Below are 57,124 nucleotides of genomic sequence, written 5' to 3' on the forward strand. Positions count from 1 at the left end.
GGCCCGTGCGCGGGCGGCGCGGCCTACAGCCCCGCCCTGACGGACTTCGTGTTCATGGTCCGCGAGACCTCGCAGATGTTCATCACCGGCCCGGATGTGGTCAAGGCGGTCACGGGTGAGGAGATCACCCAGAACGGCCTGGGCGGCGCCGACGTCCACGCCGAGACCTCCGGTGTCTGCCACTTCGCCTACGACGACGAGGAGACCTGCATCGCCGAGGTGCGGTACCTCCTCTCGCTGCTCCCGCAGAACAACCGCGAGAACCCGCCGCGGACGGAGACGACGGACCCGGTGGACCGCCGCTCCGACGTGCTGCTGGATCTGGTCCCGGCGGACGGCAACCGGCCCTACGACATGGCCAAGGTCATCGAGGAGATCGTCGACGACGGCGAGTATCTGGAGGTCCACGAGCGCTGGGCGCGCAACATCATCTGCGCCCTCGGCCGCCTCGACGGCCAGGTCGTGGGCATCATCGCCAACCAGCCGCAGGTGCTGGCGGGCGTCCTGGACATCGAGGCGAGCGAAAAAGCTGCGCGCTTTGTCCAGATGTGTGACGCTTTCAATATCCCGATCGTCACCTTCCTGGACGTGCCGGGGTTCCTCCCCGGTGTCGACCAGGAGCACGGCGGAATCATCCGGCACGGCGCGAAGCTGCTGTACGCCTACTGCAACGCGACCGTGCCGAGGATCTCGCTGATCCTGCGCAAGGCGTACGGAGGTGCCTACATCGTCATGGACTCCCAGTCGATCGGTGCCGACCTGACGTACGCCTGGCCGACGAACGAGATCGCCGTGATGGGCGCCGAGGGCGCCGCGAACGTCATCTTCCGCCGGCAGATCGCCGACGCGGAGGACCCCGAGGCCATGCGTCAGAAGATGGTCAAGGAGTACAAGGCCGAGCTGATGCACCCCTACTACGCCGCCGAACGCGGCCTGGTCGACGACGTCATCGACCCGGCTCAGACCCGCGAGGTCCTGGTCAGGTCCCTGGCGATGCTGCATACCAAGCACGCCGACCTGCCCTCCCGTAAGCACGGCAACCCCCCGCAGTAACCGAGCGGACCCGCCGCGGCAACCCCGCGGACCTCTCTCTCACGGAGACTGACACCCATGAGCACTCCTGACATCCGCGTCGAGAAGGGCCACGCCGAGCCCGAGGAGGTCGCCGCCATCACGGCCGTCCTCCTGGCCCGTGCGGCCGCCCAGCCGGCGCCCGCGGCCCAGACCCACCGAGGCCGCGCCAGGGCCGGCTGGCGCCGCCTGGAACGCGAGGGCGGCTTCCGGGCCCCGCACAGCTGGCACTGAGCTTCTCCGCGTGACCCTCGGCCCCGCCACTCCTTCGGGAGGGCGGGGCCGAGGTGTGTTCACTCCTCGTTCGTCCCTCACCCGATCGGCGTAAGCCCTCCGCGCCGAAGTACCGCCGGGGGGTACGACAAAGGGCCCTCTCCCGAAGGAGAGGGCCCCCGAAGTCCGGGACGGCTAGCGCAGGCGAGCCATCAGGGCGTGCTCCACGAGCGTGATCAGCGCGCTCTTGGCGTCCGCGCGGTGGCGGGCGTCCGTGGTGATGATCGGGGTGTCGGGGCCGATCTGGAGCGCCTCGCGGACCTCGTCCGGGTTGTACGGCTGCTGGCCGTCGAAGCCGTTGAGGGCGATGACGAACGGCAGCCCGCTGTTCTCGAAGTAGTCGACCGCCGGGAAGCAGTCGGCCAGGCGCCGGGTGTCGACCAGCACGATGGCGCCGATGGCGCCGCGGACCAGGTCGTCCCACATGAACCAGAAGCGGTCCTGGCCCGGCGTGCCGAACAGGTACAGGATCAGGTCCTGGTCCAGGGTGATACGGCCGAAGTCCATGGCGACGGTGGTCGTCGTCTTGTCTCCGGTGTGGGTGAGGTCGTCGATGCCGGCCGAAGCGGACGTCATGACGGCCTCTGTGCGCAGCGGGTTGATCTCCGAGACGGCGCCGACGAACGTGGTCTTGCCCACGCCGAAGCCGCCCGCCACCACGATCTTCGCGGAGGTGGTGGAGCGGGAAGGACCGCCGCTAGAGCTTGCGAAGTCCACTGAGCACCCTTTCGAGCAGTGTCACGTCTGGCTGGCCACCGGCGTTCTCGTCGCCGCCGGGCTGATGGATGGCGACCAGGCCCGCCTCCGCCAAGTCGGCGACGAGAATCCTGGCCACGCCGAGGGGGATCGTCAGCAGGGCCGAGACCTCGGCCACCGACTTGATCTCCCGGCACAGGTTGCAGATCCGCTGATGCTCGGGCAGCTGGCCCTGCATCTGGTGCGGAGCGGCGGTGGTGTGCACCAGTGCCTCGATGGCGAGCTGGTAGCGCGGGCGGGTCCGGCCGCCGGTCATGGCGTACGGACGCACCAAGGGGTTGTGCGACGCCGGCGCCGGCTCGGGGCGGCGCTGCGGCTGTACCGGCTGGATCCGCGGGGCCGGGGGCTGGCCGTACGGCGACGGACCGGGACCCTGCGGGGCGTAGGGCTGCCGGTGGCTGGGCGCGGAGGGGAAGTTGTACCGGTTCGCCGAACCGTCGCCCTGGCCCTGTGCAGGGCCGTACGACCAGTTACCCGAAGACGAGCCGCCTGGGGGTGTTGCCACTTTCTCCTCCTCCTACTGCGCCGGGCACCCAAACCTGTGGCGCCGCGTCCCGAAACCTTACGGCCCCGGGACACGTATACGCACCGTCCGATTACTAGTTGAGAAGGCTTCCCTGGAGCTCCGCGCGGAGATCCGGGGTGAGAACCGTGCCCGCGCGGTCCACCAGAAGAGCCATCTCGTACCCGATGAGGCCGATGTCCGCCTCCGGGTGGGCCAGAACGGCGAGCGAGGAACCGTCGGAGATGGACATGAGGAAGAGGAATCCCCGCTCCATCTCCACAACCGTCTGATTCACGCTGCCACCCTCGAAGATGCGCGAGGCACCGGCGGTCAGCGAGGTCAGACCGGAGGCGACGGCCGCGAGCTGGTCGGCGCGGTCGCGGGGGAAGCCTTCGGACATCGCCAGAAGGAGTCCGTCGGCGGAGACCACCACCGTGTGGGACACCCCCGGGGTGTTGTCCACGAAGTTGGTGATCAACCAGTTCAGGTTCTGTGCCGCCTGGCTCATCGGGCTCACACTAACGCTCCTGGTTGTAGGTGCTGTCAGGCCCACTGTGGTGATCCCTAGTGGCCTGGCCGTTCGTTTCACTGCCTGCGCTGCGTCCGCGCTGGACGCCCCGGCGCAGGTTGCTCAGCCTGCCCCGGACGTCCTCCGGGGCGCGGGAGACCTGGGGGCCTCCCTGAGGGGTGCTCTCGGCGGTGCCTTCGACCAGATTGGCCTTGGGTACCCGCCGCGGCAGGCCGGAGGCGGTGACCCCGCCTGCCTTGGGCTTCCGGAGCTGGGCGGCCTGCTGCCACCGCTCGTCGTTCGCCGAACGCCAGCCGTTCTCGCCGCCCGCCCCCGGGGTGTTCCCCGGTGCGGGGGCCGGCGCTTCCTGCGGCGCGCGCGCCGAGCCGTTGGAGGCACTCGAGCCGTTGGAACCGCTCGCGCCGGATCCGCGGCGGGGCAGCCCGGCGTCGGTCAGCCCGTGGGCGGCGGGAGAGGCCGGTCCCGGACGGTCGAAGCCTACGCGGTTCCGCTCCGTCGCGTCAGTGGCCTGCGAGGATTCCGTTTCCGCAGCGTACTGGGCCGGATAGCCGTTCTGGTAGCCGTCCTGCTGGGGCCAGTCGTCCTGGTAGGACGGGCTGTCGTAGGCACCGAAGCCGTCGGCCGCCTGGCCGTGCGCCGGCGCCTGCTCCTCCTGGGCCGGCTCCGCATACGCCGGGTCCGGGTAACCGCCGTTCGCGGCGAAGCCGTTGTTCTGGTTCTGCGGCAGACCGCCGTTCGGCGCGTAGTACTGCTCGTCGTACGACTTCTCGTACGGCTGCTCGTACGGCTCCTGGTACGCGGTGTGCTGCTGTTCCTCGTACGAGGACTGCTGCTGCTCCTGGTACGAGGGCTGCTGCTCCTGGTACGGCTGCTCGGTGTAGCCCGTGCTGCTGCCGTCGTAACCCTGCTGCGTCTCGAACTCGTCGCGGAAACCGCCGGGGGTGTCGGCCGCGTCCTGCTGCTGCTCGGACGGCTGGCCGTGCGTCTGGGCCTCCAGGGCCGCGCGACGCTCCTCGCGCATCAGGGAGCGGCCGACGGGGTCCAGGTCACGGATGTCGTCGGGGACGTCCACGTACCGGCTGTCGTCGAAGCCGAGTTCGGCGGCGGTGCGCATCGGCTGCACCTGGTTGAAGCTCTCACCCTGGAACGGCTGGTCCGGGATGATCTGGGAGACCGTGAACTCCTCGCGGTCCAGCGGCGTCTCGGCGCCACCGCCGTGCGTGATCGCGTCCGGCAGCATGACCAGGGACGTCGTACCGGCCTGCTCGCCCGAGGGGCGCAGCTGGACCCGGATGCCGTGCCGGTCGGACAGCCGGCCGACCACGAACAGGCCCATGCGCTGGGAGATCGCGGCGTCCACGGTCGGCGGGTTGGCCAGCTTGTGGTTGATGTCCGCGAAGTCCTCGGCGGTCAGGCCGATGCCCTTGTCGTGGATCTCGATCATGATGCGGCCGTCGGGCAGACGCGTCGCGGTGACGCGGACCTTGGTCTGCGGGGAGGAGAACGTGGTGGCGTTCTCCAGCAGCTCGGCCAGCAGGTGCACGAGGTCGGTGACCGCGCGGCCGTGGATCTCGGCCTCCGGGACGCCGGACAGCTCGATGCGCTCGTACTGCTCCACCTCGGAGGAGGCGGCGCGCAGCACGTCGACCAGCGGAACCGGCTGGTCCCAGCGGCGGCCGGGCTCCTCGCCGGCGAGGACCAGGAGGTTCTCGCCGTTACGGCGCATACGGGTGGCCAGGTGGTCCAGCCTGAAGAGGTTCTCCAGCTGGTCCGGGTCGGCCTCGTTGTTCTCCAGGTCGGTGATCAGGGTCAGCTGGCCCTCGATCAGCGACTGGTTGCGGCGCGAGAGGTTGGTGAAGATCGCGTTGATGTTGCCCCGCAGCAGGGCCTGCTCGGAGGCGAGCCGGACCGCCTCACGGTGGACCTGGTCGAAGGCGCGGGCGACCTCGCCGATCTCGTCCTTGGTGGTGATCGGGATCGGCGCGACCCGGGTGTCGACCCGGCCGGGGTCGGTGCGCGAGAGCTGGTCGACCAGCATCGGCAGGCGCTGTTCGGCGATACCGAAGGCGGCGTTACGCAGCTGGCGCATCGAGCGGCTCATCTGGCGGGCCACGGCACCGGCCAGGATGAACGCGAGCAGCAGGGCGATCACGACGACGGCACCGGTGGTGAACGCGGAGGTCTTGGCGTCGTCGGCGATGGACGAGGCCTCGTTCACCGCCTTGTCGGCGAGGTCCGACTCGATCTGCCGGTAGGCCTTGTACTTGAGCGTGTTGACCGCCCACCAGTTCTCGGCGGTGATGCCCTTGGCAGCGAGTCCTTGACGGGTGAGCGGGCTGGTGTCCGGCATGGTGGCGATCCGCACCACCATCTTGGACGGGTCGGAGGGCGGGGCGACGTACTTCGGGTCCCTGCCCTTGGCCTCCTCGACCAGCGCGGCGCCGTCCGTCTTCATCTTCTGCTGCGCGTCGGTCAGCTTCTGCGCGTCGGCCTCGGTGCCACCGCCGAGGTACTCCTCCAGGGCGATGCGCTCCAGGTAGGCGTACGAGGACAGGGACACCCGCTGGGTCGCCAGGTTGGGGTCGTCCGGACCGGGGTTGACCAGCAGGTGCGTGCCGATCGACCGCTCCAGCGACAACGCCGCCTTGGTCAGCGAGATGGCGTAGACGGTACGGCCGTAGGAGGTGATGTTGCCGGTGCCCAGACCGAGCTCGTTGGCGAACTCCATCAGGGGGTGGGCGACCTCGACGTAGCCCTCCTCGGTCTGCACGCCGTGCACCTTGGAGGTGTACGCGGCCTGGCGCAGCTGGGCCAGCTTGGGCTCGGCCTCGCGGAACAGCTTCAGCCGGCGCTCCAGGCCCGACTTGTGCGGCATGTTCTGCGCGGCCTGGTCGAAGGCGTCGGCGGCCTGGTCGGTGGCCTTGCGGGCGCCGTCGACAGCCGCCTTGCTGGGGGCGTCCTTCTTGTTCAGCAGCAGCGGGGCCGCGGTGACGTCCCGCTCGTTCTCGAGGGCGTCGGCGTAGCCGAGGGCGGCACGGACCAGGTGGGCGGTGTTCTCGGCGTCGCGGGCCTCCTGCCAGGTGTCGATCGAGTTCTTCACCTGGAAGCCGCCCATGACGAGACCGACCGCCACGGGTATGAGCAGGATCGCGTTCAGACGGGTCGGCACCCGCCAGTTGCGCGGGGAGAAGCGGCCGCCGCTCGACGCGGGAGTGGCCGCCGGCTCCGCACCGGACACGGGGGTGGGCGCCGCAGCGCGCGGCGGCGGGGTGAAGTTGCCCCGGGCCGACGGCTCGGGACCGTTCTTGCTTCGCCTCACTCGACCAACAACCTCTCGGCGGTCGGCACCTACGTCGTGCCGCAGTCTCTCAGAGCCCGGTTAGTCATCGAACAGTCAGTACGTCTTTGACCATTGGGCAGTTCAGGCATTCCAGCACGTGGACCAGCGCACTTCCAAACAGTGGAAACCTCCGGAGGCGAGCGACGTAAGCCCCAGATAAAACGGTCATAAAGAACGAGCCCCGCCAAAAGGCGGGGCGTTCGTGCGCGCAGCGGCACCACCCGAACGCGTCGCGTGGTGACACCGGGCGATTCCTCTGCCGAACTGTTATGAACGTCGGAGCCGACCGTGTCTAAGGCCACAGCCGGCTCCGATTCCCTTACGGCAACTGCCGTGAGACCCGTGATTCTTGAGTGCTACCTCAGGCGAGCCATCAGGGCGTGCTCCACGAGCGTGATCAGCGCGCTCTTGGCGTCCGCGCGGTGGCGGGCGTCCGTGGTGATGATCGGGGCGTCCGGCCCGATCTGCAACGCTTCCCGCACTTCCTCGGGGGCGTAGGGCTGCTGGCCGTCGAAGCCGTTGAGGGCGATGACGAACGGCAGCCCGCTGTTCTCGAAGTAGTCGACCGCCGGGAAGCAGTCGGCCAGGCGCCGGGTGTCGACCAGTACGACGGCGCCGATGGCGCCGCGGACCAGGTCGTCCCACATGAACCAGAAGCGGTCCTGGCCCGGCGTGCCGAACAGGTACAGGATCAGGTCCTGGTCCAGGGTGATACGGCCGAAGTCCATGGCGACGGTGGTCGTCGTCTTGTCTCCGGTGTGGGTGAGGTCGTCGATGCCGGCCGAAGCGGACGTCATGACGGCCTCTGTGCGCAGCGGGTTGATCTCCGAGACGGCGCCGACGAACGTGGTCTTGCCCACGCCGAAGCCGCCCGCCACCACGATCTTCGCGGAGGTGGTGGCCCGACCCGCGTCAGAGCTTGCGAAGTCCACTGAGCACCCTTTCGAGCAGCGTCACATCCGGAGCGCCGCCGTTGTTCTCGTCGCCACCCGGCTGGTGGATGGCGACCAGGCCGGCCTCGGCGAGGTCGGCCACCAGGATCCGGGCCACCCCGAGCGGCATGGCCAGCAGCGCGGAGACCTCCGCGACCGACTTGACCTCCCGGCACAGGTGGCAGATGCGCTGGTGCTCCGGGAGCAGTCCCATGAGCGCAGCCGGGTCGGCCGTGGTGCTGATCAGCGCCTCGATGGCGAGCTGGTAGCGCGGCCGGGTCCGGCCGCCGGTCATCGCGTACGGCCTCACCAGCGGCTGGTCGCCCTCGTCCCCGTACGGCTCCGCGTACGGATCATGATGGGCGGTGGGCGGGGTCATGAATCCTCCGGGCGGGACAGCAAGTCGGTCAGTCAAGCCGTCTGATGGGGCCGGTGGGGGGATTGTGGCGGCCGGACGGTGTTTTCGTGAGGTGGGTGGTGCCGGGGGCGGTCAGTGAAGCAGACTGCCTTGGAGTTCGGCGCGCAGATCCGGGGTGAGTACCGCACCCGCGCGGTCGACGAGCAGTGCCATCTCGTAGCCGACAAGGCCGATATCCGCGTCGGGGTGGGCCAGGACCGCGAGGGACGACCCGTCCGAGATGGACATCAGGAAGAGGAAGCCGCGCTCCATCTCGACGACCGTCTGTGCCACGCTGCCGCCCTCGAAGATCCGGGACGCCCCGGCCGTCAGGGAGGTCAGCCCGGACGCGACGGCCGCCAGCTGGTCGGCGCGGTCCCGCGGGAAACCTTCGGACATCGCCAGCAGAAGGCCGTCGGCGGAGACCACCACTGTGTGGGACACCCCGGGGGTGTTGTCCACGAAGTTGGTGATCAACCAGTTCAGGTTCTGTGCCGCCTGGCTCATCGGACTCAACTAACGCTCCTGCTGGTGAGTGGGGCTCGGGAAGCTGCCGGTCTGGCCGCTGCCGGCCTGACGGCCCTGAGCGATGCCCCGACGAAGATTGGTCAGCCGGCCGCGTACGTCGTCAGGCGCACGCGAGACCTGCGGACCGGCTTGGTGCTGTTGCTGCTGAGCCGTGCCCGGGACGAGGTTCGCCCGAGGCACTCGGCGCGGCAGGCCGGAGGTGGTGACACCGCCCGCGGCGGGCTGCCGGACGCGCTCGGCCTGCCGGACGAGTTCGTCGTTCGGCGAGGTGCGCCAGGAGCCGGTGTCGGTGGTGGAGCGCCGCGGAGCCGGGGTCGCCGGCGCCTGCGACTGCTGCTGAGGCGCCGGAGCGCCGCCCTGCTGCTGACCGTGGAACCAGTTGGTCTCCAGTGTGTCGTACAGCGGGGTACGGCCGTCACCCGGGCCGCTGGCCGGCGGCAGTGCCCACCCGTCACCCGGTCCCCGCCCGTCGCCGGGCCGCTGTGCGGCGCCCCGGTTGTCGGGCTCCTGATGGACCGGACGCTGCTGCTGCGGGGCCGGCGGGCGCGGGGCGCCGAAGTCCTCGCGGCCGCCCTGGGCCGCGTAGCTGTCACGGCCGTTCGGCTGCGGGCGCTCGAACTGGCCGGTCTGCGCGGGGTTCTGGCCGCCGGGCACGGCGTGCTGCCCGGTGGAGCTGCCGCCGTAACCGCCGTCGTACGCCTGCGGGGCCGCGAACTGGCCCGTGTGCTGGGCGCTGTCGTCCTGCTGTCCGGCCCCCGGCGTACCGAAGACGTCGGAGCGGACGAACGAGTCGGGACCCTGCTGGTTGCCGGGCCGCGATGCGAACCGGTCCTGCTGGGAGGCGTCGGGACCCGCGAACTGGCCCGTCTGCTGGGGGTCTTCCGGACGCGCGAACTGACCTGACTGCTGGGCGTTGTCGGGATGCGGGAACTGGCCCGTGCTCTGGGAGCCGCCCGGGCCGGTCAGCTCGGCGCGCGGGAACCCGCCCGTGGCGGCCGGGCCCTGAGCGTCGATCCGGGGCATCTCCGCGGTCGAGCCCGGGCCCTGCCGGTCGTCGACGCGCGGCATGCGCGCGGTCTGTGACGGGTCCTGCTCGTCGTGGCCGCGCGGGGCGTCCAGCGAGGCGCGCGACAGCGGGGACCGGGTGTCCCCCCAGTCCGGGGTGCGCCGTTGCGAGTCACCGCCGGGCAGCTCGGCCTGCGGGCCGCCGCGCGGCGGCAGCTGGGGCTGACGATTCTGGTCGGCGGGGGCGGCGGGCCGCTGCCGGCCACGGCCGCCGAAGGCGTCCTGCTGCGGTCCGCCCGGGTTCGCGGCCTGCAGGCCCTGCGGGGCACCCGGCGTCTGACCGCCGAAGCCGCCCGCACCGGAACCGGCGGGCGCGGGCCGGCCCTGCTGACCGGGACCGCCCTGCGGACCGCGCGCACCGCCCGGCGCACCGGGACGGCCGCCCTGGCCCGCGCCGGGCAGCGCGGCCCGGGGGCCCTGGCCGGAGCCGACCTGGCCGCGCGGGCCGGGACCGGCACCGAGCAGACCGCCACCGGCCGGGGCGCCGCCGAGGGCACCGCCCTGGCCGTTGGCGCGACGCGCCGCGGCCGCACCCGCGGCGGCCTGCGCGGCGGCGGGGCCACCGGTCACACCGGGCGCGCCCGGCTTGCCCGGAGCGGGCTTCCTGCCGCCCTGGGCGACGTCCACGGGCAGCATGACCAGCGCGGTCGTACCACCGGAGTCGGACGGGCGCAGCTGGATGCGGATGCCGTGCCGCTGGGACAGCCGGCCGACCACGAACAGGCCCATGCGGCGGGAGACGGAGACGTCCACGGTGGGCGGCGAGGCGAGCCGCTCGTTGATCGCCGCGAGGTCCTCGGGGGAGAGGCCGATACCGGTGTCGTGGATCTCGATCAGGACGCGGCCGTCGGGCAGCGCGTGACCGGTGACCTTGACCTTGGTCTGCGGGGAGGAGAAGGAGGTCGCGTTCTCGAGCAGCTCGGCGAGCAGGTGCACGAGGTCGTTGACGACCCGGCCGGCCACTTCGGTGGTGGGCACGGAGGCCAGCTCGATGCGCTCGTACTGCTCCACCTCGGACGCGGCGGCACGGAGCACGTCGACCAGCGGGACCGGGCGGGTCCAGCGGCGGCCGGGCTCCTCACCCGCGAGGACGAGGAGGTTCTCACCGTTACGGCGCATACGGGTGGCGAGGTGGTCCAGCTTGAACAGCGAGGACAGCTGGTCCGGATCGGCCTCGCGGGACTCCAGCTCGGAGATCAGCGACAGCTGGCGCTGGATCAGACCCTGGGAGCGGCGCGAGAGGTTGGTGAACATCGCGTTGACGTTGCCTCGCAGCAGGGCCTGCTCGGCGGCGAGGCGGACCGCCTCGCGGTGCACGTCGTCGAAGGCCGCGGCCACCTGGCCGATCTCGTCCCGGGAGTGCACACCGACCGACTCCACGGAGGTGTCGACGTCCTGCGGGTCGGCCTCCGACAGCTGCTTGACCAGCTCGGGCAGCCGGTCCTGGGCGACCTTGGTCGCGGTCTCCTGCAGCCGGCGCAGCGAGCGGATCATGGAGCGGGCCACGACGAACGCGCCGACCAGCGACACACCGAGCACGAGCAGGATCAGCGCACCGGAGATGATCGCCTCCTGCTCGGAGGCGCTGCGCAGCTCGCGGGCCTTCTGCTCCATGTCCTCGAGCAGCGTGTGCTCGATCTTCTTCATCTGTTCGAGCTTGGTGGAGCTGGTGTCGACCCAGTCGCGGTAGGAACGCGCCGGCAGCGACTCGATGCCGTCACGCGACTCGAAGGACCGCTTGGCATAGGTGTCGGCCGTCTCGATCGTCGGGTTGCCCTCGTCGATCGGCTTGAGGAGTTCCTCGGCGTTCTCGTCGGCGTAGATCTTCCGGAAGATCGCGAGCTCGGAGCCCTCGCTCTCGTACGCCGACTGGCCGTACAGGCGGTCGTTCTCGGCGAGGTGGCCCTTGGTGGAGGTGGTCGCGGGCAGCGCGGCGGCGATCATCGCGCGCTGCACGGAGGCGTACTCCTTGGCGGTGGAGAAGGCCGCCAGGGCGCGGGTGCGCGAGATCATCTCCGGGTTGCTGGACGCCTCGGCCATGTCCTGGGACAGGCCGATCAGCTGGGTGATGAGCCGGTGGTAGGACTCGACCGTCTGGGTCGAGTTGTCCTTCGACTGGTAGGCGGACCGGCGGATCTTGGCCAGGTCGTCCAGCTGGTTGGCGAGACCGACGAGCGCGTCGCGCACGCCCTGCAGGTTGCCGTTCTTGCTGGCCGCGTCGATCTGCTCGGAGGCGTCGAGGAAGTTCTCGCGGGCACGGTCGGTCTTCTGCTGGTAGCCCTTGACCGTGTAGTCGCTCGGCTTCAGGCCGTGTGCCAGGGGGCCGGCGGACTGGTCGCGCTCGTCCTGGAGCGCGGCGGCCAGCTCGGTGGCCTGCTTGGTCATGTCCGTCAGCAGCTTCATGTTGTCGAGCTGCTGGATGTTGTCCATGTTCTCGCTGATGCGCAGCGCGCCCAGTGAGGTCGCCGCGACCACGGGCAGCGCAAGCAGCGACACCAGTCGCGTGGAGATGCGCCAGTTGCGCAGGGCCACGCGCGAACCGGGGCCGGTCGGCCCCTGCACGGGCTTCACCGCGGGCGCGGGGGTCCCGGACTTCGCCGACTTCGTGGCGGCCGACGAAGCCGGGGCGCCGGGGCGCCCGGGGCGGTCACCGCCGTCCGCGGACGCGCCCGGGCCCGGGTTCTGGGCGTGCTGGGGCGAGGAGCTGCCCTTCATGGGGCCAGTCCCGTCGTGCGACTCCGGCTCCGCCGAAGCGCTGCCATCCCTCTTGAAACGTCCCTGCACTAGCGTCGCAACCTCTGGACCAGGCGCCCCTCCGCGCGAACGGAGGGACACGGTGTCGGCGTTGTGAGAGGCGTCCTGAATACGCCCCTCGGGTGGTCTTGAGTGACCGGCGCAGTTCCCCCCTGTCTCGCCGCCACTCGGCGCTGCGTCGCGCCCGCTGTGCACCGGCTCGATCCTGCGGCGGTCCGTGGAATTCCAGCACAGTGCCGGATCTCCAACAAGGGCCGTGGACCGAGCTGTGACCTCCGTGACGGGCTGTGAGTGATGAATTACCAGCCGTGGAAGTCGATTCGGGGCGAACCGGACGTATCGCTGCGAGTCGCTCCTCGGTGGCACGTGTCCCAGTCGCGATGATCAGCAGCGGAATGATGGCTTCAGGGCTCCAATGTCCGTTTCATGGCGTCAGGTTGCAGGTCTGAATTGACCGGTTTGCCCGTGAGGTCGTGAGCAAACTCACACGAGCAGCGTGGGCAGTTGGCCTCTTCGGCGGGGAATCGGATGTTTAGCCTGACGCTTTACAAGAGCGGCGGCTCTGCCAACCCCATCGACCAGAGGGCACAGGACCACAACGGTGAAGACGACGATGATGTTCCGCACGATAGCCAACCCGCGACGCACAACCCTGGCGCACCTCGACGACGCCGGCGAACTGCAGATGCCGGAGCTGCCGGAGCAGTCCGTCGACCTCCCCGCCCAGACGGCCAACCCCAGGCGCACCGTCCTGATGGAGGTTCCGGTCGGCGCGGTGGCCGGGGCCGGCGAGTAGCCGGCCGGGCGGTACGCCCGCCGACGCCACGGGCCACGGGCCCGGCGAGCGCGGCCGGGGAGATCACGCGTCAGCGACGATCCTCCGGGCCGCGCTCACCTTTTTCCGCGCCCGGTGCGCCGAGCGGGCCGATCGGTGAGGCGTACGCGTACTGCTTCTCGTGTTTTTCCGCCGCATTTGCGATACCGCGTTTTCCGTGGACGCACTGGATATCCGTACCGACGATCCGGCCCGCTGTCCGGAGCGGATTTGTTCACCGGGGTACAGGGCGCCGACCCGCTATTCGGCGTCGCTGTGGCCGCAGGCCGCGACGGTGCAGCCCGCCAGGTGCGCGAGGGGGAGCGGGGGCCGGCCGCCCGGCTCCGTCGGCGGCTCGGTCCCGCTGCGTGGAAATCGGGGTGGGGAGAATTCCGCTGCGCAGGTTCCGGGTACCGGAAAACACCTGACCGGCGGCCGTACCGGCCGAACGCCGGGCGGCCCGACCGGTTAACCTGGGGCGTCAGTACGCCGGTTCTAGTTGAGGGGCGCAAGGATCCCGTGCGCATCGCCAGGTTCTCCATCGACGGGAACGTAGCCTTCGGCGCGGTCGAGGGCGACAAGCAGGACGAACTCGTCCTCGACATCATCAAGGGCATCCCGTTCGCGGACTACGAGCTGTCCGGGACGAAGGTGCCGCTGAACAAGGTCAGGCTGCTCCCGCCGGTCCTCCCGAACAAAGTCGTGGCGTTCGGCCGCAACTACTCCGAGCACGCGCGCGAGCTGGGCAACGAGGTGCCGGATGCCCCGTTCGCCTTCTTCAAGCCGTCCACCTCGGTGATCGGCCCCGGCGACGAGATCCAGTACCCGCCGTTCTCCCGGGAACTGCACCACGAGGCCGAGCTGGCCGTCGTCATCGGCCGGATGTGCCGCGAGGTCCCGCGCGAGCGCGTCAAGGACGTGATCTTCGGCTACACCTGCGCCAACGACGTCACCGCCCGCGACGTGCAGAAGCGCGAGAAGCAGTGGGCCCGGGCCAAGGGGTTCGACACCTCCTGCCCGCTCGGCCCCTGGGTGGAGACCGGCCTCGGCCTCGACCGCGCGAACGACCTGACCATCCAGCTCACCGTCAACGGCGAACAGCGCCAGCTGGGCCGCACGAGCGAGATGATCCACGCCATCGAGGACCTGGTCGTCAACATCTCCGAGGCCATGACCCTGCTCCCCGGCGACGTCATCCTCACCGGCACCCCCGCGGGGGTCGGCCCCCTGAACGTCGGCGACGAGGTCGCCGTCACCATCGAAGGCATCGGCACTCTCACCAACAAGGTTGTCAAGCGTGGCTAGCGCACCCGGCTCCCCCGTACGCGTCCGTTTCTGCCCCTCGCCCACCGGTAACCCCCATGTGGGCCTGGTCCGCACCGCCCTGTTCAACTGGGCGTTCGCCCGGCACCACCAGGGCACCCTGGTCTTCCGCATCGAGGACACCGACGCGGCCCGCGACTCGGAGGAGTCGTACAACCAGCTGCTGGACGCCATGCGCTGGCTCGGCTTCGACTGGGACGAGGGCCCCGAGGTCGGCGGCCCGCACCCGCCGTACCGCCAGTCGCAGCGCATGGACATCTACGCCGACGTCGCGCGGAAGCTCCTCGACGGCGGCTACGCCTACCACTGCTACTGCTCCCAGGAAGAGCTGGACACCCGCCGCGAGGCCGCCCGCGCGGCCGGCAAGCCCTCCGGCTACGACGGCCACTGCCGCGACCTGAGCGCCGAGCAGGTCGAGGAGTACCAGGCCCAGGGCCGTACCCCGATCGTCCGCTTCCGCATGCCCGACGAGACGATCACCTTCACCGACCTGGTCCGCGGTGAGCTGACGTTCACCCCGGAGAACGTGCCCGACTACGGCATCGTCCGCGCGAACGGCGCCCCGCTGTACACGCTGGTGAACCCGGTCGACGACGCCCTGATGGAGATCACCCACGTCCTGCGCGGCGAGGACCTGCTCTCCTCCACCCCGCGCCAGATCGCCCTGTACAAGGCGCTGATCGAGCTGGGCATCGCCAAGCGCATCCCGGAGTTCGGCCACCTGCCGTACGTGATGGGCGAGGGCAACAAGAAGCTCTCCAAGCGCGACCCGCAGGCGTCCCTCAACCTCTACCGCGAGCGCGGTTTCCTGCCCGAGGGCCTGCTGAACTACCTGTCCCTGCTGGGCTGGTCCCTCTCGGCGGACCAGGACATCTTCACGATCGACGAGATGGTCGCCGCCTTCGACATCGCCGACGTGAACCCCAACCCGGCGCGCTTCGACCTGAAGAAGTGCGAGGCGATCAACGCCGACCACATCCGCATGCTGGATGTGAAGGAGTTCACCGAGCGCTGCCGCACGTGGCTGAAGCCCCCGTTCGCCCCCTGGGCGCCGGAGGACTTCGACGAGACCGCGTGGCAGGCGATCGCCCCGCACGCGCAGACCCGCGTGAAGGTCCTCTCCGAGATCACCGACAACGTCGACTTCCTGTTCCTGCCGGAGCCGGTCTTCGACGAGGCGAGCTGGACGAAGGCGATGAAGGAGGGCTCCGACGCCCTGCTCCGCACGGCCCGCGAGAACCTGGAGACCGCCGACTGGACCTCGGCCGAGTCCCTCAAGGCGGCCGTCCTGGCGGCTGGTGAGGCCCACGGCCTCAAGCTCGGCAAGGCCCAGGCCCCGGTCCGCGTCGCCGTCACCGGCCGCACCGTCGGCCTGCCCCTCTTCGAGTCCCTGGAGGTCCTGGGCAAGGAGAAGACGCTGGCGCGCATCGACGCGGCGCTGGCCAGGCTGACGGCGTAATCGCCCGCGCTGTGAGGGGCGGCACCCGGACCACCGGGTGCCGCCCCTTCGCGTCGGTCACCGAGCACCAGGCCGGGCGCCCCCTCGGGCCCCGGGCGGTACCGTCGGTGTCATGACGATCAGAGCCGTGGTCTGGGACGTGGACGACACCCTGTTCGATTACACGACCGCGGACCGGGCGGGCATGCGGGCCCACCTCGCCGCCGAAGGACTCCTCGCCGGTTACGGCAGCGCCGAGGAGGCCCTGGTCCGGTGGCGGGAGATCACCGAACAGCAGTGGACCCGGTACGCGGCCGGTGAGACCACCTTCCGGGACCAGCGGCGCGACCGCGTCCGGGTGTTCCTCGGCAAGGAGCTGTCCGACGCGGAGGCGGACGCCTGGTTCCAGCGTTACGTCGGTCACTACGTGGCCGCCTGGAACCTCTTCCCGGACGTCCTGCCCACCCTGGAGGTCCTCGCCGCCAGTCACCGGCACGCGGTGCTGTCGAACTCCAGCATCACCGTCCAGGAACACAAGCTGCGCACCCTCGGCGTGCTGGACCGCTTCGAGGCCGTGCTGTGCGCCGCCGAGCTGGGCGTCTCCAAGCCGGAGGCCGGCGCCTTCCTCGCGGCCTGCGAGGCGCTGGGCCTGCCCCCGCACGAGGTGGCGTACGTCGGCGATCACCCGGAGATCGACGGGCGGGGCGCCGCCGAGGCCGGGCTGCTGTCCGTGTGGATCGACCGCGGCGCGGCCTACGCGCGGGCCGTCGGCGCGGTGGTCGCGCACCGGATCTCGACCCTCGCCGAACTCCCGGCGCTCGTCCGCGCGGATACCCGTTTTGGAGCCCCGTCCACCTTCAGGTAATGTTCTTCCTGCGCCGAGGGAAGCGGGCCGGAAGGCCGGAGCCCCGAGGAGCAAACTAGAACGAGATCCCCGCAAGGGCTTGAGTTCCAGTGGCCTATGGTGTAATTGGCAGCACGACTGATTCTGGTTCAGTTAGTCTTGGTTCGAGTCCAGGTAGGCCAGCTCGCAGAGCTCATCTGCAAAGCCCCCGTTGTGTAGCGGCCTAGCACGCCGCCCTCTCAAGGCGGTAGCGCCGGTTCGAATCCGGTCGGGGGTACTGATCCCGATGCTGTCGGGATCGCTAGGGCCCCCGTTGTGTAGCGGCCTAGCACGCCGCCCTCTCAAGGCGGTAGCGCCGGTTCGAATCCGGTCGGGGGTACTGACTGGTCTAAACCATCATTGGTCTATGGTGTAATTGGCAGCACGACTGATTCTGGTTCAGTTAGTCTTGGTTCGAGTCCAGGTAGACCAGCTCGGACCTGCGGAAACGCAGCGTCCATGCCCCCGTTGTGTAGCGGCCTAGCACGCCGCCCTCTCAAGGCGGTAGCGCCGGTTCGAATCCGGTCGGGGGTACGCACAGAGAAGGCCCTCCACCTCGGTGGTGGGCCTTCGGCGTGTCCCGGGCTGCCAAAAGTCAGGCCCCCAGGAGCGCCGACTGTTCCATCAACTCCGCGTAGCGCACCGTCAGTTCGGGATCCTGTGCGGCGATCCACGGCGACATGCCGGCGATCGGGCCGGCGGCCGCAGGCGGTCTGACGGTGGGATCGGGGGCCGGGGAGGGCCTGCCGCGGCGTTGAGGCGGACCGTCCCCGGTGATGTGCCCGAAAGCGCCCGGGTCAGCCCGAGCGGCGCAGGGCCTCCGACAGGCGGGCCGCCGCGTCGATGACCGCCTGGGCGTGCATACGGCCCGGGTGGCGCGTCAGGCGCTCGATGGGGCCGGAGACGGACACGGCCGCCACCACGCGATTGGACGGGCCGCGCACGGGCGCCGAGACGGACGCGACGCCCGGCTCGCGCTCACCGATGGACTGGGCCCAGCCACGACGCCGTACGCCCGACAGGGCCGTCGCCGTGAAGCGGGCGCCCTGCAGGCCGCGGTGCAGGCGCTCGGGCTCCTCCCAGGCCATCAGGATCTGCGCCGACGAGCCCGCCTTCATCGTGAGTGTCGAACCCACCGGGACGGTGTCCCGCAGACCGGACAGGCGTTCCGCCGCGGCCACACAGATGCGCATGTCACCCTGGCGTCGGTAGAGCTGCGCGCTCTCGCCGGTGACATCGCGGAGGTGGGTGAGCACGGGGCCCGCCGTCGCGAGCAGGCGATCCTCGCCGGCCGCGGCCGCTAGCTCCGAGAGGCGCGGGCCGAGGATGAACCGGCCCTGCATGTCGCGTGCCACCATGCGGTGGTGTTCCAGGGCCACGGCCAGACGGTGGGCCGTGGGTCGTGCCAGTCCGGTGGCCCCGACCAGACCCGCGAGGGTGGCCGGACCGGACTCCAGAGCGCTCAGGACGAGGGCCGCCTTGTCCAGAACGCCGACGCCGCTACTGTTGTCCATGCAACGATACTCACGTCTCACTCTGTGAAACGCAAGTTCAATTTTCCGTGGAACGCGCCACCCTGGAATGACACAGCGGCCCGCAGACCAACGGGCCTGGCGGTGGGCGCCCGGAATCACGACTTCAGGGGCCCCGAAAAGGGCAGCCGCCGCTTGCTCAAGATCTCGAGTAGGGCCGGTGGACGTTTGCCGGCCGGAGGGAAAGCGATGGGTAGGACACTCGCGGAGAAGGTCTGGGACGACCATGTCGTCCGGCGCGCAGAGGGCGAGCCCGACCTCCTGTACATCGATCTGCACCTGCTGCACGAGGTGACCAGCCCGCAGGCCTTCGACGGGCTGCGCAAGAGCGGCCGCCAGGTGCGCCGCCTCGACCTCACCATCGCGACCGAGGACCACAACACCCCGACCCTCGACATCGACAAGCCCATCGCCGACCCGGTCTCCCGCGCCCAGCTGGAGACCCTGCGCAGGAACTGCGCCGAGTTCGGGGTGCGCCTGCACCCGCTGGGCGACGTCGAGCAGGGCGTCGTCCACGTGGTGGGCCCGCAGCTGGGTCTGACCCAGCCCGGCACGACCGTCGTCTGCGGTGACTCGCACACCTCCACGCACGGTGCCTTCGGCGCGCTGGCGTTCGGCATCGGCACCTCCCAGGTGGAGCACGTGCTGGCCACGCAGACGCTGCCGCTGGCCCGCCCCAAGACCATGGCCATCACCGTCGAGGGCGAGCTGCCCGACGGCGTCACCGCGAAGGACCTGATCCTGGCGATCATCGCCAGGATCGGCACGGGCGGCGGCCAGGGCTACATCCTGGAGTACCGCGGCTCCGCCATCGAGAAGCTCTCGATGGAAGCGCGGATGACCATCTGCAACATGTCCATCGAGGCCGGCGCCCGCGCGGGCATGATCGCCCCCGACGAGACCACCTTCGCGTACCTCGAGGGCCGCCCGCACGCCCCCGAGGGCGCCGACTGGGACGCCGCGGTGGCGTACTGGAAGACGCTGCGGACGGACGAGGACGCGGTCTTCGACGCCGAGGTCGTCATCAACGCCGCCGAGCTGTCGCCGTTCGTCACCTGGGGCACCAACCCCGGCCAGGGCGCACCGCTTTCGGCCGCCGTCCCCGACCCGGCTTCGTACGAAGACGCTTCGGAGCGCCTGGCCGCCGAAAAGGCCCTGGAATACATGGGGTTGGCTGCCGGCCAGCCGCTGCGCTCCATCAAGGTGGACACCGTCTTCGTAGGATCCTGCACCAACGGTCGCATCGAGGACCTGCGCGCCGCCGCCGAGCTGCTCAAGGACCGCAAAGTCGCCGACGGCGTACGGATGCTGGTCGTCCCGGGCTCCGCGCGGGTCGGTCTGCAGGCCGTCTCCGAGGGCCTGGACGTGGTCTTCAAGGAGGCCGGCGCCGAATGGCGGCACGCCGGCTGCTCGATGTGCCTCGGCATGAACCCCGACCAGCTGGCCCCGGGCGAGCGCTCGGCGTCCACCTCCAACCGCAACTTCGAGGGACGGCAGGGCAAGGGCGGTCGTACGCACCTGGTGTCGCCGCAGGTCGCGGCGGCCACCGCCGTCCTGGGCCACCTGGCCTCCCCGGCCGACCTGACCGACGTCCCCGCGTCCGCTGGAGTCTGAGAACCATGGAAGCCTTCACCACTCACACCGGCCGGGCCGTCCCGCTGCGCCGCGGCAACGTCGACACCGACCAGATCATCCCTGCTCACTGGCTGAAGAAGGTCACCCGGGACGGTTTCGAGGACGGGCTGTTCGAGGCCTGGCGCAAGGACCCGGAGTTCGTGCTCAACCGCCCCGAGCGCCAGGGCGCCTCGGTTCTGGTCGCCGGCCCCGACTTCGGCACCGGCTCCTCCCGTGAGCACGCCGTCTGGGCGTTGCAGAACTACGGCTTCAAGGCCGTGATCTCCTCGCGCTTCGCGGACATCTTCCGGGGCAACTCGCTGAAGAACGGCCTGCTCACGGTGGTCCTGGACCAGAGGATCGTGGACGAGCTGTGGGAGCTGACCGAGAAGGACGCGACTGCTGAGGTCACTGTGGACCTTGAGGCGCGTGAGGTGCGGGCCGCGGGCATCACCGCCTCCTTCGAGCTGGACGAGAACTCCCGCTGGCGGCTGCTGAACGGCCTGGACGACATCTCCATCACGCTCCGGAACGAGGACGACATCGCCGCCTACGAGGGCAAGCGGCCCGCACACAAGCCGCGGACCCTGCGGGTCTGATCCACCCGCCCTGAACAGGTCGGGTTTCGGCCACCCAACACCCCCTCTGTACCCCCGATCGCCACGATTGGGGGTACAGCCATGTCGGCGTCCGAACGGCCCCGGGGATCTCCGGCCGGATCCCTCAACTTCCCACGTTAAGAGGGATGTTGCTTGGGTAGGTGAGTGCTGGGTTCGCGTCCTCCGCAAGTGCCTGGAAGGCCGTTTGAGGCGGCAGTTGCACCCTGCGCAGGCGACAACTCGCCCCAGATGGCACAATCTGTGCATGGAACACGACGGCCAACTCCAGCTCTATACGGCGGTCGCGAACCAGCTCAAGGAAGCGCACACAAGAGTGCGCGCACTGCAAGTCCCGGAGGGCGTACGGATGGCGCTGACCCGGAAGCTGCTGGTCATTACGGCCGCGGCCAAGCACGATCTCGCCGATGCGGCAAGGCGGCTCGAGCGGTTCACCGCGGACCTCGACGCGGGTCGGATCCCCGACGAGGACCGCTGAACCGTCCGAGACAACCGAGTCCGTTGCGGCACAAGGGTGATTAGCCCGTTTCGTGTTTGATTTGCGGTATATATCTGCCTAACGTGCGAAAAAGCTTGAACATTTCGTTCTGGCGAGGTCTCCGAAGGGGAAGACGTGAACAAGGCGCAGCTCGTAGAAGCGATTGCCGACAAGATGGGCGGCCGCCAGCAGGCCGCCGATGCTGTCGATCAGGTCCTGGACGCCATCGTCCGCGCGGTCGTCGCGGGCGAGCGGGTCTCGGTCACCGGCTTCGGGTCCTTCGAGAAGGTGGACCGCCCCGCCCGTTACGCCCGCAACCCGCAGACGGGCGAGCGCGTTCGGGTCAAGAAGACCTCCGTGCCGCGGTTCCGCGCCGGCCAGGGCTTCAAGGACCTGGTGAGCGGCTCGAAGAAGCTCCCGCGCGGCGGTGAGGTCGCGGTCAAGAAGGCGCCCAAGGGCAGCCTGTCCGGCCCGCCGCCCACCATCGCCAAGGCTGCCGGCAAGAAGGCCGCCGCCAAGAAGACGGCGGGTGCGGCGAAGAAGGCCGCCACGGCGAAGAAGACGGCGGCCAAGAAGACCACGGCCACCGCCAAGAAGACCACGGCGAAGAAGGCGCCCGCCAAGAAGACCACGGCGACCGCCAAGACCACCGCGGCGAAGACCACCGCCAAGAAGGCCCCGGCCAAGAAGGCCCCGGCGAAGAAGGTCACCGCCAAGAAGGCCCCGGCCAAGAAGTCGACGGCCCGCAAGACCACCGCGAAGAAGGCCACCGCCCGCAAGGCTTCGTAAGGCCACCAGGGCACTCACGCGCCGGGCCGGACTCCCCTGGGGAGCCCGGCCCGCGGCGTGTGTAAGGGCAGTTACAGGGTCTGAAGGGTTACGAGGGTGATCCGCGGGCCGTCCCCGGCGCCCTCCGTCTCGATCCGCACGCGCTGTCCGGGCCGCAGCAGCCTGAGCCCGCCCGCGTCGAACGCCGCGGTGTCGAAGGGCAGGGGGGTGCCGTCGTCGAGGAGCACCTGCCCGCTGCGGGTTTCCGGGTCGTACGTGTATGCGGTGGCCTGCATGGCGGCCAGCGTAGTGCCTCCGGCGGCTCGCCGCCGGGCCGCGGGGCGTCCGCCGGGTGCGGGCCGCGGGCCCGTTGCGGCCGGTCGCGCACTTCCCCGCGCTCCCATGGGGTTGCGGTGCCGTCGGCCGCGTGGTTCCGCCGCCGCTGCGGGCAGTCGCCCGCTCGGGGCGGCACCCCGTCCCGGAACAAGGCGGCACTCCGCCGGCGCCGGGGGAGCCGCCCGACGCCCGGCCGGCGCCGGTGCGGGGCGCCTCACGAGCCCGGAATCAGCAACCCCGCCGACACGGCCGCCGTATGCGGCCCCACCCCCAGCGCCAGCGCCGCCCGCAGATCCTCGCCCGTGTCCACGTCCTGTCGTACCGAATCCACACCGGGCAACATGAGTTCGGCCGCACCCGAGGCCCGATGCCGGGAACGGGAACCCAAACCGAATGCCGGCCGCAATTCCCGGTCGGGGCCCGCGGCCAGCAACGTCGTCCCCAGCGCTGCCGCATCCGCGAGAAAGGCCCGCGGGAATTCCGCCGCAGCGTTCAGCACCCGCGCCAGTTCCGGCGGCCGCAGTGCCGGCAGATCGGCGTTCAAGGTCGCGACCGCCGTGCCGGGGTGCTTTTCCCGTACGACGGCCGCCCCGTGCGCCAGAGCGGCGTTCAGGCCGCCTGCCGGGGAATCCGGGACGATCCGCGCGCCCAGTGCCGCCAGTTCCTGGGCGGCCAGCTCGTCGTCCGTGACTACCGCCACATCCGCCACCGCGGCACAGGCCAGCGCCGCGGCCACCGTGTCCTGTGCGAACGCGAGGGCCAGCCCCGGGCGCACCCCGTCCGCCGCGGTGTCCGCGAGCCTGCTCTTGGCCCGCGTAAGGGGCTTCACGGGGATGACCAAGGTCCACCGCACCGGCTCACCGTCCCTTCCTCGTCGCGCTCATTGTCCCCCGGGGCCCGCCACGGCCTGCGTATCGGGGAGGTGTGCGAAGGTCCCTGCAAGGGCGGTGGCGGATGACGGGCGGGCGTACGGTGTCCTCGACAGACCGGCGCCCCGGGGCCACACTTGTGCGGCCCCCCGCCGGGGTGGCAGCCCTAGAGGAAGGTGTCCTTGTGCCCCGCCGCAGAATCGGCTTCTGGTACCGCTTCGCCGCGGTGATCTGCAAACCGCCGCTGGTGATTCTGATCAAGCGGGACTGGCAAGGAATGGAGCACATTCCGGCTGAGGGCGGATTTATCACCGTGGTGAACCACAATTCCCACGTGGACCCCTTCGCGTACGCGCACTATCAGTACAACACCGGACGGGTTCCGCGATTCCTGGCGAAGAGCGGACTTTTCAAGAAAGGATTCGTCGGTGCCGCCATGCGCGGTACCGGGCAGATCCCCGTCTACCGCGAGAGCACGGACGCGCTCAGCGCCTTCCGGGCCGCGATCGACGCCGTGGAGCGCGGCGAGTGCGTTGCCTTCTACCCCGAGGGCACCCTCACCCGCGACCCGAACGGCTGGCCCATGACCGGCAAGACCGGTGCCGCCCGCGTGGCCCTGCAGACCAAGTGCCCGGTGATTCCGGTCGCCCAGTGGGGCGCCAACGAACTGCTGCCGCCGTACGCCAAGAAGCCCAGCCTCTTCCCGCGCAAGACCCACCGCGTACTGGCGGGGCCGCCCGTGGACCTCTCACGCTTCTACGGCAAGGAGATGACCCCGGACGTGCTCAAGGAGGCGACCGAGGTCATCATGGCGGCCATCACCCGCCAGCTGGAGCAGATCCGCGGCGAGAAGGCACCCGAGACGCCCTACGACCCGCGCCGGGAGCGGATCGAGCAGCGCCGCCGTACCCGGGCGCAGACCGGCAAGGAACAGGAGAGCAGCACGTGAGCAAGCCTGTCCGGGCGGCCGTCATGGGCACCGGCTCATGGGGCACCGCCTTCGGCATGGTCCTCGCCGACGCGGGCTGCGAGGTGACCCTGTGGGCCCGCCGTCCCGAGCTGGCCGAGGCGGTCAACTCCACCCGGATCAACCCCGACTACCTGCCCGGCGTCGAACTCCCGGAGAATCTGCGCGCCACCTCCGACGCGGCCGAGGCGCTCGCGGACGCGGACTTCACCGTCCTCGCGATCCCCTCCCAGACCCTGCGCGCCAACCTCGCCGAGTGGACCCCGCTGCTCGCCCCCGGCACCGTGCTCGTCTCCCTGATGAAGGGCGTCGAACTCGGCTCAGCCATGCGGATGAGCGAGGTGATCGACGACGTCGCCAAGGTCGGCGCCGACCGCATCGCGGTCGTCACCGGGCCCAACCTGGCCCGCGAGATCGCCGCCCGCATGCCCGCGGCCGCCGTCGTCGCCTGCGCCGACGAGGCCGTCGCCCAGCGCCTGCAGAGCGCCTGCCACACGCCGTACTTCCGGCCGTACACGGAAACCGACGTGGTGGGCTGCGAGCTGGGCGGCGCCGTGAAGAACGTCATCGGGCTCGCCGTCGGCATCGCGGACGGCATGGGGCTCGGCGACAACGCCAAGGGCTCGCTCATCACCCGCGGCCTCGCCGAGACCGCACGGCTCGGTGTCGTGCTCGGCGCCGACCCGCTGACCTTCTCCGGACTCGCGGGCCTGGGCGACCTGGTGGCCACCTGCTCCTCGCCGCTGTCCCGCAACCACACCTTCGGCACCAACCTCGGCAAGGGCATGACCCTTCAGGAGACCATCGCGGTCACCAGGCAGACCGCCGAGGGCGTCAAGTCCTGCGAGTCGGTGGCGGATCTGGCCCGTCGGCACGGCGTGGAGATGCCCATCACCGAAACGGTCGTGGACATCGTGCACGAGGGCAAGCCGCCGGTGGTCGCCCTCAAGGAGCTGATGTCGCGCAGCGCGAAGCCCGAACGACGCTGAGCGACGCCCTTCTTCCGGCGGCCCGTCGACGCTGTATCCGGGCTCTACCAACGGGTACTCTCAACGCGATATGAGCACCGAGAACCTCCCCCAGAGCCCTGAGCAGCCGTCGCGCAAGCCGCGCGTGGCCGTCGTGTTCGGCGGACGCAGTTCCGAACACGGGATCTCCGCGGTCACCGCCGGCGCCGTCCTGAGCGCCATCGACCGGACGAAGTACGACGTCCTGCCGATCGGCATCACCCGCGAAGGCCGCTGGGTGCTGACGGCCGACGAGCCGGAGCGGATGGCCATCGCCGACCGGCGCACCCCCGAGGTCGCGGACCTGGCGGAGTCGGTCGAGGGCGGCGTGGTGCTTCCTGTCGACCCCGGAAGCCGCGAGGTCGTCTACAGCGAGCCCGGCTCCGTGCCCAAGGCGCTCGGCGAGGTCGACGTGGTCTTCCCGGTGCTCCACGGCCCCTACGGCGAGGACGGCACCCTGCAGGGACTGCTGGAGCTGTCCGGAGTGCCGTACGTGGGCGCGGGTGTGCTCGCCTCGGCCGTCGGCCAGGACAAGGAGTACATGAAGCGGGTGTTCACCTCCTTCGGGCTCAAGGTCGGCCCGTACGTGGTGATCCGGCCCCGCGAGTGGGCCCAGGACGAGTCCGCCGCCCGCAAGAAGATCGTCGACTTCGCCGGCGAGCACGGCTGGCCGCTGTTCGTGAAGCCCGCGCGCGCGGGCTCGTCCATCGGCATCACCAAGGTCGACGATCTCTCCGGCCTGGACGAGGCGATCGCCGAGGCGCAGTCGCACGACCCCAAGATCCTGGTCGAGGCGGCCGTGCGGGGCCGCGAGATCGAGTGCGGCGTCCTGGAGTTCGAGGACGGGCCGCGCGCCTCCGTCCCGGCCGAGATCCCGCCGCCGGACGCGCACGCCTACTACGACTTCGAGGCCAAGTACATCGACTCCACGCCCGGCATCGTCCCGGCACCGCTCAGCGAGGAGCAGACCGCCGAGGTGCGGCGGCTCGCGATCGAGGCGTTCGAGGCGGCCTCCTGCGAGGGCCTGGTCCGCGCGGACTTCTTCCTCGCCGAGGACGGCGAGTTCGTCATCAACGAGATCAACACCATGCCCGGTTTCACGCCGATCTCGATGTACCCGCAGATGTGGCAGGCCACCGGGGTCGGCTACCCGGAGCTGATCGACCGGCTGGTGCAGGCGGCGCTGCGCCGCTCCACGGGGCTGCGCTGACCGAGCGGCACGGCGTCACCGCATGGAGGCGATCCCCTTGGGGATCGCCTTCCTGACCGCGGTCGCGAGGTCCGTGAGCACCGCGGTGCCCTCCTCCTGCGCGGACATCCCCTCGGGCAGGCTCAGCTGCACATAGGCCACGCGGTTGGCCGTGGTGAACCGCCAGGTCCCGTCGCCCTGCTTCTCCATCAGCCAGTCGACGCCGTTCACCCCGCCCGCGATCGCGTCCGGGTCACCCCCCTCGGCCACCTTGGGATCGATCATCTTCGGCGGCCGTACGACACCGCAGCGCAGTATGATCGCCGGGTTTCCCCAGCCCGCCGTGTAGGCGGACCGGGGCTCGGGGTCGTTGCGGCTCCGTCCGTCGAGCTGCCGCGGCAGCACCCGGTCGAGATCCCGGCACACCTTCGCCGTCTTCGCGTCGGGACCGGGAACCGCCACCGTGGCGCTGTCGTCGCTCGAGGTGCAGCCCGCGACCACGACCAGCAGCGCGGGCGCGAGCAGGCCGAGGCAACGGTGACGGAAGATGTTCACCGGCCAAGGGTAGACGGGGGCTACAGATGCACGACCGGACAGGTCAGGGTGCGGGTGATGCCGTCCACTTGCTGGACCTTGGCGACCACCATGCGGCCGAGGTCGTCGACCGTGTCGGCCTGGGCGCGCACGATGACGTCGTACGGTCCCGTCACGTCCTCGGCCTGGAGCACTCCAGGGATCTTGCTGATCGTCTCGGCGACGGTCGACGCCTTGCCGACCTCCGTCTGGATCAGGATGTACGCCTGTACCACGGAACCTCCAGGGCGGCCACGAGGATCATGTGGGGAAAAGGAACGCCACGGTATCGCGTCGCCGCTCCCCGCGGGGAGACCTGCGGGGACCGGGCTTGCGCGCCAGGGTGCAGGCACGACGGAAGTTGACGGTCGCCTCGGCCGCGACGAGGTTCATCCCGACCGCGGCGACAGTCATCTCGACGGTATCGGGGACACTGATGACGCGCGACCGGGCACGGCACGGCAGAGAAGGGGAGCCAAGGGAAATGAAGGGCACTGTTGGTGAGCTCGGGGAGTTCGGGCTCATCAGGGAGCTCACCTCCCGTCTCACCACCACTCCGGCGGTCCGGGTCGGCCCCGGTGACGACGCCGCGGTGGTCGCCGCGCCCGACCGCCGGGTGGTGGCGAGCACCGACATCCTGCTGGAGGGGCGGCACTTCCGCCGGGACTGGTCCACGGCGTACGACGTCGGGCGCAAGGCCGCGGCGCAGAACCTCGCGGACATCGCCGCCATGGGCGCCGTACCCACCGCGCTGCTGCTCGGCCTGGTCGTCCCGGCCGAACTCCCGGTCACCTGGCCGAGCGAGCTGATGGACGGCCTGCGGGACGAGTGCCAGGTGGCGGGCGCCTCCGTGGTCGGCGGGGACGTCGTGCGCGGCGACACGATCATGGTGTCGATCACCGCGCTCGGCGATCTGCGCAACCAGGAGCCGGTGACCCGCGCCGGTGCCCAGCCCGGCGACCTGGTGGCCGTCACGGGCTGGCTCGGCTGGTCCGCGGCCGGCTACGCGGTGCTCGCCCGGGGATTCCGTTCGCCGCGCGCCTTCGTGGAGGCCCACCGGCGCCCGGAACCGCCGTACCACGCGGGTCCGGCCGCCGCCGCGCTCGGCGCCACCGCCATGTGCGACGTGAGCGACGGGCTGATCGCCGACCTCGGGCACATCGCCGAGGCCAGCAAGGTCCGCATCGACATCCGCTCCGGGGCCATCGACATCCCGACGCAGATGAACGACATCGGGCAGGCCGTCGGCGTGGACCCGCTGCAGTGGGTGCTGACCGGGGGAGAGGACCACGCGATCGTGGCGACCTTCCCGCCGGACGTCAAACTGCCGGCCCGCTGGAAGGTCATCGGCGAGGTCCTCAACCCGTCCGCGCTGCCCCAGGTGACGGTCGACGGGGCGCCCTGGACCAGCAAGGGCGGCTGGGACCACTTCGGGGACATCGAGTCATGATCCCCAGGGTTCTCACGGTGGCGGGCTCGGACTCCGGCGGGGGGGCGGGCATCCAGGCCGACCTGAAGACGCTGCTGGCGCTCGGCGTGCACGGGATGAGCGTGATCACGGCGGTGACCGCGCAGAACTCCGTGGGCGTGCAGGGCGCCTGGGGGCTGCCGGTGGAGGCGGTCCGGGCGCAGTACCGCAGCGTCGTGGACGACATCGGCGTACAGGCCGTGAAGACCGGCATGCTGGCCTCGGCCGAACTGGTCGAGGCGGTCGCCGAGTTGATCTCCGGCACGGACGCGCCCGCCGTGGTCGACCCGGTGGGCGTCTCCAAGCACGGCGACCCGCTGCTGGCCGCCTCCGCACTGGACTCGGTGCGCACCAAGCTGCTGCCGGCGGCGACCGTGGCGACCCCGAACCTCGACGAGGTGCTGCAGCTCACCGGGGTACGGGTCGAGTCGGAGGGCGATCTGCGTCGGGCCGCGGCGGCCGTGCTGGAGTACGGGCCGCGCTGGGTGCTGATCAAGGGCGGCCATCTGTCCGGGGATGCCGTGGACCTGCTCACGGACGGCTCGGCGGAGCACTGGCTGCGGGCCCCACGCCACGACAACCGGCACACGCACGGCACGGGCTGCACACTCGCCTCCGCGATCGCGTCGGGGCTGGCGAAGGGGCTGCCGGTGCCGGAGGCGGTCACCCGGGCCAAGGAGTACGTGACCGGGGCGATCGCGGCCGGGTTCGCGCTGGGGGCGGGGATCGGGCCGGTGGATCACGGCTGGCGGTTCAGGTCGCCCGAGTGATCTTGCGGGTACGGCTGATCTTGCGGGTACGGCAAAAAGCCGGCCCACCCGAGGGTGGACCGGCTCCGTGCAGCGAACCAGGCAGTGGCCGCGCGCTCAGCTGTAGCGTCAGCGCGAGACCTTGCCGGCCTTGATGCACGAGGTGCAAGCGTTCACGCGCTTCGGCGTCCCGCCGACCACGGTACGCACACGCTGGATGTTCGGGTTCCAGCGGCGAGGCGTACGGCGGTGAGAGTGCGAGATGTTGTTGCCGAAGCCCGGCCCCTTGCCGCAGACGTCGCAGTTGGCAGCCACGGGTCACTCCAAAGACTTCAGATGCACTTACGGTTGATCCCGGCATGCCGGGATCGAGATCTTAAGACCTGAGATCTGAGTGGCGGTGCCAGGGGGAATGGCCCGATCGGATCGGGCAACCGGAGCAGCATACAACGACTGCGTCCGTACAACGAAACTACCATGGCAGATCAGGGCCCCGCTCCCGGCCCGCTTCCGGTGCACACCGGCTCGGGGTCTACGCTGCGTCCCACGTCCAGCCAGCTCAGGGAGGCGCAGGTGGCGCAGGTGCCGCAGACATTCCTCGATGCTCTCGCGGTGCGCACCTGGTGCGGTCTGGCGCTCGCGGCACTGGGGCGGGCCCGCGAGGAGATCGACGCGATCAACGTCTATCCGGTGGCGGACGGCGACACCGGAACCAACCTCTATCTGACCCTGGAGTCGGCGGCGACGGCCGTGGAGGCCGTGTTCGCCGGGTACGGGACGGGCTCCGAGGAGCCGTCCCTCGCGGACGCGGTGCGCGCCATGGCGCACGGGGCGCTCATCGGGGCCCGGGGCAACTCCGGGACGATCCTCGCGCAGTTGCTGCGGGGCATGGCGCAGGTGCTCGCCGACGACTCCGGCCGGGACAGGCCGCACATCGACGGTACGGGGCTGCGGCTGGCCCTGCGGCGGGCCGCCGACTCCGCCCGGCAGGCCGTGGCCCACCCCGTCGAGGGCACCGTGCTGACGGTCGCCGCCGCCGCCGCGGACGCGGCCGAGCGGGCCGAGGGCGACTGCGGGGCCGTCGCGCGGGCGGCCTACGAGGGCGCGCGGACGGCCCTGGCGGCGACTCCCGGCCAGCTGGCCGTGCTGCGGCGGGCCGGGGTGGTCGACGCGGGCGGACGCGGGCTGGTGGCGGTGCTGGGGGCGCTGGTGGAGGCGTTCACCGGGGAGGCGGCACGAGAGCCGCTGCGGGCTGCGGAAGCTGTTTCCGACGCGCACGCGCGCGTAGTGAGCCAGTCCCGGATCGCCGAGGCCGGCCCGCACGCGCGTGCGGCCGCCGTTTCCGGTGACGACGCGCACGCGTGCGTGGCAGGTGACAAGACCAACGCGTGCGGGGCCGCCCCGGACGCCGGTCTGTGCGCCGACGGCGCCGACGCGGGCGGACCCGCCTTCGAGGTGATCTACCTCCTGGAGGCCGACGACGCGGCCGTGGCCCGGTTGCGCGCGCGGCTGGACGTCCTCGGGGACTCCCTGGTGGTGGTCGGCGGCGACGGGCTGTGGAACGTCCATGTGCACGTGGACGACGCGGGCGCCGCCGTGGAGGCGGGCGTGGAGGCCGGGCGGCCGTACCGGATCCGGATCACTCACTTCGGGCTCGGCGACGTCCACACCGGTGGCGAGCGCCCGCCGCGCGAGCGCGCCCAGCGGGCCGTCGTCGCCGTCGTCCCGGGCGAGGGCCTGGCCGGGCTGTACACGGAGGCCGGCGCGACCACCGTCCTCGCGCGCCCCGGGGAGCCGCCCGCCAGCGGCGAGCTGGTGCAGGCCGTACGGCGCGCCCACGCGCGCGAGGTCGTACTGCTGCCCAACGACGCCGAGCTGCGCCACACGGCGGCCGCGGCGGCCGAGCAGGCCCGTACCGAGGGCATCCGGGTGGCCCTGATCCCGACCCGCTCGGCGGTCCAGGGCATCGCCGCGCTGGCGGTGCACGAGCCGGAGCGCCGGTTCGACGAGGACGTCGTCCAGATGACCTCGGCGGCCGGCGCCACCCGGTACGCCGAGGTCGTCCTCGCCGAACGCCAGGCCTGGACGACGGCCGGCATCTGCCAGGCCGGGGACGTCCTGGGCCTGATCGACGGCGACGTGGCGGTGATCGGCCCGGACGTCACCGCCATCGCCGAGACCGTCCTGGGCCGCATGCTCCAGGCCGGCGGCGAGCTGGTCACCCTGGTCGTCGGCGACGAGGCACCGCAGACCGTCGCCGAGCACCTGGAGGCCCGGGTACGGGAGTCCTACCTCGCGGTGGACACGGTGGTGTACCGGGGCGGCCGGCAGGGGGCACTGCTGCTCATCGGCGTGGAGTGAACGCGGCCGCGCTCACTCCTCGGCCTGTGCCGCCTGGAGCATCTGCGTGGCCTCCGCCCGCCGGGCCTGGACCGTCCCGTCCGCGTCCCCGTCGCCGGCGCCTTCGTACGCCGCGAGCACGGCACGCGCGCGTGCCGCCGCCCGGGCCGGCCGGCCGAGGTCGGCCTCCAGCCAGCCCGCGGCGAGCCCGGCGCCGGTACGGTCGTGCAGCCCGTCGGCGCCGAGCGTGCCGAACAGCGTGGCCGCCCGGTCCATCTGGGTCAGGGCCGCCTCGAACGCGGCCCGGATCACGTCGTCCCCGGCCTCCTCGGCCTCCTGGGCCGCCGTGCGGGCCAGCAGGTCACCGAACTGGCGGTGGGTGGTGCCCAGCTCCGCCGTGAGCTGCTCCCGGGCCACCGGGTCCGCCGCGGCCTCCAGCGCGTCCTCGCACTCGCGTACCGCGTCCGTCATCAGCTCCCGCGCGCCCTCCGCACCGGCCTCCCCGCGCAGCGCCAGCCAGCCACGGGCGCGCAGCGAGCGGACCAGGAAGTGCGGGTTGCCGAGCGTGCGCCACAGCTCGCCCGCGCGCGTGTAGGCCCGGTCCGCCTCGTCCGTCAGCCCGGCGCTGCTCAGGGACTCGGCGGCGAGGTGCGCGAGCGTGGCGTGGTCCTGCTGCTCGGGCCAGTGCCGGGCGATGTCGGCGGCCCGCAGCCGGTGTTCGGCGGCCGCCCGGTGCTCGCCCAGTTCGCCCAGGCAGTCCCCGAGCCACCAGCGGGCCTGGACGACCGCCCCGTCGCCGTGCGTCTCGGCGCTCAGGTCGGCCAGCGCCGACTCCAGCACCTCGGCGGCCTCCGCGTACCGGCCCTGGCGCAGCAGCAAGCCGCCCAGCTGCTGCCGCGCCCAGGCGCCCAGCGTGCCGCTCTCGCCGGCCTCGTCGGCCCAGTGCGCGGCCTCCAGCGCGTGCTGGACCGCCTCCCCGGCCTCGCCCCGGCCGCCGATCACCTCGGCGAGCTGCAGGTGCAGCTGCGCCCGCCCGACCGGCTCCACGTACGGCCCGCCGTGCTCCAGCGCCGCGCGCAGCACCCGTTCGGACTCGGCCAGGTCACCGGCCTGGTGGGCGAGGGCGGCGACCTGCACCTCGTACTCGACCGTGAACCACGGGAGCCCCGCGGCCACGTACTCGGCGGCGGCCCGCCGGAACAGCTCCGCGGCCCGCCCGGCGTCCCCGGCGTGCGCGGCCAGCTCGGCGAGCATCGCCCGCGCCTCGGCGGCCCGCGCCGCCAGCCGCACATCGTCCCCGGCCCGCCCGTCGACCAGGGCCAGCACTTCGCGCACCGCGCTCTCGGCCTCGGCGAGCGCCGCCCGGGCGGCCGGGCCCGCGGTGTCCTCGTGCACCCGCCGCATCAGGATCCGGGCCCGGCTCATCACCACCGACGCCGTCTGCCGTACTCCGGTGGCCTCGTCGGCATACAGCGCGAGCACCTCGTCGTACAGCCCCGCGATCGTGGCCTGGGCCGCGTCCACCTCGCCGCCCAGCGCGCGGACGTACGCCCCCCGCGCGCGTGCCGCCAGCGCCTCGCCCGGGTCGCCCGCCTCCGCGTACAGCGCGGCCGCCCGCTCGAACAGCTCGGCGCCCTCGGGGCCCCGGCCCATCGCCTCGTGGTCGGTGATCTCCGCACGGTCGCGCGGCTCCAGCTCGACGCCTTGCGCGGCCTCCGCGACCGCCGCCCACGCCTGGAGCGCGTGCGGCCGCAGGGTGTCCGACATCCGCCGGGCCTCGGCGAGCAGCGTGGCCAGATCCGGTTCGTCGGAGCCCTCGGGCGCCGGTGCGGCGGCCACCGCCACCGGCGCCGGGCGCACCGTCCGCACGCCCAGCGGGAGGCGTTCCACCAGCGGGCGCTGAGACATACGCGCGCGGACCCGGTCACCGACGTACGAGGTGCCGTTGCGGCGGTCGAACCGCCCGGCCAGTTCCGTGGCCTCCGCGCGCGCGTGCGCGGCGAGTTCCCGCGCCGTCCACGTCCGCCCGGCAGGCCCCGCCACCCGCTGCTCGCCGAGCCCCAGCCCGGTCAGCCGGTCCATCAGCAGCGCCACGACGGCCATGAAGTCGAGCCGGCTGCGCGGATGCCCGGCGTCCGTGAAGTACGCCGGCCGCTCGGCGAGCAGCTCCAGTCCGCGGGCCTCGTTGCCGGTCAGCGCGCAGAACTCCACGTGGTCCGCGTAGGCGCCGCGCATGCTCTCCATGGGGCGTACCAGCCGGAAGCCGCGCAGATGGTTGGCGCGGGCCTCCTCCACCCGGCCGAGGCGCAGCAGCGGGAGAAGCGAGGAGGCGAGGACGGTGTGCGGCTCGTGCGCGCAGCTGTACTCGTCCGCCAGCACCGGCCCCCACAGCTCCAGAGCCTGGGCGTCCCGGCCGCGCCGGGCCTGCCACGTGCCCTGCCCGTGCAGCTCGCAGGCGTGGCAGTCGGCCATCCGGTCCCGGTCGGCGGCCAGCCACGCGGCGTACGCCCGCTCGGCCCGCTCCAGGTCGCCGATGTGCGCGGCCACGCTGAACTCGGCGCTGCGCACCGCCCGTTCGGAGTGTCCGGCGAGCCGGTAGCGGTGCTCCATCTCGCCGAGCCACTTCTCGATCGAGGCGAGCGGGATGTGCGGCTGGTCCAGCATGCCCGCCGACATCCACTTGAAGACCCAGTGCAGCGAGTGCGTCTCGTACTCGTCGAAGTCCTGCGGCTGTTCGTCCCACATGCGCAGCAGTCGCGCGAACGGGACGAACATCTTGTCCTTCTCGGAGCTGTAGTTGTAGACCTTCAGCTGGTGCCCGAGCGCCTCGACCACGGCGAGCGGGATGTTCAGCCGCTCCGCCTCGGCGAGCAGCTGTTCCGCGCGCGCGTTGCGGGCCGGGCCCTCCGGCTGCCCGGAGTTCTCCGCCATCGCCCGGCGCAGTGCGTCGAAGTCCGTGATCTCAGGCATCAGCGACCGTTCTCCCCATGCGTGGCCCACTCCAGGAGGCCGATGAACGCCCGGTTCAGCAGTGCCGAGTCGGCCGGCCTGAGCGGGCGCTGCGCCATGAGCAGCGCCTGCCCGTACAGCGACTCGGTGGCCGTGCCGATCAGCTCCGGGTCCCTCAGTGAACTGATCCTGCGGACCAGCGGGTTGAGATGGTTGAGCACCAGACGCGCGCGGGGGGCGCTGCCGCGCAGCGAGCCGAGGATGCCCGCCCACAGATCGTCGGCCCGCTTCTCGGCCTCGGCCCGCGCGTGCTCGTGCCGTGCCGCCCGGTCGTCCAGATGCAGCGCGGGCACGGACAGCGGGTGGAAGGCGCGCAGCACGACGTCACAGCCCAGCGGGTCGAGCTTCGCCCGCGCGGCCGCCAGGAAGCCCGACAGCGCCAGCTCCTCGGCCGGGTCCACCGCGTCCAGGTGCGCGGTCACGGTGTCCGCGTCCAGCTCGGCGACCACCGTCCCCGGCCGCACCCGCGGCAGCGCCTCGATCAGCTCGCTGTCGTAGGTGTAACCGCCGTTGACGACCCCGACCCCCTGCGCGGAGGCGATCGGCGCGACCTGCCGGTACTCCTCGACGGTCCGCGTGAAGTGCACCACCGGGTGCCGCTGCGCGAACTCCTCCAGGGCCAGCTGTCCGTCGGTCGTCTCGAACGGCAGCCACGGCAGCATGGTGCGCAGCATGTCGCCGTCGTGCCGGGCTAGGGACTTCACACCGAGGTGGTGCACGGCGAGGAAGGCCGCGAGCCGCTCCGGATCACCGGCGGCGAGCCCGGTCAGCCAGGACCGGATCCGTTCGCCGAGCGCGTCCCGGACGGCGGCGAGGGTCTCGTCCTCGTACAGCGACTCGCGCGAGGCGGTCGGCCGCAGGCTGTCGGTGTCCAGCACGCAGCGCACGAAGAACGCCCAGTCCGGCAGCAGCTGTTCGGCCCGCTCGGTCAGCAGCATGCCCTTCAGGTGCACGCGATGGGTCGCCCGCTGGGCCGGGCTGACCGCCGACGGCAGCACGTACGCCACCCCGCGGATCCCGGCCACCGGCACGTCCAGGTCGATCGAGTCCAGCGGGGTGAACGCGAACAGCTCGTGACAGTGCCGGGCCAGCGCCACCCGTCTCGTGGCGGGACTCGGGTACGGGCGGTCCCAGGGCGCCGGCAGATCGGTGATCCGCTCCTCGCCCACCCGGACGTCGTACGGCAGCAGTGCGCCGAAGTCCCGGGCGAGGGCGCGGACCCGCTCGGGCGAGAGCCACTCGGCCGCTCCGGGCCGCGCGGTCAGGTACACGGTCGTGCCCGGCTCGGGCCGCTCGGCGCCGGGCAGCGTGCGCACGGTGTACGACCCGTCGTCCCGGGCCGTCCACTCGACCGGCGGGGCGTCGGGCGTACGGGCGCTGCGGCTGACCACCCGGATCCGCTCGGCGACCACGAAACAGGCCAGCAGCCCGATGCCGAACTGGCCGAGGAAGCCGGACCGGGCCTCCTGCAGCCCCTCGGCCCGCTTGGAGCTGCGGCCGATGGTCGCCAGCAGGTCGTGCACGTCCGACTCGGTGAGCCCGACGCCGCTGTCCTCCACCCGCAGGCCGCCGTCCGCCGCGTGCAGCCGCACCAGTGCCGGGGAGCCGGGGTCCGCGGCCCGCCGGGCGGTGATGGCGTCCACGGCGTTCTGCAGCAGTTCGCGCAGATAGACCTTGGGGCTGGAGTAGAGGTGATGGGAGAGCAGGTCCACCAGACCGCGCAGGTCGACCTGAAACATATGAGGTGGGTGAGGTGACTGGGATGCCTGGGATGACCGGGATGTCTGGGAGTCCATCGTCATGCGCCGGCGGGGGGAGTACGTGCGGCGCGGGGTCGGGCGGTCCCGGAGGGTGCGGTGACCGCGAAGGATGGCCGGAGCGCGCCATCCTAGAGCCGGAACAGACCACTGACCAGGGGTTTCCCGGATCTCTCGGGCAACGCCGGACGCATCACGGGGCAGCGTCCGGCGAATCCGCAGCACAGCGTGTACGGCATTGTCAGTGCCGTGGTGTGCAATGGATCTCGTGCCCGCACTGGAAGAACCACTGAAGCAATGCCTGAAGTCAGTGCTCGGCCCCGCCACCGCGAAGGTGATGGCCGAGCACCTCGGCCTGCACACCGTCGGCGACCTCCTGCACCACTACCCGCGCAGATACGAGGAGCGCGGCCAGCTCACCCACCTCGCCGACCTCCCCATGGACGAGCACGTCACGGTGGTCGCCCAGGTCGCCGACGCCCGCCTGCACAGCTTCGCCTCGGCCAAGGCCCCCCGGGGCAAGGGCCAGCGTCTCGAGGTCACGATCACCGACGGCAGCGGCCGGCTCACGCTGGTCTTCTTCGGCAACGGCGTGCACAAGCCCCACAAGGAACTGCTGCCCGGCACCCGCGCGATGTTCGCCGGCCGGGTCTCCGTCTTCAACCGCCGCCTCCAACTCGCCCACCCCGCCTACGAGCTGCTGCGCGGCGACAGCGAGGAGACGGTCGAGACCTGGGCCGGCGCCCTCATCCCGATCTACCCCGCCACCGCCAAACTGGAGTCCTGGAAGATCGGCAAGGCGGTCCAGACGGTGCTGCCCAGCGCCCAGGAGGCCCTCGACCCCCTCCCGGACTCCCTCCGCGAGGGCCGTGGCCTGCTCCCGCTCCCCGAGGCACTCCTAAGGATCCACCGCCCGCACACCAAGGCGGACATCGCCGGCGCCCGCGCCCGCCTCAAGTGGGACGAGGCCTTCGTCCTCCAGGTGGCCCTGGCCCGCCGCCGGCACGCCGACACCCAGCTCCCCGCCGTACCCCGCGCCCCCAAGCCGGACGGCGTCCTCACGGCCTTCGACGACCGCCTGCCCTTCACCCTCACCGAGGGCCAGCAGAAGGTCTCCAAGGAGATCTTCGACGACCTGGCCACCGACCACCCGATGCACCGCCTGCTCCAGGGCGAGGTCGGCTCCGGCAAGACGCTCGTCGCCCTGCGCGCGATGCTCGCCGTGGTCGACGCGGGCGGCCAGGCCGCGCTGCTCGCGCCCACGGAGGTCCTCGCCCAGCAGCACCACCGCTCGATCACCGAGATGATGGGCGAGCTGGCCGAGGGAGGGATGCTGGGCGGTGCCGAGCATGCCACCAAGGTGGTCCTGCTCACCGGCTCGACGGCCGCCGCCGGCCGCCGCCAGGCCCTCCTGGACCTGGTCACCGGCGAGGCCGGCATCGTCATCGGCACGCACGCCCTGATCGAGGACAAGGTCCAGTTCCACGACCTGGGCCTGGTCGTGGTCGACGAGCAGCACCGCTTCGGCGTCGAGCAGCGCGACGCCCTGCGCGGCAAGGGCAAACAGCCCCCGCACCTCCTCGTCATGACGGCCACCCCCATCCCGCGCACGGTCGCGATGACCGTCTTCGGCGACCTGGAGACCTCGGTCCTCGACCAGCTCCCGGCCGGCCGCTCCCCGATCGCCAGCCACGTCGTCCCGGCCGCCGACAAGCCCCACTTCCTGGCCCGCGCCTGGGAACGGGTCCGCGAGGAGGTGGCGGGCGGCCACCAGGCGTACGTCGTCTGCCCCCGCATCGGAGACGAGGAGGACGATCCCAAGAAGGCCGGCAAGAAGAAGTCCGCCGAGGACGAGGCCGAGAAGCGGCCCCCGCTCGCGGTTCTCGACGTGGCCGACCAGTTGGGCAAGGGCCCGCTCCAGGGGCTCAGGGTCGAGGTCCTGCACGGCCGTATGCACCCTGACGACAAGGACGCCGTCATGCGCCGCTTCGCGGCCGGCGAGACCGACGTCCTGGTCGCCACCACCGTGATCGAGGTCGGCGTCAACGTCCCCAACGCCACCGCGATGGTGATCATGGATGCCGACCGCTTCGGCGTCTCCCAGCTCCACCAGCTGCGTGGCCGGGTCGGCCGCGGCTCGGCCCCCGGTCTGTGCCTCCTGGTCACCGAGATGCCCGAGGCCGCCGCGGCCCGCCAACGCCTCAACGCGGTCGCCTCCACCCTCGACGGCTTCGAACTCTCCCGCATCGACCTCGAGCAACGCCGCGAGGGAGACGTCCTCGGCCAGGCCCAGTCCGGTGCCCGTTCCAGCCTCCGGGTCCTCGCGGTCATCGAGGACGAGGAGGTCATCGCGGAGGCGAGAGAGGAGGCGGCGGCGGTCGTGGCGGCGGATCCGGAGCTGCGGCACCTTCCCGGCCTGCGGACGGCGCTGGACGCCCTGGTGGACGAGGAGAGGGAGCAGTACCTGGAAAAGGGCTGAAGCGGAAGTGCCCACGGCGCGAGCCGTACCGGCGTGCGGCTCGGCCACGCGGGCGCGAGCGAGCACGACGGACCTGCTGCCAAACTGAATCCGTAATCACCCCCGAACAAGGACCGAAGATGACCCGCGTGATCGCCGGCGTGGCCGGCGGACGTCGCCTCGCCGTCCCGCCAGGCACCGGCACCCGCCCCACCTCCGACCGCGCCCGCGAAGGTCTCTTCTCCACCTGGCAGTCCCTCCTCGGCGGCCCCCTCCGAGGCGAGCGGGTCCTCGACCTCTACGCGGGCTCCGGAGCCGTCGGCCTCGAAGCCCTCTCCCGGGGCGCGGGGCACACCCTCCTGGTCGAGGCGGACGCCCGCGCGGCGAGGATCGTCCGGGACAACGTGAAGAACCTGGGCCTGCCGGGCGCCGAGGTGAGAGCGGGCAAAGCGGAGCAAGTCATCAGGACCGCACCCCCCGCCGAGCCGTACGACCTGGTCTTCCTGGACCCGCCGTACGCCGTCACCGACGACGATCTCCGGGAGATTCTGCTCACACTCCGCACGGAGGGGTGGCTCGCGGAAGAAGCCCTCGTCACCGTGGAGCGCAGCACCAGAGGCGGCGAATTCCACTGGCCGGACGGCTTCGAGGCGATCCGGTCGCGTCGCTACGGCGAGGGAACGTTTTGGTACGGTCGCGCCGCCTCTACGTGCGAAGACGCACGATGACCGGACCGGAGAGCGAGGGATCTCAAGTGCGCCGCGCCGTCTGTCCCGGGTCGTTCGACCCGATCACCAACGGACACCTCGACATCATTGCCCGCGCCTCCCGTCTGTACGACGAGGTCTATGTCGCGGTGATGATCAACAAGTCCAAGAAGGGCCTCTTCGGGATCGAGGAGCGGATCGAGCTGATCCGCCAGGTCACCGCCGAGTACGCCAACGTCCGCGTGGAGGCCTTCCACGGCCTCCTCGTCGACTACTGCAAGCAGCGCGACATCCCCGCCATCGTCAAGGGCCTGCGCGCCGTCAGCGACTTCGACTACGAACTCCAGATGGCCCAGATGAACATCGGCCTCACCGGCGTCGAAACGCTCTTCGTGCCCACCAACCCCACCTACAGCTTCCTGTCCTCCTCCTTGGTCAAGGAGGTCGCGGCCTGGGGCGGAGACGTCTCCCACCTGGTGCCGCCCCTGGTGCTGGAGGCCCTGAACAAGCGTCTGCGCCAGGACTGATGGGGCTACAGTCGTCCCGTCCGTCTCCAACCCGGCTGTAGAGAGTGGCGAGCACAGGTGGACGTGCAGAAGAAGCTCGACGAGATCGTCTCCGCGGTCGCCGGCGCCCGGGGCATGCCCATGTCGGCGTCCTGCGTGATCAACCGCGCCGAGCTGCTCGAGCTGCTGGAAGAGGTGCGCCAGGCCCTGCCCGGCTCCCTCGCGCAGGCGCAGGAACTGATCGGCGGCCGTGAGCAGATGGTCGAGCAGGCCCGCCTGGAGGCCGAGCGGATCATCGAGAACGCGCACGCCGAGCGCGGCTCGCTGATCTCCGACACCGAGATCGCCCGCCGCGCCCAGGCCGAGGCCGACCGGATCCTCGCCGAGGCCCGTCAGGAGGCCGAGGAGATCCGCGCCGAGGCCGACGACTACGTCGACTCCAAGCTCGCCAACTTCGAGGTCGTCCTCAACAAGACCCTCGGTTCGGTCGGCCGCGGCCGCGAGAAGCTCCTGGGCACCGGCCCCGGCCTGGACGAGAACGGTTACGAGGACGAGGACGCCCCCGAGCGCAGCCAGGACCCGGAGACCCTGCGCCACAACGCCGACGCGTATGTCGACGCCAAGCTCGGCGCCTTCGAGGCGGTCCTGGCAAAGACCCTGGAGGCCGTCGGCCGGGGCCGGCAGAAGCTGCACGGCCGGATCGCCACCGACGACCTCGGCGCCCTCGCCGACGACACCACGACCTACCAGCACTCCAGCGACGCCGACTACCTCGCCGACCTCGCGGCCCTCACCGACACCCCGGCCGAGCGCCCGGCACCGCCGCGGCAGCCGGAGCCGTCGTACGAGCCGCAGCCGGCCTATGGCTACGAGCAGCAGCCGGACCCGTACGCGGGGGGCTTCCCGCAGCAGTCCGACTACGGCCGGCAGCAGGACCCGTACGGTTACCAGCAGGCCGACCCGTACGCCTACCAGGGCTACGACGCCCAGCAGGCCGCCTACGACGTTCAGCAGGCCCAGCAGGCCCGACAGGCGCAGCAGCCCCAGCAGTCGCAGCAGTCGCAGCAGCAGGGCTACGCGCTCGACGAGACCAGCCTCTTCGACACCGGCATGATCAGCGCGGAGCAGCTGAGGGCGTACGAACAGGGCCGGGGCATGTAGCCGCGTACCGAAGTCGCACCGGATTGGGCCCTGAGTGAAAGGTCCAGTATCCTGGCTCTTCGGTCGCGCGTATGTCCGCGATCACCGCTGCCCGCGACACCGGCGGGCGGCGTCCCCTCGAGTTCGAAGATCGAAAGCAGGAATGGCCTCCAACGCCCGCCTCGACCACCGCAACCCCCTCGTGTTCGACACGCACGAGCTGGGTCGGCGTCCAGGCGCGCTGCAGCGCCTGACCCGCACGATCGACGCCCCTCGGGACCTCGGTATCGCGGGAGTCATCGGAGTGCCGGAAGGCGCCCCGGTGGAGCTCGAACTCCGGCTCGAGTCGGTCATGGAAGGGGTGCTCGTCACAGGCACCGCCCGTGCACTGGCCGAGGGGGAGTGCGTAAGGTGTCTGGAGCCGGTCGAGCTGGAGCTCGAAGCGGACTTCCAGGAACTGTTTTCGTACCCTGACGCCGACGACCGGGGCCGCGTGACCGCGGAACCGGGCGACGACGCCGAGGACGACGAGGACAGGTTCTTCCTCGAGGACGGAATGTTCGACCTCGAACCCATGCTGCGCGATGCGGTGGTGCTCGCACTGCCGATGCAGCCGGTGTGCCAGGAAGGCTGCCCGGGTCTGTGCTCCGAGTGCGGAGCGCGGCTCGCGGACGACCCGGACCACCACCACGACGCCGTCGACATCCGTTGGGCGGCTTTGCAGGGACTCGCCGGTTCACTCGAAGACGGCGAGAAGGACGAGATGAGCGGCGCCGAAGCGGGCGTCGACGAGAAGCAGGAGAAGTAGCCGTGGCTGTTCCGAAGCGGAAGATGTCGCGCAGCAACACGCGCCACCGCCGGTCGCAGTGGAAGGCTGCGGTCCCCACCCTGGTTGCGTGCGAGCGCTGCCACGAGCCCAAGCAGCAGCACATCGCGTGCCCGTCTTGCGGCACCTACAACAAGCGCCAGGTCCTCGAAGTCTGAGCGGGCTGGTGAGAGGCACTGTGTCCAGTCCCAAGAAGGCGGAAGACGCCACGGCGGAGGCATCCGCCACGAAGAAAGTGGACAACCAGGCCTCGTCCCACACGCTTCTGGAAGGGCGGCTCGGCTACCAGCTCGAGTCCGCCCTTCTGGTGCGTGCGCTGACCCACCGTTCCTACGCGTACGAGAACGGCGGTCTGCCGACGAACGAGCGGCTGGAGTTCCTCGGTGACTCCGTCCTCGGCCTCGTCGTCACGGACACGCTGTACCGCACCCACCCCGACCTGCCCGAAGGCCAGCTGGCCAAGTTGCGGGCCGCGGTGGTCAACTCGCGTGCGCTGGCGGAAGTGGGCCGCGGCCTCGACCTGGGCGCCTTCATCCGGCTGGGCCGGGGTGAAGAGGGCACGGGCGGCCGGGACAAGGCGTCCATCCTCGCCGACACCCTCGAAGCGGTGATCGGTGCGGTCTATCTCGACCAGGGCCTCGACGCGGCGTCCGAGCTGGTGCACCGGCTCTTCGACCCGCTGATCGAGAAGTCCTCCAACCTCGGAGCCGGCCTGGACTGGAAGACCAGTCTCCAGGAGCTGACCGCGATCGAGGGGCTCGGCGTGCCCGAGTACCTGGTCACGGAGACCGGCCCCGACCACGAGAAGATCTTCACTGCTGCCGCCCGCGTCGGAGGCGTCTCGTACGGCACCGGCACCGGCCGCAGCAAGAAGGAGGCGGAGCAGCAGGCCGCCGAGTCCGCCTGGCGGTCCATCCGGGCCGCGGCGGACGAGCGCGCCAAGGCGGCCAAGGAGGCCGCCGCTGTGGACGGCGCGGCCAGGGAGGCCGCCGCCGCCAAGGCCGCGGACGGCGACCCGTCGTCCGCCACCGCCTGACGAAAGCAGCACCGAGCGCCCGCCCCACCGTTCACGACGGGGCGGGCGCTCCGCTCATCCACCGGTTTCGTACGGGGGTCCCGATGCCCGAGTTGCCCGAGGTCGAGGTCGTCCGGCGCGGCCTGGAGCGGTGGGTCGCCCATCGCACCGTCGCCGAGGTCGAGGTGCTGCACCCTCGCGCCGTACGCCGGCACATCGCGGGCGCCGACGACTTCGCCCACCGGCTCAAGGGCCACCACATCGGCACCCCGAGCCGACGCGGCAAGTACCTGTGGCTGCCGCTGGAGGAGACGAACCAGTCCGTCCTCGCCCACCTCGGGATGAGCGGCCAGCTGCTGGTGCAGCCGCACGAGGCGCCGGACGAGAAGCACCTGCGCATCCGCGTCCGGTTCGCCGACTCCCTCGGCACCGAACTGCGCTTCGTCGACCAGCGCACCTTCGGCGGCCTGTCGCTGCACGACAACACCCCCGAGGGCCTGCCGGACGTGATCGCGCACATCGCCCGCGACCCCCTCGACGAGCTGTTCGACGACGAGGCCTTCCATGCGGCCCTGCGCCGTAAGCGGACCACCATCAAACGGGCCCTGCTGGACCAGTCGCTGATCAGCGGGGTCGGCAACATCTACGCGGACGAGGCCCTGTGGCGCGCCCGCCTCCACTACGAACGCCCGACGGCGAGCCTCACCCGCCCGGTCACGGCGCAACTCCTCGGCCATGTACGGGACGTGATGAACGCGGCCCTCGCCGTCGGCGGCACCAGCTTCGACAGCCTGTACGTCAACGTCAACGGCGAGTCGGGCTACTTCGACCGCTCCCTGGACGCCTACGGCAGAGAGGGGCTGCCCTGCAAGCGGTGCGGCACCCCGATGCGCCGCCGGCCGTGGATGAACCGGTCCAGTTACTTCTGCCCGAAGTGTCAGCGCCCACCCCGTACGGCAGCGTGACCGGCCGGCCCGGGTCGGGAGAAGCCTCCGCATGATCCCCTTTCCGGGGCTTCTGATCCCCTTTCCGGGGCTTCGGCGCCGGGTGACCTCGCGCGGCTACGCCGGCTGTCGGCCGTCGTACGCCTCGCGGGACGCCAGGACGTCGTCCATCGCGTCCTCCACGCAGTGGATGAGCGCCAGCAGGCGTTCGGCGACCTGGCGGCCGAGCGGGGTCAGTTCGTAGTCCACGCGGGGCGGGTTGGTCGGCTGGGCCTCCCGGTGCACCAGTCCGTCGCGCTCCAGCGCGTGCAGGGTCTGGGACAGCATCTTCTCGCTCACCCCGTCGACGCGGCGGCGCAGCTCGTTGAAGCGCAGCGACCCCTCGTACAGCGCGCCGAGCGTCAGCCCGCCCCAGCGGCCCGTGACGTGCTCCAGCGTGCCGCGCGAGGGGCAGGCCTTGGCGAAGACGTTGTAGGCGAGGTCGTCGTGGTCCTGGGCGGTGACGGTCATACCGCAAGGGTACGCGGAGGCAGCGCTACCCGCCAGGTTGCACTAACCACAAGTTAGTGCTTTCCTTTGGTCACTGCTTTGAGCTGCCCTTTCCAAGGAGTGTCATGACCAACCCCGTCGTCTCCATCGCCTACCACTCCGGCTACGGCCACACCGCCGTCCTCGCCGAGGCCGTCCGTGCCGGCGCCGCCGACGCGGGTGCCGAGGTGCACCTGATCAAGGTCGACGAGATCACCGACGAGCAGTGGGAGACGCTGGACCGCTCCGACGCGATCGTCTTCGGCTCGCCCACCTACATGGGCACGGCCTCCGGTGCCTTCCACGTCTTCGCCGAGGCGACCTCGAAGCGCTGGTTCGGCCAGGACTGGAGGGACAAGCTGGCGGCCGGCTTCACCAACTCGGCCTCGAAGAGCGGCGACAAGCTGCACACCCTGCAGTACTTCCAGACGCTCGCCGCCCAGCACGGCATGCACTGGGTCAACCTCGGCCTGCTCCCCGCCTGGAACAGCAGCACCGCCTCCGAGAACGACCTCAACCGCCTCGGCTTCTTCGCCGGCGCCGCCGCCCAGAGCAACAACGACCAGGGTCCCGAGGGCGTCCACAAGGCCGACATCGCCACCGCCGAACACCTGGGCCGCCGGGTGACCGAGACGGCACGCCTGTTCGCCCGCGGACGCGCCGCCGCGTAGGTACCGGTAAGGGTCAGTAACCGAAGTCCTGGGTCCACCAAGGGCCGCCCGGACCGAGGTGCACGCCGACGCCGAGGGTCTTGAAGTCGCAGTTCAGTATGTTGGCGCGGTGGCCCGGGCTGTTCATCCAGGCCTCCATCACGGCCGCCGCGGTGGCCTGGCCGCGGGCTATGTTCTCGCCGCCGAGGCCCGTTATACCGGCCTTCGCGGCCCGGTCCCACGGCGTGGCACCGTCGGGGTCGGTGTGGTCGAAGTAGCCCCGCGCGGCCATGTCGCCGCTGAACGCCTCGGCGAGCTTGGTGAGGGAGGAGTTCGCCGCGAGCGCGCTGCAGCCGACCTTCGCCCGCTCCTCGTTGACGAGCTTGAGCACCTCCGCCTCGACGGCGGCCTCGGTCGACACCGTCCCCGGTGCGGAGGTCGCCGCCGGCGCCTTGGTCGCCTTGCGCGACGGGGTGCTCTTCGGCGTGGACGGCGTCGCCCTGGGCGTCGGCTTTTGGGTGGCCGTCTTCGACGGCGCGGGCGTGGGCGAGGCCGGCCTCGAGGTCGGCTTCGAGGGGGAGACGGAGGTGGAGGGGGAGGCGGAGGGGGAGGCGGACCGGCTCGGGGTCTGCGCGCGCTGGGTGTTCCGGCCGGCGGCGGTGGAGCCGCCGGGGCTGTCGGCGCTGCCCGAGGTGCCGCCCTGCTCGCTGGCCGTGTTGCTGGGCGAGCCCGCGGCCTGCACCTGGTCGCCGCCGGTGGTGTGCGTGGCGCCGCCCAGCTGGTAGTTCTCCAGGCCCGGCACCACGCCCGTGGCCACCGCCGCCGCCGTGCTGAGCGCGACGGCCGCCGACACGCCGAGCAGGCCGGCGCGCCCCGGTCGTCCGGCCTTCTTCCGGCGCCGGTGGCCGGAGGGCGGGCCGCCGCCCGCGGAAGCGCCCGGCGCCGAGCCGTCGTCGTCCGCCGCGAACAGGTAGGCATGCGCCTTGGCGTTGGCCTCGGCGTACGCCTCGGGGTTCAGATACGGCGCGATGCCCCTGGGTGCCTGCCCGCCCGCGGGCGAGTACATCGGGTCGGCGCTCGCCGTGGCGGAGCTGTGCGGGTGGGTGACCCCGGTGGCGCGGCCCGTGGCGGCGCTGCCGGCGGCGGAGCGTCGGTGGCGTCCCATGTCCTTGCCCTCTTCCTCGTGCTCGCGGTCGACCGGTGCCAGCGCGGTGAGTGGCGCTCTTGGGCCACCCCGGCTCACTCGATCGAGTGAGTTTCATATGAGATGCATTGGGTGGGGACGGTACCCCATGCCGTTGGGGGACGACGTGTCCCGAGCGACACCGGCCGGTTAGGTTGCACCCATGAGCGAGGAAGTACGACTGGTCGCCTGGGTCCGTGGACACGTACAGGGCGTGGGTTTTCGCTGGTTCACGCGCGCCAAGGCGCTGGAGATCGGCGGCCTGAGTGGTTTTGCTCTCAATTTGGCCGACGGCCGGGTCCAGGTGGTCGCGGAGGGGCCGCGCGCGGACTGCGAGGGACTGCTCGGCTGGCTCCAGGGCGACGACACACCCGGGCGTGTGGACGGCGTCACCGAGATCTGGGACACACCCCGTGGCGGCTACGACGGCTTCGCCATCCGTTGAGCCGGTTCCGTAAAGAACCGCAGGACCGGGGCGCGGGAGCTGCCGGGGGCACATGCGGAAAGCAGAAACGACCTGGTGGTTGCCAAGAACGGCGTGGCGTGGCAGGCTCCCGCTGGTACAGCTGATCGCCACGCCCTGAGGGCCCCCGGACGAGTCTCAGCGCCGCCGTTCTCCGGCCGCGCGCCCGGGTTTGCCCGCCAATACGGGGCGTGATCGTGTTGACCGTCAAACTTTTTGGTGAGACGCTGAAAGCCCCGCGCACCTTAGCTGTTTGGCATGGAGCAACAACAGAGCAACACCCGGATGTGCCAAGCACGCGGGTGCGAATCCCTCACGACCCAACCGCATCGGTCGGTCACTCATTGTGGAGGACCATCCATCATGGCAAAGGCGCTTCTCGGTTACGTCGGCGGCTCCGACCCTCGACTCCTCGCCGAGATGCGACGGCTGCAGCAGCGTGTGCAGGACCTGGAATCCGAACTCGGACGCATCCAGGCGGAGAACGACGCGCTGACGGCTGCCGCCTCTCAGGACAGGATCATGGAGAGCATCGACGCACACCAGGCGGAGCCTGCGCTCACCTGATCACTGCATCGCTCCACGACAGCAGTCACGCAGTGGTCGGGCTGCCGTATCAACCGCTCAGTTGATTGGACGGCTGGGACCCAGTCGTCAGATTTGCAAGGGACGCTTCGGCGTCCCTTCTTTCTTCCCCCCGCGTCTTTCGCTCCCCCGCGCATCCTTTCACTTCCTTTAACGTCTGGTGTGCCCTGCATGTTCAAGCGTGAAACCGTGGGGTTGCGAGTGTCCGTGGAGTGAGATACCGGCGGCGGGTAGAGTCCAGCGGCGTGCACCTCAAGGCCCTGACCCTCCGTGGCTTCAAGTCGTTCGCCTCGGCGACCACGCTCCGGTTCGAACCGGGCATCACGTGCGTCGTCGGACCGAACGGCTCGGGCAAGTCCAACGTCGTGGACGCGCTCAGCTGGGTCATGGGCGAACAGGGCGCCAAGTCCCTGCGCGGCGGAAAGATGGAGGACGTCATCTTCGCCGGCACCACCGGGCGTCCACCGCTCGGCCGGGCCGAGGTGTCCCTCACCATCGACAACTCCGACGGCGCCCTGCCCATCGAGTACGCCGAGGTCACCATCACGCGGATCATGTTCCGCAACGGCGGCAGCGAGTACCAGATCAACGGCGACACCTGCCGCCTCCTCGACATCCAGGAACTCCTCTCCGACTCCGGCATCGGCCGCGAGATGCACGTGATCGTCGGCCAGGGCCAGCTCGACTCCGTCCTGCACGCCGACCCCATGGGCCGCCGCGCCTTCATCGAAGAGGCCGCGGGAGTGCTGAAGCACCGCAAGCGCAAGGAGAAGGCGCTCAGGAAGCTGGACGCGATGCAGGCCAACCTCGCGCGCGTGCAGGACCTCACCGACGAACTGCGCCGCCAGCTCAAGCCGCTGGGCCGCCAGGCGGCGGTGGCCAGGAGGGCCGCCGTCATCCAGGCGGACCTCCGTGACGCCCGCCTGCGGCTCCTCGCCGACGACCTCGTACGCCTGCGCGACGCCCTCACGGCAGAGATCGCCGACGAGGCGGCCCTGAAGGAACGCAAGGACACCGCCGAGCGGGAGCTGAAGAAGGCACTCCAGCGCGAGGCCCTGCTGGAGGACGAGGTACGGCAGCTCACGCCCCGGCTGCAGCGCGCCCAGCAGACCTGGTACGAGCTGTCCCAGCTGGCCGAGCGCGTCCGCGGCACCGTCTCGCTGGCCGACGCCCGGGTGAAGAGCGCCACCTCCGCGCCCGCCGAGGAGCGGCGCGGCCGGGACCCCGAGGACCTGGAGCGCGAGGCCGCCCGTGTCCGTGAGCAGGAGGCCGAGCTGGAGGCGGCCCTGGAGGCGGCCGAGCACGCCCTGGACGACACCGTCGCCCACCGGGCCGAGCTGGAGCGCGAACTGGCCGTGGAGGAACGGCGGCTGAAGGACGTCGCCCGTGCCATCGCCGATCGCCGCGAGGGTCTGGCCCGGCTGTCCGGGCAGGTCAACGCGGCCCGCTCGCGCGCGGCCTCCGCCCAGGCCGAGATCGACCGGCTGGCCGTGGCCCGCGACGAGGCCCAGGAGCGCGCGGTCCGCGCCCAGGAGGAGTACGAGACGCTGAAGGCCGAGGTCGACGGCCTCGACGCCGACGACGCGGACCTGGCCGAGCGGCACGAGACGGCCAAACGGCAGCTCGACGAGGCGGAGACCGCCCTGACCGCGGCCCGCGAGGCGGTCACCGCGGCCGAGCGCAGGCGCGCCGCGACCCAGGCCCGCCACGAGGCGCTGGCGCTCGGCCTCCGCCGCAAGGACGGCACCGGCATACTGCTCGGCGCCCGGGACCGCCTCACCGGCGTCCTCGGCCCGGCCGCGGAACTGCTGACGGTCACCCCGGGCCACGAGGTCGCGCTGGCCGCGGCCTTCGGCGCGGCGGCGGACGCGATCGCCGTGACGACACCGGCGTCGGCGGCCGAGGCGATCAGGCTGCTGCGCAAGCAGGACGGCGGCCGGGCGGCCCTGCTGCTCGCGGGGGCACCGGAGGCACCGGGGGAAGGGGTGCCGACCGGCGGGCCGGGCGGGAGGACAACGAACAACGGCGAGCCGGCTGCCGCCAGTGGTGCTGGTGATGCCGGTGGTGCCGGTGGTGCGAGTGGTGCCGGTTCCGGCGGTGCGCTGACCGGTGGTGCGCTGAGAGGGAATGGGTCGGCCGGTGGTGTCGGTCCCGGCGGTGCGTCGCTCGGCAGTGCGCCGTCCGGCGGTGCGTCGCCCGGCGGTGCGTCGGCTGGTGGTGGTGTCGGTTCCGGCGGTGCGTCGCTCGGCGATGGGGCGGCTGGTGGTGTCGGTTCCGGCGGTGCGTCGCTCGGCAGCGCGCCGACCGGCAGTGCATCGCCCGGCGGTGCGCCGATCAGCGGAGCGCCGACCGACGGTACGTCGCCCGGCAGCGCGTTGGTCAAGGGTGTCCCGGCCTGCCGTGCGTCGGCCGACGGGGACGCATCCGGTTCCGTTGGCCGGGCGGCGGCCGAGCGTGCCGGTGATTCTGTGGGCGTTCCGGCGCACGGCACGCCGGGTGGCACCGTCGGCGCGCGGGCGAGCGGTACGGGCGGCGTACCGCGCGCACCCCGCCCCGGCGGGCTCCTCTTCGCCGCCGACCTCGTGCGCGGCCCCGCCGAGCTGATGCCCGCCGTGCGGCGGCTGCTGCGCGGGATCGTCGTCGTGGGGACGCTGGAGGACGCCGAGGACCTGGTCTACGGCCACCCGGAGCTGACCGCGGTGACCGCCGAAGGGGATCTGCTCGGGGCCCATTTCGCACACGGTGGATCCGCCGGGGCGCCCAGCCTGCTGGAGGTGCAGGCCTCCGTGGACGAGGCCGCCGCCGAACTGGCCGGACTGGCGGTGCGCTGTGCGGAACTGGCCGAGGAACAGGGCGCGGCGGCCGAGCGGCGTACACGGGCGGCCACCCTCGTCGAGGAACTGGGGGAGCGGCGCCGGGCCGCCGACCGGGAGAAGTCGGCCGTGGCCCAGCAGCTCGGGCGGCTCGCCGGGCAGGCGCGGGGCGCCGCCGGGGAGGCCGAGCGGTCCGCGGCGGCTGCCGCACGTGCGCAGGAGGCGCTGGAGAAGGCCGTACAGGAGGCCGAGGAGCTGGCCGAGCGGCTGGCTGTCGCCGAGGAGACGCCGGTCGAGGAGGAGCCGGACACCTCGGTGCGGGACCGGCTCGCCGCCGACGGTGCCAACGCCCGGCAGACCGAGATGGAGGCGCGGCTCCAGGTCCGCACCCACGAGGAGCGGGTCAAGGGGCTCGCCGGGCGGGCCGACTCGCTCGACCGGGCCGCCCGCGCCGAACGTGAGGCACGCGCGCGTGCCGAGCAGCGCCGGGCCCGGCTGCGGCACGAGGCGTCCGTCGCGGAGGCCGTCGCCTCCGGCGCCCGCCAGTTGCTCGCGCATGTCGAGGTCTCCCTCGCGCGGGCCGAGCGGGAGCGCGCCGCCGCCGAGGCCGCCAAGGCGCGACGGGAACATGAGCTGACCGCCGGGCGCGCGGCCGGACGTGAACTCAAGGCCGAACTGGACAAGTTGACGGATTCGGTCCATCGAGGCGAGGTACTCGGCGCCGAGAAGCGGTTGCGGATCGAGCAGCTGGAGACCAAGGCGCTGGAGGAGCTGGGTGTCGAACCGGCGGGACTGGTGGCGGAGTACGGGCCGCATCAGCTCGTGCCGCCCTCGCTCCCCGCCGACGGCGAGGTGCTGCCCGAGGATCCCGGGCACCCGCGCAACCAGCCGAGACCCTTCGCGCGCGGCGAGCAGGAGAAGCGGCTCAAGGCGGCCGAGCGGGCGTACCAGCAGCTGGGCAAGGTCAACCCGCTGGCGCTGGAGGAGTTCGCCGCGCTGGAGGAGCGGCACAAGTTCCTCAGCGAGCAGCTGGAGGATCTGAAGAAGACCCGCGCCGACCTGCTTCAGGTGGTGAAGGAGGTCGACGAGCGTGTCGAGCAGGTCTTCACCGAGGCCTTCCGGGACACGGCCCGGGAGTTCGAGGGTGTCTTCAGCCGCCTCTTCCCCGGTGGCGAGGGGCGCCTGCTGCTGACCGACCCCGACAACATGCTCACCACGGGTGTGGACGTGGAGGCGCGGCCGCCGGGCAAGAAGGTCAAGCGGCTCTCCCTGCTGTCGGGTGGTGAACGGTCGCTGACGGCCGTCGCGCTGCTGGTGTCGATCTTCAAGGCCCGGCCGAGCCCGTTCTACGTCATGGACGAGGTCGAGGCCGCCCTCGACGACACCAACCTCCAGCGGCTGATCCGGATCATGCAGGAGCTGCAGGAGGCCTCGCAGCTGATCGTGATCACGCACCAGAAACGCACGATGGAGGTCGCCGACGCGCTGTACGGCGTGTCCATGCAGGGCGACGGTGTGTCGAAGGTCATCTCTCAGCGGCTTCGGTAGCGCGCCGACAAGATCAAACTAACTCTACGTTCACTACTTGAACGTAGAGAGCCGTCACGCATGTAAAAACTCATAGCTGTTGAACTATTGACTTCGAAACTTGAAGGCATAGTCTCTGCAACGTTACTTTTACCTTCAGGTGTAAGTGGAGTGAACCCGTGCCCCACTGGATACCTGTAAGGGCTCACCCCCACCGGCAGCGTTGCCGTGGCCCGAGGAGATTCACGTGACCAGCACAGCGCAGGCACCTCAGTCAGGAGCCAGGACGACCCATCCCGAACATCTCGGGCACGTCATCTTCATCGCGGCGGCCGCCGCCATGGGCGGTTTCCTGTTCGGCTACGACAGCTCCGTCATCAACGGTGCCGTCGAAGCCATCCGTGGCCGCTACGACATCGGCTCCGCGGCCCTCGCTCAGGTCATCGCGATCGCCCTGATCGGCTGTGCCATCGGTGCCGCCACGGCCGGTCGCATAGCCGACCGGATCGGCCGCATCCGCTGTATGCAGATCGCCGCCGTCCTCTTCACCATCAGCGCCGTCGGCTCCGCGCTGCCCTTCGCGCTGTGGGACCTCGCCTTCTGGCGCATCGTCGGCGGCTTCGCCATCGGCATGGCCTCCGTCATCGGCCCCGCCTACATCGCCGAGGTCGCCCCGCCCGCCTACCGCGGCCGTCTCGGCTCCTTCCAGCAGGCCGCGATCGTCGTCGGCATCGCCATCTCCCAGCTGGTCAACTGGGGCCTGCTGAACGCCGCCGGCGGCGAGCAGCGCGGCAAGCTGATGGGCCTCGAGGCCTGGCAGGTCATGCTCGGCGTGATGGTCATCCCGGCCGTCCTGTACGGCCTGCTCTCCTTCGCGATCCCCGAGTCCCCGCGCTTCCTGATCTCCGTCGGCAAGCACGAGCGCGCCCGCGGGATCCTCGCCGAGGTCGAGGGCAAGGACGTCGACCTGGACGCCCGCGTCGCCGAGATCGAGCACGCGATGAGGAGCGAGCACAAGTCCACGTTCAAGGACCTGCTCGGCGGCGGCTTCTTCTTCAAGCCGATCGTCTGGGTCGGTATCGGCCTGTCGGTCTTCCAGCAGTTCGTCGGCATCAACGTCGCGTTCTACTACTCCTCGACGCTGTGGCAGTCGGTCGGTGTCGACCCGGCGGACTCGTTCTTCTACTCCTTCACGACGTCGATCATCAACATCGTCGGCACCGTGATCGCGATGATCTTCGTGGACCGCGTCGGCCGCAAGCCGCTCGCCCTCATCGGCTCCGTCGGCATGGTCATCGGCCTCGCGCTGGAAGCCTGGGCGTTCAGCTACGACCTGGTCGACGGCAAGCTGCCGGCCACTCAGGGCTGGGTCGCCCTGATCGCCGCGCACTTCTTCGTCCTCTTCTTCGCCCTCTCCTGGGGCGTGGTCGTCTGGGTCTTCCTCGGTGAGATGTTCCCGAACAAGATCCGCGCCGCCGCGCTGGGTGTCGCCGCCTCCGCGCAGTGGATCGCCAACTGGGCCATCACCGCGAGCTTCCCGTCGCTGGCCGACTGGAACCTCTCCGGCACCTACGTGATCTACACGGTCTTCGCCGCGCTCTCCATCCCGTTCGTGCTCAAGTTCGTCAAGGAGACGAAGGGCAAGACGCTGGAGGAGATGGGCTGAGCCTCGTAGCGAGGCACCTGAACCCGAGGAGAAGGGCCAAGTCCCCGCTGCCCCTCTCCTCGCACCGTCCGCCGCCCCCGGCCCGGCCACTGCCCGGACCGGGGGCGGCGGTGTCGTACGCGCGGTTCGCGAGACGAGGACGCGGGCGCCGAGTCACTGGGCACGCAGGGTCGCCGCCCCTACGGTGTCCCGTCGGCCGGTGATCCCGTCCGGGTGCACGCCGACCGCCGGTCCTGCCGAGGGCGCCCGCGGCAGGCCGTACCCGGACCCGAACCGTACCCCGCCGCTGACGCGCTCCGGTCGTCCGCTCAGCCCGCCAGCTCCGGCACCACCCGCTCCGCGAACAACCGCAGGCTCCGCCACCCCTCCTCCACCGGCATCCCACCCGCCAGCGGATGCAGCACGAGGCTGTCCCCGCCCTGCGCCACGCACTGCTGCGGAGTGAGGATCCGGTACACGCCCTCCGCGCGCAGCTCCTCCACCGTGGTGGCCGCCGACCGCACCGCCGAGCGGATCCCGCCCGACTGCCAGGAGGCGTACGTCCGCGCCTCGTGCAGGAAATGCTCGCCGTACTGTGCCCACGCCCGGTCCGGGTCCTCGGCGAGGTGCAGCAGCGGGATCTCGGCGGCCGGCATCATGACCCAGCCCTCGGTGCCGAACTCGGTGAGCTTCTCCTTGTAGTACGCCTCCAGCTCCGGCAGATGCGCGCTCGGGAAGAACGGCAGACCGAGCCGCGCGGCCCGGCGGGCGGCGGCCTTCGAGGAGCCGCCGACCAGCAGCAGGGGGTGCGGATCGGTGAACGGCCGCGGGGTGAGCCGTACCCTGCGGCCCCGGTGCTCGAACTCCGCGCCGGACCAGGCCTTCAGCAGCGTCTCCAGCAGCTCGTCCTGGAGCCGGCCGCGCCGCCCGAAGTCGACGCCGAACAGGGCGTACTCCTCGGGCCGGTAACCGACCCCGGCCACCGTCACCAGCCGTCCGCCGCTCAGCAGATCCAGTACGGCGATGTCCTCGGCCAGGCGCAGCGGGTCGTGCAGCGGGCCGATCGCCGCCGAGACGGTCACGGCGATGCGCCCGGTCGCCCCGAACACCGCCCCGGCGAAGACGAACGGCGACGGCAGCCAGTTGTTCTCCGCGCCGTGGTGCTCCTCCGTCTGCACGGTGCTGATCCCGCGCTCGTCCGCGTACGCGGCCATCTCCAGGGCGGCCCGGTAGCGGGCGGAGAGGGCGGCGGGGCCCGCTCCGGGAGCGACGAGGTTGAAACGTACGACCGTGACGGGCATGGGAAAGTCCCCCTCCGGTGCGGTGCGTGGAGGGGGACGGTAGCTGACGTGGCGTCAGATTGCTATGACGGGTGGAGACCCGGGACCGCTGTGCCCGCCTGCGTTTCCGGGCGAGCGCGGCCCCGCACAACAGCGGCCTGTCCGGCTGACGCCCGTCAGGCGCCGACGCTCGCGGGCTCCTCGGCGGCCTGGGGCGTCCGCGCCGGGGCCGCCACCGCGGGCTTCGGCAGCGCCAGGTACAGCAGACCCGAGATCACGATCGTCGCGACCCAGCCGAGGCCGTACTCGCCGATGACGTTGTTCTTCGCGAGGGGGCCGGTGAACCAGTCCGAGGTGGTGAACATCAGGCCCGAGAGCAGGCCGACCGCCCAGGCGGCCACGGCCGCGGGGGAGAAGCCGCCCCGGTACCAGTAGGCGCTGGTGCGGGTGGTGTCGGCCATGGCCCGGCCGTCGTACTCCGGGCGGCGCAGCATGTCCGCGCCGAAGACGCCGACCCAGGCGGAGAAGGCGACCGCCAGCAGGGACAGGAAGGCGATGAAGGAGCCCATGAAGCTCGTCGCCACCAGCATCAGCACCCCGCCGAAGATCAGCGAGATCACGGCGTTGACCGAGACCGCCCAGTGGCGCGGCACCTTGAAGCCGAGGGTCTGCGCGGTGAAGCCCGCCGAGTACATCGACATCGAGTTGATCAGCAGCATGCCGATGAGCGCGATGCACAGGTACGGCACCGCGAGCCACGTCGGCAGGATCTCACCGAGGAAGGACACCGGGTCGGTCGCCGAGGCCAGGTCCGGCGTGGACACCGCCATCACCGCGCCCATCAGCACCATCGGCAGGACGACGACACCGGCACCGCCCACCGCCGTGCCGACGATCGCCCTGGACGAGGCCGTGCGCGGCAGGTAGCGGGTGAAGTCCGGGGCGGACGGGATCCAGCTGACGCCGCCGGCCGCGATCATGCCGATGCCGGTGATCACCGCGGCCGTGGAGCCGGCGCCGTGGTCCAGCACCTTCGACCAGTCGGTGTTCGCCACAAGGTAGGCCAGGACCAGCACCGAGAAGACGCCGAAGAGGTAGGTCGCGTACTTGTTGCACTTCTGCACGGCGTTGATGCCGAGCCCGGAGATGGCGAACGTCGCGACGACGAACAGCAGCAGCATCACCATGTCGAGCACGCTGTTCGCCTTGAGGCCGAACAGCATGTCCAGGAGGGTGAGCATCGCGTAGGCGCCGGTCACCGCGTTGATCGTCTCCCAGCCCCAGCGGGCGACCCAGATCAGCGAACCGGGCAGCAGATTGCCCCGCTGCCCGAAGACCGCGCGCGACAGCGCCATGCCGGGCGCGCCGCCCCGCTTGCCGGCGATGCCGATCAGCCCGACCAGGCCGTACGACACGAGCGGCGCGGCCACCGCGACGACGAGCGCCTGCCAGATGTTCAGGTGGTACGCCACGACGAGGCTCGCGCCCATCGTCAGCAGCAGCACGCTGATGTTCGCGCCGACCCAGGTGGGGAACAGCTCACGTGTCTTCGCGGTGCGCTCGTGGTCGGGGACCTGCTCGATGCCTCGGGTCTCGAGAGCGCCTTCGGTCTCGACGGTATTGCTCATGAAAGAGGTGCCAGACATGGGGGGACAGGGGGACGTCGGGACTCTACGCGCGTCAACCGATGCTTCACCATCGTACTTTGCTCCGACTCCTTGCTTTACGCGCTGTTTGTCTCTCGGAGGAAGTCACAAACAGGCTCTCGCCGTAACCCATGACTGATACTGGACGAGTTATGGAAACCGTCATCCTTGCTGTAGTCATCGCCGTGGTCGTGCTCGGTGCGCTCGGCGGGCTCATCGTCGGCAGCCGGCGCCGGAAGCCGCTGCCCCCGCCGCCCCCCGCAGCGCCCGACATCACCGCGCCCCCGGCCGAGCCGCACGTCGGCGACGAGGCCGAGACGCCGCGCGACGAACCGCGCCGGACGATCGAGGAGGTGGATCTCCCGGGCGGCCCCGCACCGGTCGTCGTGGAGGAGCCGCCCGCCGAGCCCGATCTCGTGGCCCCCGAGATCGAGATCCCGGAGCCCACCGCGGGCCGGCTGGTCCGGCTGCGCGCCCGCCTGTCCCGTTCGCAGAACGCCCTCGGCCAGGGCCTGCTCACGCTGCTCTCCCGCGAGCACCTCGACGAGGACACCTGGGAGGAGATCGAGGACACGCTGCTCACCGCCGACGTCGGCGTGCTGCCCACCCAGGAACTGGTCGAGCGGCTGCGCGAGCGCGTGAAGGTGCTCGGCACCCGCACCCCGGAGGAGCTGCGCGGCCTGCTGCGCGAAGAGCTGCTCAAGCTGATCGGCACCGACGTCGACCGCACGGTGAAGACCGAGCCCGAGGACCGCAAGCCCGGCATCGTGATGGTCGTCGGCGTCAACGGCACCGGCAAGACCACCACCACCGGCAAGCTCGCCCGGGTGCTGGTGGCCGACGGCCGCAGTGTCGTGCTCGGCGCCGCCGACACCTTCCGGGCCGCCGCCGCCGACCAGCTGCAGACCTGGGGTGAGCGCGTCGGCGCCTACACCGTGCGCGGGCCCGAGGCCGGCGACCCCGCCTCCGTCGCCTTCGACGCGGTCAAAGAAGGCAAAGAGATGGGGGTCGACGTCGTCCTCATCGACACCGCCGGCCGTCTGCACACCAAGACCGGCCTCATGGACGAGCTGGGCAAGGTCAAGCGCGTCGTCGAGAAGCACGCGCCGCTGGACGAGGTGCTGCTCGTCCTGGACGCCACCACCGGTCAGAACGGTCTGGTGCAGGCCAGGGTGTTCGCCGAGGTCGTGGACATCACCGGCATCGTGCTGACCAAGCTGGACGGTACGGCCAAGGGCGGCATCGTCATCGCGGTCCAGCGCGAGCTGGGTGTGCCGGTCAAGCTGGTCGGGCTCGGCGAGGGCGCGGACGATCTCGCGCCGTTCGA

At 71.2% G+C, this 57,124-nt stretch carries 50 protein-coding genes and 5 tRNA genes (1 of these 55 cut by a window edge); 35 read left to right on the forward strand and 20 right to left on the reverse strand.

Features of this window, described 5'->3' with window-relative positions:
• Both AC07C1_RS29705 and AC07C1_RS29710 read left to right on the forward strand, forming a co-directional pair.
• On the forward strand, nucleotides 1-1,053 hold a 1,053-nt coding region (locus AC07C1_RS29705; RefSeq protein ID WP_478943943.1), incomplete at its 5' end, for an acyl-CoA carboxylase subunit beta.
• A gap of 57 nt (nucleotides 1,054-1,110) precedes the next feature.
• Nucleotides 1,111-1,305 carry an acyl-CoA carboxylase subunit epsilon gene (locus AC07C1_RS29710; RefSeq protein WP_478943945.1) on the forward strand — a complete coding sequence of 65 codons (195 nt, stop codon included), beginning with the start codon at nucleotides 1,111-1,113 and terminating at the stop codon, nucleotides 1,303-1,305.
• 174 nt (nucleotides 1,306-1,479) lie between these two features.
• On the opposite strand, the gene AC07C1_RS29715 is transcribed toward AC07C1_RS29710, so the two are convergent.
• The 8 genes from AC07C1_RS29715 to AC07C1_RS29750 form a co-directional block, all read right to left on the reverse strand.
• Nucleotides 1,480-2,061, reverse strand: a complete 582-nt coding sequence (locus tag AC07C1_RS29715) for a GTP-binding protein (RefSeq protein WP_009314218.1) — start codon at nucleotides 2,059-2,061, stop codon at nucleotides 1,480-1,482.
• Nucleotides 2,042-2,605 carry a DUF742 domain-containing protein gene (locus AC07C1_RS29720; RefSeq protein WP_478943947.1) on the reverse strand — a complete coding sequence of 188 codons (564 nt, stop codon included), beginning with the start codon at nucleotides 2,603-2,605 and terminating at the stop codon, nucleotides 2,042-2,044. The genes AC07C1_RS29715 and AC07C1_RS29720 overlap by 20 nt, the downstream gene beginning before the upstream one ends.
• 94 nt (nucleotides 2,606-2,699) lie before the next feature.
• Complete coding sequence (locus AC07C1_RS29725; RefSeq protein ID WP_030948713.1) at nucleotides 2,700-3,113, reverse strand: roadblock/LC7 domain-containing protein; 414 nt, start codon at nucleotides 3,111-3,113, stop codon at nucleotides 2,700-2,702.
• Between the two features lie 10 nt (nucleotides 3,114-3,123).
• A complete protein-coding gene (locus AC07C1_RS29730; RefSeq protein ID WP_478943949.1) occupies nucleotides 3,124-6,453 on the reverse strand; it encodes a sensor histidine kinase in 3,330 nt (1,109 codons plus the stop codon).
• A gap of 377 nt (nucleotides 6,454-6,830) precedes the next feature.
• Nucleotides 6,831-7,406 (reverse strand): GTP-binding protein, encoded by a 576-nt coding sequence (locus AC07C1_RS29735; RefSeq protein ID WP_100828422.1) that lies wholly within the window; start codon nucleotides 7,404-7,406, stop codon nucleotides 6,831-6,833.
• Entirely contained in the window at nucleotides 7,387-7,785 is a 399-nt protein-coding gene (locus AC07C1_RS29740; protein WP_009190816.1) for a DUF742 domain-containing protein, read from the reverse strand. The genes AC07C1_RS29735 and AC07C1_RS29740 overlap by 20 nt, the downstream gene beginning before the upstream one ends.
• Before the next feature lie 111 nt (nucleotides 7,786-7,896).
• Nucleotides 7,897-8,310: a roadblock/LC7 domain-containing protein gene (locus AC07C1_RS29745; RefSeq protein WP_184970701.1), complete on the reverse strand. Its 414-nt coding sequence runs from the start codon at nucleotides 8,308-8,310 to the stop codon at nucleotides 7,897-7,899.
• A gap of 9 nt (nucleotides 8,311-8,319) precedes the next feature.
• On the reverse strand, nucleotides 8,320-12,180 hold the full coding sequence (locus AC07C1_RS29750) for a sensor histidine kinase (protein WP_478943950.1): 3,861 nt from the start codon (nucleotides 12,178-12,180) through the stop codon (nucleotides 8,320-8,322).
• A 571-nt stretch (nucleotides 12,181-12,751) separates the two neighbouring features.
• On the opposite strand from AC07C1_RS29750, the gene AC07C1_RS29755 reads away from it, so the two are divergent.
• The 9 genes from AC07C1_RS29755 to AC07C1_RS29795 all read left to right on the forward strand — a co-directional run bounded on the left by AC07C1_RS29755 (nucleotide 12,752) and on the right by AC07C1_RS29795 (nucleotide 17,142).
• Entirely contained in the window at nucleotides 12,752-12,946 is a 195-nt protein-coding gene (locus AC07C1_RS29755) for a hypothetical protein (RefSeq protein WP_478943952.1), read from the forward strand.
• A gap of 537 nt (nucleotides 12,947-13,483) precedes the next feature.
• Nucleotides 13,484-14,269, forward strand: coding sequence for a fumarylacetoacetate hydrolase family protein (locus AC07C1_RS29760; RefSeq protein ID WP_478943954.1), 786 nt, complete (start codon nucleotides 13,484-13,486; stop codon nucleotides 14,267-14,269).
• On the forward strand, nucleotides 14,262-15,746 hold the full coding sequence (gene gltX, locus AC07C1_RS29765) for a glutamate--tRNA ligase (protein WP_478943955.1): 1,485 nt from the start codon (nucleotides 14,262-14,264) through the stop codon (nucleotides 15,744-15,746). The genes AC07C1_RS29760 and gltX overlap by 8 nt, the downstream gene beginning before the upstream one ends.
• A gap of 112 nt (nucleotides 15,747-15,858) precedes the next feature.
• Nucleotides 15,859-16,590: an HAD family hydrolase gene (locus AC07C1_RS29770; RefSeq protein WP_478943957.1), complete on the forward strand. Its 732-nt coding sequence runs from the start codon at nucleotides 15,859-15,861 to the stop codon at nucleotides 16,588-16,590.
• A 90-nt stretch (nucleotides 16,591-16,680) separates the two neighbouring features.
• Nucleotides 16,681-16,752 (forward strand) — tRNA-Gln (locus AC07C1_RS29775).
• Nucleotides 16,753-16,773: 21 nt separating this feature from the next.
• Nucleotides 16,774-16,846, forward strand: a tRNA-Glu gene (locus AC07C1_RS29780).
• A gap of 29 nt (nucleotides 16,847-16,875) precedes the next feature.
• Nucleotides 16,876-16,948: transfer RNA gene (locus tag AC07C1_RS29785), tRNA-Glu, on the forward strand.
• A 21-nt stretch (nucleotides 16,949-16,969) separates the two neighbouring features.
• Nucleotides 16,970-17,041: transfer RNA gene (locus AC07C1_RS29790), tRNA-Gln, on the forward strand.
• A 28-nt stretch (nucleotides 17,042-17,069) separates the two neighbouring features.
• Nucleotides 17,070-17,142, forward strand: a tRNA-Glu gene (locus AC07C1_RS29795).
• A gap of 263 nt (nucleotides 17,143-17,405) precedes the next feature.
• Here AC07C1_RS29795 and ndgR read toward each other — a convergent pair.
• Nucleotides 17,406-18,122 carry an IclR family transcriptional regulator NdgR gene (ndgR, locus tag AC07C1_RS29800; protein ID WP_053762813.1) on the reverse strand — a complete coding sequence of 239 codons (717 nt, stop codon included), beginning with the start codon at nucleotides 18,120-18,122 and terminating at the stop codon, nucleotides 17,406-17,408.
• A gap of 207 nt (nucleotides 18,123-18,329) precedes the next feature.
• On the opposite strand from ndgR, the gene leuC reads away from it, so the two are divergent.
• From leuC to AC07C1_RS29820, 4 genes are all read left to right on the forward strand, one after another.
• Nucleotides 18,330-19,754: a 3-isopropylmalate dehydratase large subunit gene (leuC, locus tag AC07C1_RS29805; RefSeq protein WP_478943959.1), complete on the forward strand. Its 1,425-nt coding sequence runs from the start codon at nucleotides 18,330-18,332 to the stop codon at nucleotides 19,752-19,754.
• Nucleotides 19,755-19,759: 5 nt separating this feature from the next.
• A complete protein-coding gene (gene leuD, locus AC07C1_RS29810; protein WP_478943961.1) occupies nucleotides 19,760-20,353 on the forward strand; it encodes a 3-isopropylmalate dehydratase small subunit in 594 nt (197 codons plus the stop codon).
• A gap of 265 nt (nucleotides 20,354-20,618) precedes the next feature.
• Entirely contained in the window at nucleotides 20,619-20,849 is a 231-nt protein-coding gene (locus AC07C1_RS29815) for an SCO5555 family protein (protein ID WP_478943963.1), read from the forward strand.
• Nucleotides 20,850-20,984: 135 nt separating this feature from the next.
• Entirely contained in the window at nucleotides 20,985-21,638 is a 654-nt protein-coding gene (locus AC07C1_RS29820) for an HU family DNA-binding protein (protein ID WP_478943965.1), read from the forward strand.
• 71 nt (nucleotides 21,639-21,709) lie between these two features.
• Here the strand turns inward: AC07C1_RS29820 and AC07C1_RS29825 are convergent, their stop codons facing one another.
• Both AC07C1_RS29825 and cofC read right to left on the reverse strand, forming a co-directional pair.
• Entirely contained in the window at nucleotides 21,710-21,913 is a 204-nt protein-coding gene (locus AC07C1_RS29825) for a hypothetical protein (RefSeq protein WP_478943966.1), read from the reverse strand.
• Between the two features lie 254 nt (nucleotides 21,914-22,167).
• A complete protein-coding gene (gene cofC / locus AC07C1_RS29830; RefSeq protein WP_478943968.1) occupies nucleotides 22,168-22,806 on the reverse strand; it encodes a 2-phospho-L-lactate guanylyltransferase in 639 nt (212 codons plus the stop codon).
• 200 nt (nucleotides 22,807-23,006) lie between these two features.
• Between cofC and AC07C1_RS29835 the strand changes: the two genes are divergently transcribed.
• From AC07C1_RS29835 to AC07C1_RS29845, 3 genes are all read left to right on the forward strand, one after another.
• Nucleotides 23,007-23,771, forward strand: coding sequence for a lysophospholipid acyltransferase family protein (locus AC07C1_RS29835; RefSeq protein ID WP_478943970.1), 765 nt, complete (start codon nucleotides 23,007-23,009; stop codon nucleotides 23,769-23,771).
• Nucleotides 23,768-24,778 carry an NAD(P)H-dependent glycerol-3-phosphate dehydrogenase gene (locus AC07C1_RS29840; RefSeq protein WP_478943972.1) on the forward strand — a complete coding sequence of 337 codons (1,011 nt, stop codon included), beginning with the start codon at nucleotides 23,768-23,770 and terminating at the stop codon, nucleotides 24,776-24,778. The genes AC07C1_RS29835 and AC07C1_RS29840 overlap by 4 nt, the downstream gene beginning before the upstream one ends.
• Before the next feature lie 70 nt (nucleotides 24,779-24,848).
• On the forward strand, nucleotides 24,849-26,006 hold the full coding sequence (locus tag AC07C1_RS29845; RefSeq protein ID WP_478943974.1) for a D-alanine--D-alanine ligase family protein: 1,158 nt from the start codon (nucleotides 24,849-24,851) through the stop codon (nucleotides 26,004-26,006).
• Nucleotides 26,007-26,021: 15 nt separating this feature from the next.
• Here AC07C1_RS29845 and AC07C1_RS29850 read toward each other — a convergent pair whose 3' ends face one another.
• The gene (locus AC07C1_RS29850) at nucleotides 26,022-26,540 is read right to left on the reverse strand and encodes a DUF3515 domain-containing protein (protein ID WP_478943976.1); all 519 of its coding nucleotides are present in this window, start codon (nucleotides 26,538-26,540) and stop codon (nucleotides 26,022-26,024) included.
• A gap of 20 nt (nucleotides 26,541-26,560) precedes the next feature.
• Nucleotides 26,561-26,794 carry an Lrp/AsnC family transcriptional regulator gene (locus AC07C1_RS29855; protein ID WP_003993216.1) on the reverse strand — a complete coding sequence of 78 codons (234 nt, stop codon included), beginning with the start codon at nucleotides 26,792-26,794 and terminating at the stop codon, nucleotides 26,561-26,563.
• Nucleotides 26,795-27,042: 248 nt separating this feature from the next.
• Between AC07C1_RS29855 and AC07C1_RS29860 the strand changes: the two genes are divergently transcribed.
• Both AC07C1_RS29860 and thiD read left to right on the forward strand, forming a co-directional pair.
• Nucleotides 27,043-28,008 carry a thiamine-phosphate kinase gene (locus AC07C1_RS29860; RefSeq protein WP_478943977.1) on the forward strand — a complete coding sequence of 322 codons (966 nt, stop codon included), beginning with the start codon at nucleotides 27,043-27,045 and terminating at the stop codon, nucleotides 28,006-28,008.
• The gene (gene thiD, locus AC07C1_RS29865) at nucleotides 28,005-28,796 is read left to right on the forward strand and encodes a bifunctional hydroxymethylpyrimidine kinase/phosphomethylpyrimidine kinase (protein WP_478943979.1); all 792 of its coding nucleotides are present in this window, start codon (nucleotides 28,005-28,007) and stop codon (nucleotides 28,794-28,796) included. Before AC07C1_RS29860 ends, thiD begins: the two co-directional genes overlap by 4 nt.
• Before the next feature lie 108 nt (nucleotides 28,797-28,904).
• Here thiD and rpmB read toward each other — a convergent pair whose 3' ends face one another.
• Nucleotides 28,905-29,090, reverse strand: a complete 186-nt coding sequence (rpmB, locus tag AC07C1_RS29870) for a 50S ribosomal protein L28 (RefSeq protein WP_004924906.1) — start codon at nucleotides 29,088-29,090, stop codon at nucleotides 28,905-28,907.
• A 258-nt stretch (nucleotides 29,091-29,348) separates the two neighbouring features.
• Between rpmB and AC07C1_RS29875 the strand changes: the two genes are divergently transcribed.
• A complete protein-coding gene (locus AC07C1_RS29875; RefSeq protein WP_478944136.1) occupies nucleotides 29,349-31,136 on the forward strand; it encodes a DAK2 domain-containing protein in 1,788 nt (595 codons plus the stop codon).
• 12 nt (nucleotides 31,137-31,148) lie between these two features.
• Here AC07C1_RS29875 and AC07C1_RS29880 read toward each other — a convergent pair whose 3' ends face one another.
• Nucleotides 31,149-34,085 carry a tetratricopeptide repeat protein gene (locus AC07C1_RS29880; protein WP_478943981.1) on the reverse strand — a complete coding sequence of 979 codons (2,937 nt, stop codon included), beginning with the start codon at nucleotides 34,083-34,085 and terminating at the stop codon, nucleotides 31,149-31,151.
• Nucleotides 34,085-35,920, reverse strand: coding sequence for an HSP90 family protein (locus AC07C1_RS29885; RefSeq protein WP_478944138.1), 1,836 nt, complete (start codon nucleotides 35,918-35,920; stop codon nucleotides 34,085-34,087). Before AC07C1_RS29885 ends, AC07C1_RS29880 begins: the two co-directional genes overlap by 1 nt.
• 220 nt (nucleotides 35,921-36,140) lie before the next feature.
• Between AC07C1_RS29885 and recG the strand changes: the two genes are divergently transcribed.
• The 8 genes from recG to mutM all read left to right on the forward strand — a co-directional run bounded on the left by recG (nucleotide 36,141) and on the right by mutM (nucleotide 43,498).
• Nucleotides 36,141-38,360 (forward strand): ATP-dependent DNA helicase RecG, encoded by a 2,220-nt coding sequence (recG, locus tag AC07C1_RS29890; RefSeq protein ID WP_478943983.1) that lies wholly within the window; start codon nucleotides 36,141-36,143, stop codon nucleotides 38,358-38,360.
• A 119-nt stretch (nucleotides 38,361-38,479) separates the two neighbouring features.
• Complete coding sequence (gene rsmD / locus AC07C1_RS29895) at nucleotides 38,480-39,067, forward strand: 16S rRNA (guanine(966)-N(2))-methyltransferase RsmD (RefSeq protein WP_478943985.1); 588 nt, start codon at nucleotides 38,480-38,482, stop codon at nucleotides 39,065-39,067.
• Nucleotides 39,068-39,093: 26 nt separating this feature from the next.
• Nucleotides 39,094-39,573, forward strand: coding sequence for a pantetheine-phosphate adenylyltransferase (gene coaD, locus AC07C1_RS29900; protein ID WP_478944139.1), 480 nt, complete (start codon nucleotides 39,094-39,096; stop codon nucleotides 39,571-39,573).
• 57 nt (nucleotides 39,574-39,630) lie between these two features.
• Nucleotides 39,631-40,713 carry an ATP synthase F0 subunit B gene (locus AC07C1_RS29905; RefSeq protein WP_478943987.1) on the forward strand — a complete coding sequence of 361 codons (1,083 nt, stop codon included), beginning with the start codon at nucleotides 39,631-39,633 and terminating at the stop codon, nucleotides 40,711-40,713.
• 142 nt (nucleotides 40,714-40,855) lie between these two features.
• Nucleotides 40,856-41,500, forward strand: a complete 645-nt coding sequence (locus AC07C1_RS29910; RefSeq protein ID WP_478943989.1) for a YceD family protein — start codon at nucleotides 40,856-40,858, stop codon at nucleotides 41,498-41,500.
• Between the two features lie 2 nt (nucleotides 41,501-41,502).
• Entirely contained in the window at nucleotides 41,503-41,676 is a 174-nt protein-coding gene (gene rpmF, locus AC07C1_RS29915; protein ID WP_003951102.1) for a 50S ribosomal protein L32, read from the forward strand.
• Between the two features lie 8 nt (nucleotides 41,677-41,684).
• On the forward strand, nucleotides 41,685-42,554 hold the full coding sequence (gene rnc / locus AC07C1_RS29920) for a ribonuclease III (RefSeq protein WP_478943991.1): 870 nt from the start codon (nucleotides 41,685-41,687) through the stop codon (nucleotides 42,552-42,554).
• A gap of 83 nt (nucleotides 42,555-42,637) precedes the next feature.
• Nucleotides 42,638-43,498: a bifunctional DNA-formamidopyrimidine glycosylase/DNA-(apurinic or apyrimidinic site) lyase gene (mutM, locus tag AC07C1_RS29925; protein WP_478943993.1), complete on the forward strand. Its 861-nt coding sequence runs from the start codon at nucleotides 42,638-42,640 to the stop codon at nucleotides 43,496-43,498.
• Between the two features lie 96 nt (nucleotides 43,499-43,594).
• Here mutM and AC07C1_RS29930 read toward each other — a convergent pair whose 3' ends face one another.
• Entirely contained in the window at nucleotides 43,595-43,987 is a 393-nt protein-coding gene (locus AC07C1_RS29930) for a winged helix-turn-helix transcriptional regulator (RefSeq protein ID WP_478943995.1), read from the reverse strand.
• 104 nt (nucleotides 43,988-44,091) lie between these two features.
• Between AC07C1_RS29930 and AC07C1_RS29935 the strand changes: the two genes are divergently transcribed.
• Entirely contained in the window at nucleotides 44,092-44,676 is a 585-nt protein-coding gene (locus AC07C1_RS29935; protein WP_478943996.1) for a flavodoxin family protein, read from the forward strand.
• 13 nt (nucleotides 44,677-44,689) lie between these two features.
• Here the strand turns inward: AC07C1_RS29935 and AC07C1_RS29940 are convergent, their stop codons facing one another.
• Complete coding sequence (locus AC07C1_RS29940; protein ID WP_478944141.1) at nucleotides 44,690-45,820, reverse strand: CAP domain-containing protein; 1,131 nt, start codon at nucleotides 45,818-45,820, stop codon at nucleotides 44,690-44,692.
• A 181-nt stretch (nucleotides 45,821-46,001) separates the two neighbouring features.
• On the opposite strand from AC07C1_RS29940, the gene AC07C1_RS29945 reads away from it, so the two are divergent.
• From AC07C1_RS29945 to AC07C1_RS29960, 4 genes are all read left to right on the forward strand, one after another.
• A complete protein-coding gene (locus AC07C1_RS29945) occupies nucleotides 46,002-46,283 on the forward strand; it encodes an acylphosphatase (protein ID WP_478943998.1) in 282 nt (93 codons plus the stop codon).
• Nucleotides 46,284-46,664: 381 nt separating this feature from the next.
• Entirely contained in the window at nucleotides 46,665-46,868 is a 204-nt protein-coding gene (locus AC07C1_RS29950; protein ID WP_067004905.1) for a hypothetical protein, read from the forward strand.
• Between the two features lie 263 nt (nucleotides 46,869-47,131).
• A complete protein-coding gene (locus AC07C1_RS29955; protein WP_478944000.1) occupies nucleotides 47,132-51,247 on the forward strand; it encodes an AAA family ATPase in 4,116 nt (1,371 codons plus the stop codon).
• A 226-nt stretch (nucleotides 51,248-51,473) separates the two neighbouring features.
• A complete protein-coding gene (locus AC07C1_RS29960; protein WP_478944002.1) occupies nucleotides 51,474-52,892 on the forward strand; it encodes a sugar porter family MFS transporter in 1,419 nt (472 codons plus the stop codon).
• Nucleotides 52,893-53,200: 308 nt separating this feature from the next.
• Here AC07C1_RS29960 and AC07C1_RS29965 read toward each other — a convergent pair whose 3' ends face one another.
• Together AC07C1_RS29965 and AC07C1_RS29970 are read right to left on the reverse strand one after the other, a co-directional pair.
• On the reverse strand, nucleotides 53,201-54,172 hold the full coding sequence (locus tag AC07C1_RS29965; RefSeq protein WP_478944004.1) for an LLM class flavin-dependent oxidoreductase: 972 nt from the start codon (nucleotides 54,170-54,172) through the stop codon (nucleotides 53,201-53,203).
• Between the two features lie 155 nt (nucleotides 54,173-54,327).
• Nucleotides 54,328-55,779 (reverse strand): cytosine permease, encoded by a 1,452-nt coding sequence (locus AC07C1_RS29970; RefSeq protein ID WP_478944006.1) that lies wholly within the window; start codon nucleotides 55,777-55,779, stop codon nucleotides 54,328-54,330.
• Nucleotides 55,780-55,949: 170 nt separating this feature from the next.
• Here AC07C1_RS29970 and ftsY point away from each other — a divergent pair, with 170 nt between their 5' ends.
• Nucleotides 55,950-57,124, forward strand: the 5' portion of a protein-coding gene (gene ftsY, locus AC07C1_RS29975; protein WP_478944008.1) for a signal recognition particle-docking protein FtsY. It continues 37 nt past the right edge of the window; the window shows 1,175 of its 1,212 coding nt (coding positions 1-1,175); its start codon is at nucleotides 55,950-55,952; its stop codon lies off the right edge, out of view.

The organism is Streptomyces sp. NPDC045022 (assembly GCF_056432605.1).

Excerpts from the sequence above, each read along its gene's own strand:
- AC07C1_RS29880 (WP_478943981.1), bottom strand. The coding sequence starts at position 34,085 with ATGCCTGAGATCACGGACTTCGACGCACTGCGCCGGGCGATGGCGGAG.
- recG (WP_478943983.1), top strand. The coding sequence starts at position 36,141 with ATGGATCTCGTGCCCGCACTGGAAGAACCACTGAAGCAATGCCTGAAG.
- AC07C1_RS29935 (WP_478943996.1), top strand. The coding sequence starts at position 44,092 with ATGACCAACCCCGTCGTCTCCATCGCCTACCACTCCGGCTACGGCCAC.
- AC07C1_RS29910 (WP_478943989.1), top strand. The coding sequence starts at position 40,856 with ATGGCCTCCAACGCCCGCCTCGACCACCGCAACCCCCTCGTGTTCGAC.
- AC07C1_RS29970 (WP_478944006.1), bottom strand. The coding sequence starts at position 55,779 with ATGAGCAATACCGTCGAGACCGAAGGCGCTCTCGAGACCCGAGGCATC.
- AC07C1_RS29945 (WP_478943998.1), top strand. The coding sequence starts at position 46,002 with ATGAGCGAGGAAGTACGACTGGTCGCCTGGGTCCGTGGACACGTACAG.
- AC07C1_RS29940 (WP_478944141.1), bottom strand. The coding sequence starts at position 45,820 with ATGGGACGCCACCGACGCTCCGCCGCCGGCAGCGCCGCCACGGGCCGC.
- AC07C1_RS29950 (WP_067004905.1), top strand. The coding sequence starts at position 46,665 with ATGGCAAAGGCGCTTCTCGGTTACGTCGGCGGCTCCGACCCTCGACTC.
- thiD (WP_478943979.1), top strand. The coding sequence starts at position 28,005 with ATGATCCCCAGGGTTCTCACGGTGGCGGGCTCGGACTCCGGCGGGGGG.
- AC07C1_RS29930 (WP_478943995.1), bottom strand. The coding sequence starts at position 43,987 with ATGACCGTCACCGCCCAGGACCACGACGACCTCGCCTACAACGTCTTC.
- leuD (WP_478943961.1), top strand. The coding sequence starts at position 19,760 with ATGGAAGCCTTCACCACTCACACCGGCCGGGCCGTCCCGCTGCGCCGC.
- ndgR (WP_053762813.1), bottom strand. The coding sequence starts at position 18,122 with ATGGACAACAGTAGCGGCGTCGGCGTTCTGGACAAGGCGGCCCTCGTC.
- AC07C1_RS29965 (WP_478944004.1), bottom strand. The coding sequence starts at position 54,172 with ATGCCCGTCACGGTCGTACGTTTCAACCTCGTCGCTCCCGGAGCGGGC.
- AC07C1_RS29745 (WP_184970701.1), bottom strand. The coding sequence starts at position 8,310 with ATGAGCCAGGCGGCACAGAACCTGAACTGGTTGATCACCAACTTCGTG.
- AC07C1_RS29725 (WP_030948713.1), bottom strand. The coding sequence starts at position 3,113 with ATGAGCCAGGCGGCACAGAACCTGAACTGGTTGATCACCAACTTCGTG.
- AC07C1_RS29740 (WP_009190816.1), bottom strand. The coding sequence starts at position 7,785 with ATGACCCCGCCCACCGCCCATCATGATCCGTACGCGGAGCCGTACGGG.
- mutM (WP_478943993.1), top strand. The coding sequence starts at position 42,638 with ATGCCCGAGTTGCCCGAGGTCGAGGTCGTCCGGCGCGGCCTGGAGCGG.
- AC07C1_RS29770 (WP_478943957.1), top strand. The coding sequence starts at position 15,859 with ATGACGATCAGAGCCGTGGTCTGGGACGTGGACGACACCCTGTTCGAT.
- rsmD (WP_478943985.1), top strand. The coding sequence starts at position 38,480 with ATGACCCGCGTGATCGCCGGCGTGGCCGGCGGACGTCGCCTCGCCGTC.
- AC07C1_RS29815 (WP_478943963.1), top strand. The coding sequence starts at position 20,619 with ATGGAACACGACGGCCAACTCCAGCTCTATACGGCGGTCGCGAACCAG.
- AC07C1_RS29860 (WP_478943977.1), top strand. The coding sequence starts at position 27,043 with ATGAAGGGCACTGTTGGTGAGCTCGGGGAGTTCGGGCTCATCAGGGAG.
- leuC (WP_478943959.1), top strand. The coding sequence starts at position 18,330 with ATGGGTAGGACACTCGCGGAGAAGGTCTGGGACGACCATGTCGTCCGG.
- AC07C1_RS29825 (WP_478943966.1), bottom strand. The coding sequence starts at position 21,913 with ATGCAGGCCACCGCATACACGTACGACCCGGAAACCCGCAGCGGGCAG.
- AC07C1_RS29885 (WP_478944138.1), bottom strand. The coding sequence starts at position 35,920 with ATGGACTCCCAGACATCCCGGTCATCCCAGGCATCCCAGTCACCTCAC.
- AC07C1_RS29845 (WP_478943974.1), top strand. The coding sequence starts at position 24,849 with ATGAGCACCGAGAACCTCCCCCAGAGCCCTGAGCAGCCGTCGCGCAAG.
- AC07C1_RS29710 (WP_478943945.1), top strand. The coding sequence starts at position 1,111 with ATGAGCACTCCTGACATCCGCGTCGAGAAGGGCCACGCCGAGCCCGAG.